We start from the raw sequence: 57,671 nt of genomic DNA, 5'->3' as shown, positions 1-57,671 counted from the left end.
GGACGAACTCGCCACGGGTTTCTTCCAGGCCGGCTCGATGGGCTTGCTGGAGTCGTTCGTCCACGAGGCCGAGGTCCACACCGACCACATCGGTCCGGCCGAGTTCCAGCTGTTCGGGGACGACCCCTCGGGGCAACGGCCGCCGGGCCTGGACACCCAGACGGTGCCCGTCATCGTCATCGCCGGGATGCGGGGCTACCTGGTACACCAGGTCGTCCGGGGGGACACCCTCCACGCGATCGCCCGTGAGTACGGCACCGATGTGCGCCGTCTCGTCGCGGCGAACGAGCTGCCGGATCCGGACAGGATCCTGGTGGGCCAGATCCTCCGCGTCCCTCAAGGGTCTGGTGAGTGAGGACGACGACGCTCGGCCGGTGATCCGGCAGCATCGCGAAGTCCCCCCTCGTGGTACAGGCCACGGACCCGGGCCGACTGTCCGCCGGCTCTGGGCGGTGTCCAGGTCAGGTGGGTGCGCTCTCCGCCTCGGCCGCCCTGCGGTCCCGGTGGACGGTCGGAGGGCGGGCCGCGGACGCTGTCGGCCGCCTGCTAGCGGTTCACGGGGCCTCGCCACCCGGTCACGCGGAGGGTGCCGGGGGAACTGCCGACGGCGCGGAGGTGCTCGGCGATGTCGCACCGTCGACGGACGAACCGGAGGGCTCCGCCGCCCACTGCCTTGACGGCGAACGGGCATCCGGGCCGGTCGTGGAGGACCCTGACCCCGGCCGACCCGGGCGCGTCCGTCCTCGGCGCCCGCAGCGTCTCCAGAGCCGAGCGGTGCGTCTGCTGGAACCGGCTGACGGCTCGCCGGAACGCGCTCTGTGCTGGGCTGTCCGCGCCGAGGTCCTCGGAGTAGGCAGGGGGGTCCGTCACCAGGAGGACGTCGTTCCAACCGTCGTCCAGGACCAGCGTGCCGCCGTTGAACAGCGACACACCCACGAGTTCGGGGCCGTTCTCGCCCCAGACCTCCTGCTGGACGATGAGCTCGTACGCGTAGTGCAGGTAGCGCTCGGTGACCGCCCCGGTCTCGACGCCGCTCCTGGCGGCGTCGGCGTCCCGGACCGCCGTGGTGAGCTGCGGCGTGAGCAGGCGGACCCCGGGGCCGGCCGGGATGCGCAGCGCATCGGCGTGCTGGGCGACGAGCGCGGCCCGGGCACCGACGCCCAGCGTGTCCCAGTCCTGGAAGTCCAGCCCGATCCCGGGCGAAGTGAACACCAGCGCCTCGTCCCACAGAGCGCGCCGCTCGAAGACCCGCTGGGCGATGTCCCGGGACAGCGCGTCGTTCGGGAAGAGCCGCTGGTCGGCCTCGTACACCATGCGAGCGAGCACCGGCATCGTGACGCCCGTGGGCGGCACGTAGGAGAGGGCACGGAGCGTCATCCGCCGCAGCCGCCGGGTCGCGGTGACCACCGCCTGCTTGAACGACTCGAGGTCCCGCCGTCCTCCGGGGTCGGGGCAGTCGGCCTCCAAGACGGCGGCGACCAGCTCGACGAGGATGTCGTAGACGGCCGCCGTCCACACCGTCGACCGGGCGTGCGGTTCCTTGTCGGCCTGGTCGTAGGGCGGGCCCTCCAGGGCCGATCGCAGGTAGGCCGACCCGCTGCCGCGCAGACCGATCCCGAACTCCTCGGCGAGGCCGCTGATGAGCGTCGGTCGACGCATGTCGCCACCGGACTCCGCGAAGATGCGCTCGACCACGGCCGGGTGCTCCAGGGCGGAGAACAGCGCCAGCAGGTCACCCAGGGACTCGTGCAGCGCCGCGGCGTCCAGTTCCGCGGAGTAGAGGAACAACGGGCGGAAGGAGTCGAAGACCGCGTGCCCCAGCTCGTGCGCCACGATGTCGTGGGAGAGGCACGTCCACACCGTGGCCGAACGGATGGGGGAGCGGAAGTAGCCGAAGTTCAGCGACGGTGACATCCCGTCGTAGTAGGCATTGGCCCCCTCGAAGGCGTGCGGTCGGATCACCAACGGACCTCCGTGGCGCCACTGGATCTCCCGCCCCAGCGCCTCCTCGAACGCCCGCAGGGTGTGGCCGGCGACGGCGAAGGCGTTCACCTGGTGGAACTGCGCGTTCTCGAGCAGGGGCCGCTCTGCCGGTGCCTTGTTGAACTCGTCGTACGTCAACGTCAGGCCGGGGTCGGACCAGTCCGCGGAGTCGAAGACCGGGTTGTCCAGGTGATCGACGTCGCGGACCACGAACTTGCTGGACCCCGTCCCGAGCAGGTAGTCCGTGTCGAGGGGGAACGGCCAGTCCTCGTGCAGGTGGTCGCCATCGGCATCCCGGATGGACGGGTCCTGCAACAGCATGGCCATCGGCCTGGTCACCTTGTGCTCGATCATCTCGATCCCATCCGCGGGCTGGACGTGGACGTACGGTGAGCTGCCGCTCCACACCCACCGTGCTCGCCGAGGCGTCACCTCCACGTCACTCCGGCGTCACCCCGCTTGCACGCTCGGATCGACGGCCCCGGTCCTGTCCTCGTCCTCGAGCAGTACCCGCACGACGCCGTCGAGGAAGGCCGGTGCGCGGAGGATCCCGATGTGTCCCGTCTGCGGGACCACGATGTCCTGGGTGCGCCCGTCGGGAGCCTGGGCCCGTGCCGAACCGGGCCGGACCACCAGGTCGTGGTCGGAGTAGAAGTTGACCCACCGGACCTCGCTGTGCCGGGTGCACTCGCCGAGGTCTCCGGGGCCGTGCCGACCACGCTGCAGGAACAGGGCCAGGCTGCCCCAGCCGGTCAGGACCAGTGGGAGGCCGCGGTGGGGCGTCGCCACCGTGACGGCCGTGCCGGTGTGAGATGCCAGTCCCAGCCGCTCCATGGCATGGCGGACGACGATGCCACCGAGGCTGTGCCCCACGACGTGGACGCGATCGGCTCCTGACCGCTGCATCGCGGTGGCGCAGCTGCGCGCCAGGATGCGCCCGACGGCTGGTACGTCCGAGATCGCCGGGTTGTAGGAGATGGCATCGACGTGGGCGAAACCCGCTGCCAGCAGCCGATGCTGCAGCGGGAACCACGCCGACGGATTGCCGCCGTATCCGTGGACCAGGACGACAGGTGAGCGGTGCCGACCTCGACGCTCTGCGTCCGGTACGAGCATCTGCATCAGGGCCCGGCTGCCCCGAGCCGAACAGCCCAGGGGATAGACCAGCGCCGCTCTGGCCAGCTCGACTGCCTCTCGCGCGATGCCGTGGTGGGCGAGGGCCAGTGCGGTCACACGCGGTTCTGCGGAGACGGCTCCTCCTCGACACCCGTGACGGCCCCCATCGGCCGTGTCGGCATGAAGAGCAGAGGGGACGACGCACTGATACCTCGTGACAGCCGGTGCCGTCGGCTCCCTGCTGCCGTTGACGACGCGAGGTCCGCGACGCCGGGGCGGCAGTAGATTGCCCAGATGCAGGATCCGTGCTCGGGGCTGGTGACTGCATCATGAGGCCGCAGCTCACCGCGCAGGAGGCGGCTGCGGTGCTGGGGTCCACGCGCTTCTTCGGCGGACTCGATCAGCCCTCGCTCCTCAGCCTGGCCTCGGCCTCCAGGCAACGGACGTACGGCCGGGGCCAGTACCTCTGGTATCAGGGCGATGCGGGCGACCAACTCGTCGTGGTCTGCAAGGGCATGGTCAAGGTCGTGCTCACCTCGGAGGGAGGTGAGGAGATCGTGCTCGTCACCCTCGGCAGGTACGACAGCGTCGGCGAGCTGGCCATCCTGGACGGTGCGCCGCGCTCGGCGTCGGTCGTCGCCGTCGAGGCGACGACGGTCCTGATGCTGCCGCGCGCGGCGGTGTTGGAGGTCATGGCGGCGCACCCGGCAGTCCTCGAGGCAGTCCTGTGCTCGCTCGGGCAGCTGGTCCGCCGGCTGACCGAGCAGACCGGGGACCTCGTGTTCCTCGACCTCGGCGGCCGCGTCGCGAAGGTGCTCGTCCAGCTGGCGCGGAGCCATGCCCAGGACGACCGGCACGTGGTGCTCGATGTCGGGCTGTCGCAGTCCGACATCGCCGCGATGGTCGGCGCCACTCGTCCCGCCGTCAACCGCGTCCTCCAGCTCCTCGCATCCCGGGGACTGATCTCGGTGAACGGGCGGGTGATCGTGCTCCGGGATCCCCCCGCGCTGCGCCGCCGCGCCGGCCTGTGACCGGAGGCATGCGTCAGCGCCGGCTCTCCTCCTCGCCGTGGGCCTCCTGAGCGGGCCGGCATCCGGTCGCCGTGCACCGCACGGGCGCAGGTGTCATCCGGATGACAGGCGGCATGTCGGCCGGCTGACAGCCCGGCGGGTCCTCGAGTTCTAGTGTCCGTCCTCCGGGCCGTGGATCGGCGCGGCGCGGACCCGTCCCGAGACGTCGTCCCGGCGGCAGGCAGCTGAGTCGACCGAACCACACCGTCCGCGCTCGACAGCGCGACACCCCTCCGGGAGGTCCGCCATGACCGCTCTCTGCACCAGCCTGGCCGTCGAGATGCAGCACGACTTCGTACGCGCTCAGGCGCAGCTCGGCGAAGCCCGCCTACAGCAGGCGGAGAAGGACACGCCGGCCACCCGCGCCGCCGTCACCCGATGGCTGACCCTGATCGACGCAGTCCTGGACATGTACCTCGACATGCGCGGCCCCGGAACCCGGCGCGGCTGGTCCTGAGCGCGGCCGCCCCGGTGCACAGGGTCTGTGTCGCCCCCGGGGGCGGTTATGACGGTTGGAAGACGCTGCTGCGCCCGGTGACGGTCCGGTGACGCCTTCACCCCTAGCGTTCACGCCCCTAGTGTGGGGTCCGGCGGATGCGAGCGGAGCAGGCTCGCGCTCGGCGTGACCCGCACGCCGTGTCGCCGCCTGCCCTCGGAGTCGCGATGAGCGCCAGGACGCCGCTCTCGACGCGGGACCGTGGCGCCCCCACGTTCGCAGCACGCGTGGACGCGATCCTGCGCGACGAGATCGCCGGCGGCGCCCTCGCGAACATCGCGGCCGCGAGCCGGCTACGGTCGCCGCAGCTCCGCGACCTCGTGGTGCCCGAGATGACGCGCCGGTTGGCGACGGAGGTGGGCGGACTCCTGGACACCGTGCTCGATCTCCTCGCACCGCTGCCACGGCCACCCGCCGCCTCCTCGCCGCCCCCTCCCGCCGAGCAGGACCGCGCCCCCGAGCCGAGGCGACAGGCCGTCGAGCACGTGCCCGTCCTGCGCGCGCCGTGTCCCGTTCCACCCGGCGGCACAGCCGAGATCCGTACCGGCCTGCAGAACGACGGCGCGACCCCTGTCGAGGTCGGCCTCCTCTGCAGTGATCTGGTGGCCGAGCCCGATGGCCGCATCCGTGCGGCCTGCCTACGGCTCCCGCCCGGCCGGGTACGGGTCCCACCCGGTGCCCTCGTCGACCTCGCGATCGGTCTCGAGGTGCCCGACGACGCGAGGCCTGGGCTGTACCACGGGCTGGTCCAGAGCACCCAGCCCGGCGGGTTACGAGCCCTGGTCGTGTTCCCGGTCGGCCTCGACGTGGATCAGGAGGCATCGATCGCCAGGTGACGCGGTGCAGGGAGGGGGAAGCATGCACTGCTCGAGGTGTTCCACGGAGAACCCGACGAACGCGAAGTTCTGTCTCGAGTGCGGGTCTCCGCTCAGGGAGACGGCAACGCCGTGCGTTCCGCTCATGCGCTCTGAGGAGCCGGAGCGGAGGCAGCTGACCTGTCTGTACTGCGACCTGGTGGGCTCGGTCGGACTGTCCGAACGTCTGGATCCCGAGGAGCTCCGCGAGACGCTGGCCGCCTACCGCCACGTCTGCGCAACCGTCGTCCGTCGCTTCGATGGCCACGTCCACGACTACGCGGGCGACGGCATGATGGTGTACTTCGGGTTCCCCTCGGCGCACGAGGACGACGCCCAGCGGGCGGTCCGCAGCGGACTCGGGATCATCGAGGCCGTCGGCCGGCTCAACGCCCGGATGGGCTCAGCGGGTGCCGTCGGTCTCCACGTCCGGATCGGCATCGACACGGGCCTGGTCGTGGCCGGTGGAGCCGCCGCCGACGACGGGACGACGTTGACGGGAGCGGTCGGCACCACACCGAACGTCGCCGCGCGCCTGCAGTCCCTCGCTGCGCCCGACTCCGTGGTGATCAGCGCCGCGGCGTACCGGTTGATCGCAGGCTTCTTCGACTGCCGCGAACTGGGCTTCCAGACCATCCGTGGCATCTCGAAACCGATGGCGATCCACCAGGTGCTGCACGAGAGCGCGGCACGAACCCGGCTCGACGTCGTCGCGCAGCGCGGGCTCCCGCCGATGCAGGGTCGTGACGGCGAGCTCCGCCGACTGACCGAGCGGTGGGCGCAGGCCCGGACCGGGCACGGTTCGGTCGCTCTCGTGGTGGGCGAGCCGGGCATCGGCAAGTCGCTCCTCATCCGGTCTCTGCAGAAGCACGTGGCCCAGTCACCGGACGCGTTCCTGGTCCCCCTGAGCTGCTCGCCCTACTTCACCCACACGGCCTTCCACCCGGTCGTCGAGTACCTGGAGCGCGTGCTGCAGTTCGCGCCGGAGGACAGGGTCGACCAGCGACTCGACAAGATCGACGGTCTGGCTGCGCAGTACGGTTTCGACCTCCCGAGCAGGGTGCCCCTGCTCGCCGATCTGCTGGGCGTGCCGTTCGAGGACCGGTATCCGCGACTCGACCTGCCGGCGGATCGGCAGCGGCAGCTGATGATCGACACGGTGATCGAGGCATGGCTCACGCGGGCGGGTCACCAACCCGTCCTCTTCGTCGTCGAGGACCTGCACTGGGTGGATCCCTCGACGCTCGACCTGCTGACGCAGTTCATCGACCGCGTGCCCGAGAGCCCGCAGCTGGTCGTGCTCAGCTCACGCCCGGAGTTCACACCCCCCTGGCCCGACGGCCCCGGACTCGACCGGCTGGACCTCGATCGCCTCGATCGCGAGGCCTCGGTGCGGATCGTGGAGGAGATCGCCGGCAGGCCCGTGCCCGGCCGGCTGCTGGGCCCCGTCCTGGAGAAGGCCGACGGAATTCCGCTCTACCTCGAGGAACTGACCAAGCTGGTGGTCGAGCAGGGGCTCGTCGGCCCGGGCAACGGGCTGTCCGACGTGGCCGGCCCGTGGCCGACCCTGGCCATCCCGGCCACGCTCGCGGACTCGTTGACGGCACGTCTGGACCGGCTCCCCGACGCCAAGAAGGTCGCGCAGCTCGGCGCGGCCATCGGTCGGCAGTTCCCCTACGAGCTGATCGCCGCGGTGGCGGAGACCGTCGCGGGTCTGGACTCCGAGGCGCTGCGGTACCACCTGGCGCAGCTGGTCGACGCGGGGCTGATCTTCGTCGAGTGCGACACGGGAGGCGAGACCTACGCGTTCAAGCACGCCCTCATCCGGGACGCCGCGTACGGGTCGCTGCTGCGGACGACCCGGCGCCACCACCACCGGCGGATCGCGCAGGTCCTGACCGACCGGTTCCCGGCCACTGCCGAGACGGCGCCTGAGCTGCTCGCGCACCACTACACCGAGGCCGGCATGGCCGCCGAGTCGCTGCCCTACTGGCTACGTGCCGGTGAGCGCTCGCTGCGGGCCTCTGCCAACCCCGAGGCGATCGCGCACCTCATGTGCGGGCTGCGTCTTCTCGCGGATCTCCCCGCGAGTCCGGAGCGAGCACAGCTGGAGCTGCAGTTCCGCTTGGCGCTCGGTCCCGCCTGCATGGCCATCCATGGCTACGCCGCCCCCGTGGTCGAGGCTTGCTACCAGCGCGCACGGGAGCTGTGCCGGGAACTCGGTGACACGCCGCGACTCGCGCCGGTCCTGCACGGCCTGTGGACCTATCACATCGTGCGAGCACAGCACGTCGCGGCGCTCGCACTCGGCGAGCAGGTCCTCGACCTCGGCGTCGCGACGGACGACGACGGCTTGCTGGTCCAGGGCAACATGGAGGTGGGCTGGTCGCTCTACTTCCTCGGTCGGCCCGAACAGGCTCGTGAGCACCTCGAGCGAGTGGTCGCACTGTACGACCACGAGCGCCACAGCTCCCACGCCTTCACGTACGGCGACAACCCGGCCACGTCGGCGCGGAGCTGTCTGGCACAGGCGCTCTGGCTGCTCGGCTACGTCGACCAGTCGCTGCGGTGTGCTGAGGCGAACGTGGCGACCGCCCGGTCGCTCGTCAAGCACCCCTACAGTCTCGCCTTCGGCCTCCAGGTGGCCGCATTCGTGCACATGTGGCTCGGCGACACCCGAGGAACACGCGCCCTGGTGGAGGAGGTCCTCGTGCTCTCGGAAGCGAACAACCTCGCGTTCATCGGCGCGATGGCATCCACTGTCGAAGGTTGGGTGCTGACCCAGGAGGGCGACCTCGAAGAAGGGATGGCCCGGATGCGCCGCGGGCTCGCCGCCCAGGTCGCGACCGGCGCCGAACTCGCCATGCCGCAGTGGTTGTTCCTGATTGCCGGGGCCTCCGAACGAGTGGGCGCCGCGCACGAGGGGCTGGCGCTGCTCGACGAAGCTGAAGCAATCCTCGACCGCACTCAGGAACGCTATTGGGAAGCCGAGATCCACCGTCTCCGCGGCCACCTCCTGCTGGCGGCTGCGGAGGTGGCTCCTCCGGAAGCGGTCCGGTCTGCGGAGGAGTGCTACCTGCGCGCCTTGGACATCGCGCGTCGACAGGGGGCTCGTTCCCACGAGTTGCGTGCGGCGGTCGCGCTGTCGAGGTTGTGGCAGGACAACCACCGCAGACGCGAAGCGCGCGAGCTCCTGGTGCCCGTCTACCAGTCCTTCACAGAGGGCTGGAGCTCGCCGGATCTGCGCGAGGCCGCCGCGCTGCTCGCGGACATCGACTCCGTGCGAGCCGTTGGCGCGACCTGACTCCACCGAGCGGAGGCGGACTGATGGACGACCGGAACAGTCAGGTCGGGTGGACCGAGGCGCAGTGGAACCGCGTTCGCGAGGAGGTGATCCGTGCATGGCAGAGCGTCCGGGTCGCCGGTTCGTTGCTCCCCGCCTACGGCGGTCTCCCACGCAGCACCCAAGTCGTGCCCAGCGAGATGTTCAACACCGACGGCAGCGTCGACGAACGGTCCACCTCACCCCTGCTCGAGATCGCGTTGCCGGTCACCTTGAGTCGCCAGCAGGTCCTGGAGGAGGACCTGTCCGGTGCGTTGCTCCAGTTCAGGCGCAGGGCCACCCAGGTCGGTCAACTCGAGGACTGGTACATCTTCAACGGCACCTATCCCGGCGACTCGCCGATGCAGCCTCCGGCTGCTCCACAAGGGGTACCCGCGCCCCTGCCCCATCGACGTCTCCCGTCCTATCAATTCCTGGACGACCTGGTCACGACGTACCGGATCTTGATCGGGGGGCCGAATCCGGTCGCGGATCACCGCACGATGATCCGAGGACTGATCCAGCGGGACCCCGGGTCGCTGGGCTTGATGCATGGGGCACAACAAGTACGAGACAAGGGCAGGCGCGTGATCTGGGCGAAGCGTGGGTCACTCGACAAGAACGGGCTGATGCGCGTGATCGTCCAAGCCATGAACGTGCTCGAGGAGCACGGCTATGTGGCTCCGTACGCGTGTGTGCTCGGTCGTCTTCCCTTCGAGGAGGCGCATGATCCGGTGGGAGAGTCGATCACCTATCCGCGCGACCGGATCGAACCGCTCATCGGTCGCGAACTCCTGCACGCGAGCGCCCTCGACGTCCTCCCTCGCACATCCCGACAGTACGACAGGAACTACGTCCAGCGATATCGCAGCCGAGGTGTGCTGCTCTCCCTGAACAGTTTCGCCGTCGATCTCGCGATCGCTGCGGAGGCAACGCCGGAGTTCAGGTACGTGGATGCGGAAGGCCGCTACATCTTCTCTGTCTTCGAGCGCTTCGCGGTCCGCATCAAGGACCCCAGAGCCATAGTCCCGCTGCTGTTCTACTAGTCGGAGCCGCACGAGCCCGCGGGTCCGGCCGTCAGTCGGCGCGATGTCGTCGTGATGTGGCGATCACCTCCAGGAGGGAGCCCCAGGCTTGATGCACTTCGCGCACGACAATCTCGAGATGTGGTACGGGACGCCCGATGCGCCTGCCCCGGACGGGACGACCGAGCAGCGCAGGGGTGTCTCGATCACGGTGGGGGTCCGCCCTGCGAATCCGTCCAACACGGTGAGTGTGCGCTACCGGGTCGACGGGCAGGGCGTCGTCACCGCCCCGGCGCGGCTCGAGGCCCACGACCTCCGGGGGAACACGCAGTACTTCCGCGCCACGTTTCCGGTGTTCTGGTCCGGTGAGACGGTCGAGTACCTGCCGGTGGTGTGGTGCGGGGGACGCCGCGCGCCGGATCCGGCAACGGCCAGCACCTTCCCGTCGTCGTTCCGGCTCAGCACGACCAGCGCATTCCCACCGGCGAGCAGGGCTCCCGAGACCGACGGTGCGGCGCGAGCCGTTTTCCCGGCCCGGCTCGAGCACCTGGTCCACGTCACAGTCCTGCTTGCCGGAGAGCCGGAGGTGATCGGGGAGACGCCGGCGGGCTTCCTCGTCAACTGGTACCCGGTGAGTGGCGCACTCGACGGGCCCGCCTTCCACGCCTCCGTCATCCCGGGCGGGGAACACCAGACGATCGTCCGCCCCGACGGCATCGGTGTCCTCAGTGCCAGCGTGTCGACGAGGACCCGCGACGGTGTCCTCATCGCCCTGCGCCACTCCGGCACGGTGGACTACGGAGAGGACTGGGCCAGACGACTGGGCTCGGGAGGCTGGCCCTCCGCGCTACCGGTGCGTACCCACATCCGCTTGTTGACCTCTGCTGTGGAGTACCAGTGGCTCAACCGCCTCCACTGCCTGAGTGTCGGCGAGGTGCGACCCCACGCGGATCTGTACAGCTACGACATGTACGCGGTGCGATGAGCGGCGGGAGCCGACGGTGACCAAGACGGTGATCGTGCTGGGAGGCGGCATCGGCGGGCTGAGCGCGGCCCACGAGCTGAGCGAGCGCGGCTTCTCCGTCCGTGTCTTCGAACTGCGGGACGTGCCCGGAGGCAAGGCCCGCAGCGTGGTCGTCCCCAGCACGGCGCCCCGCCAGAACGTCGGGAGCGTTCATCTCGGCCGGCTCGCGGCCCCGACCCGCCGGGACCTCCCGGGTGAGCATGGTTTTCGCTTCTTCCCGCGGTTCTACCAGCACGTCATCGACACGATGGAGCGGGTTCCGTACCGCGGCTCGCGATCGGTGGCCGACAACCTGGTGGACACCACCGGGACCATGTTCGTGCGCTTCGGCCGCCGCTCCCTCAAGTTGCCGACCACGACACCCAGGACCGTTTCCGAGATCTTCACGCTGGTCACCGACCTCCGGGCGTTGTTCGGGCCCGAGCTCGGGATCTCCCCAGAGGAGTTCGCCTTCTTCGGAGAGCGCATCTGGCAGATCATCACCAGCTGCCCGGAGCGCCGCATCGACGAGTACGAGAAGCGCGGCTGGTGGGAGTTCATCGACGCGGAGGAGCGATCGGACGCCTACCAGAAGTTCTTCGGAATCGGTTGTACCCGGTCGGTCGTCGCAGCTCAGGCAAGGCTGGCGAGCGCCAAGACGGTCGGCGACATGTTCGTGCAGTTGTTCTTCAACCTGGCCGAGCCGGGGATCAGCGCCGACCGCGTGCTCAATGGGCCGACCAATGACGTGTGGATAGACCCCTGGGTCAGCTACCTGCGCGGCCGTGGCGTCGACTACCGGTTGAACACCCGCGTCCGATCGATAGAGATGGACGGCGGCCACGTGGGCGGGGTGGTCCTCGAGAACGACCGTGCGATGAGCGAGGCACACGCGGACTACTACGTGTCTGCTCTCCCGGTCGAGGTCATGGCCGGTCTCCTCACCGACCGGATCGTGTGCGCCGACCCAGGGTTGGCCAACATCTTCACGCTGAGCGGGAACACGGACTGGATGAACGGCATCCAGTTCTACCTCGACGACGACGCGCCCATCGGGCCAGGGCACCAGATCTACATCGACTCCCCGTGGGCACTCACGTCCGTGTCCCAGGCGCAGTTCTGGCCCGACGTCGACCTCAGCCGGTTCGGTGAGGGCAACATCCGTGGCGTCATCTCGGTGGTCATCTCCGACTGGGACACGCCCGGACTGAACGGCAAGACGGCCCGGCAGTGCACCCGCCGCGAGATCAGGGACGAGGTGTGGGACCAGCTGAAGCGCAGCCTCAACGTGGAGGGCGCCGACGTGCTCGAGAACGAGAACCTCGTCCACTGGTTCCTGGACCTCGCCGTCGACCCGCTGCTCAAGACCAACGCAGAGCCGCTGTTCGTCAACCTGGCCGACACCTGGCGGCTCAGGCCGCAGGCGGTGACCGCCATCCCGAACCTCTTCCTGGCCGCCGACTACGTGCAGACCTCCACCGATCTGGCCACGATGGAGGGGGCCAACGAAGCGGCGCGGCGTGCGGTCAACGGGATCCTCGAGCACTCGAGCTCAGATGCACCGCGGTGCCGGCTCTGGGACCTGCACGAGCCGGAGCTGCTGGAGCCCTGGCGCGCCCACGATCGGGAGCGCTACCGACAGGGTCTGCCCTGGGACGACACCGGCGTCAGGCTCGGACTCTCCGCGCTGGCAGCGCTCCGACGCGGGGCCGGCGCGCTCGAGGCCTCGATCCTCGATGCGATCGGCTCTGCGATGCACGTCGAGGACCTGCTCTCGTACGTCAGGACGGGGGAGAGCCGGTCGGAGTTGCTGGCGCGGTTGACGGCCGAACCGGGAGCGCCCTCGGGCGAACTGCTGCGCGCCTTTGCCGAGGCGTCGCGCACGGCAGGTGGTCCGGCGGAATCCGTGATGGCCTCGGTGCTCGAGGCGTTCTCCTCCGCGGGGGCCGCCCTGCGGGGGCAGGAGCCTCCCGACTCGTCGACGGGCAACGTCCGTTTTGTCGAGCGCTGAGCATGACGGCCCGGCTGGGAACAGCGGCGGGCGTCGAGCGGCAGCTCGCCGAGTACCGTGACCTGACCTATCGCGCTCTGCGCAGGCAGTTGCCCACCCGCGAGCCGAGACGGTATCTGTACGACCTGATCACGGGTCAGCTCTCGCACGTCGGCAAGGGCCTGCGTCCAGCGTTGTGCATCGCCACCTGCCGAGCCTTCGGCGGCTCCATCGAGCGGGCTCTGCCGTCGGCGGTGTCGATCGAACTCCTGCACAACGCCTTCCTCGTCCACGACGACATCGAGGACGGAAGCCTCTACCGACGCAACGAGGCGACGCTGTACGTGGAGCAGGGCATCCCCATCGCCATCAACGTCGGTGACGCGATGAACGTCCTCAGCATCGGCTCGCTGATCGAGAACATCCCCATCCTCGGCGCCGACCTCTCCTACCGCGTCTTCCACGAAGCGCAACACCTGATCCTGCAGTCGGTCGAGGGCCAGGCACTGGAGCTCGGCTGGACGCGTGACAACGTCTTCGAGCTGACGGAGGACGACTACCTGCGGATGGTGCTCAAGAAGACGTGCTGGTACACGTCGATCCATCCCTGCCGGATCGGAGCCCTGATCGGGACGTCCGGCACCATCGACGCCGACCGGTTCAACCTGTTCGGTTTCCTGCTCGGTGCGGCGTTCCAGATCCAGGACGACATCCTCAACCTGGTCGGGGACGAGGACCAGTACGGCAAGGAGATCCTCGGCGACATCTGGGAGGGCAAGCGGACACTCATCCTCATCCACGCCCTCCGTCAGTGCACCGACGGAGAGCGGGATGAGCTCCGACGGGTCTTCTCCGTTCCGCGTGAGCAGCGCACGGAGCGCGACGTGCAGTGGGTCTTCCGCCTCTTCGAGCGTCACGCGAGCATCGAGTTCGCGCGTGCCGCCTTGCGTGAGATGGTCCAGGCCGCGCTGGAGGAGTTCGACGTCGCGTACCGCGATGCGCCGGCCGGGGCCGATCGTGACTTCATCCGTCAACTGATCCCGCTCCTGGGCGACCGGCAGGTCTAGCGACGGGGCCGTCCGGTCGGCGGCGGATCCGGAGGTCCCGCGCCAGACGATCAGGCGGCCGAGCGGCCCCCGGCGCTGACGGCAGTCGTGGCACCTGCCCGCGCAGGACGGCGATGCGGCGCCACGGCTGATGCGGATCCGGACGAAGCGCCCTGGCCGTTGCGCCGGGCTGTCGCGAGGACCAGGTGCCAGTCGGTGCAGTCCGGACAACGGGCCATCCAGACCGATCGGGCGTGTCGGAAGCAGGGCCGGGGAGCGAGCATGGTGGACCTCGGATGGTGACGGGGGTGGCCGGGTGGTCTGCTCGCCACGGGCGGGGAACGCAGTGGCGGCGAAGGGTTTGGACGGCGTGGCGACTGCTGGCCCCTCACAGGTCAGCAGGTCCCAGACTGCGAGCTGCGAGCTTCTGCTGGAGCTGGGCGAGCGCCCGGGCCCGGGTCGGACCGATGCTCCCGATCGGCACCGAGCACTTCGCCGCGACCTCGCTGTAGGAGTCCAGTTCGTCCCGGAACAAGGCGAGGAGGAGGGACCGTCGGCGGGGTGAGAGCTCGGCCACCGCCCCCCACAGGCCGCGCGCCGCGTCGCGGTCGGTCACGCTCGTCTCGAAGTCGGCCGCCGGGTCCTCATCCGGCACCTCCTCGACCCCGAGCACCAGATCCTGCCTGGAGGCCTTCCGCAGCACCGCCAGTGACTCGCGCGTGGCGGTGACCGCGAGCCAGCCCGCGAGTCGCTCCGGGTGGTGGATGGTGTGCATGTTCTGCAGCAGGCGCATCCAGGTCATCTGGGCGACGTCGAAGACGTCTGCCGACTGGAGGCGGAACGACCTCGCCACGGACTTGACGAGGCCGTCGTACTTCTCGACCAGCCGCCGCCAAGCCAGCTGGTCACCCTCGGCCGCCTGCTCCAGCAACGCCTCGTTGTCGCATTCCGTGGTGGCGTGCGCAGTGGTGAGGTACGCGTTCAGGGTCATTGCGGACAGTCCTGTTCTCGCGTGGCCGGCCGATGCGGTCGGATGCCCCTGGAACGGGAGGGGCGAGTAGGCAGTGGACTCGCAGCGAAGCCGTGCCGCCCCTGGTAGGAGGTGCTGCGGGGAATGGACTGCACTGGAACTCGCTGTGCACAGAAACTACGGCGCAGGACGCGGGCCGGGCTGCCAGCCGGCGGACACGCGCCCTGTCATCCCGATGACAGCTCTCGCCACGGACGGCCGTCGCGGGCTCACCACCGACGTGCGGGAGTCCACCCGGTGTCCACCGGGGACCTGTCTGCACCCGGACGCGCTCGGCGGCGCGAGCACCTCCGCCGCGGACCCCTCCAGCTGCCCCCGCACAGCGGCCGGCTCGCGCGAGTCATGCCTCCGTCGCAGCGAACGGACGAGCCAGAAGGAGCTGACGAAGCACTACTCGCCGGTCGCCCCCGTCGAGTGCGTCGGTGGTCGTCGAGAAGTCGGCGGGTGCTGTGCAGGGTCGGAGGTGGCCGGGACGAGGCTCGGCCGCGCGCCACAGTCAGGTGTTCCACCGCTCGTCCGACCACACCGACGGCTGCGCGAGCCGGAGGACACATCCTCCGCCGTCACCACGGTCCGCCACCGCCCCCACCGGTGGCCGTGCCGGAGACACGCGTGCCGGTCCGGGGCGTTGCACCAGCGCGACCGGCCGCCACCACGCCGTCCACGCCGTCCGATCCGGACGCAGGTGTCCGCGACCGGGGCTGCCCGTCCGCCACGCCGAGCGGATGCTCGCTGGTCCATCCACCCGGCAACCACAACCGAGAGCCGCCGTGCTGCAGTCGCAGGAGGAAGGCCGCCACGCCGCTGAGCCCCGTCCCGAAGTCGGCGACCACGTCGTTGCCCATCTCGTCGGGGACCACCATGCGTCCGGCTCGCAGGGCGTGGCGCACGCGCAGGCCGACGGCCAGTTCCCTCGCCCAGTTCCGGTACCGCTCGTCCCCGAGGACGTCGGCGAGATCGAGGAGGAACTCCCCGTCCCCGGCCAGCCCGTGGCACTGTGCCGTCCCGGCGTGCCAGCGCGAGCGACGGACGGCGACGGCGGCCTGCGCGCTCAGCTCGGCATACCTCGCGTCTCCGCCGTGCTGCCACACCCGCGCCAGGAAGGTGCCCACGCCCGAGGAGCCGCTGCACCAGGTCGTCTTCCGACGGCCACCCTCCGGACCAGCGGTCCAGTACGCAGCTCCGCGGTCCAGTTCCGCCGCCGCGGCGAGGGTCTCCGCGGCCGCGCCCGCGAGGTCCAGGTACGGGTCCGACCCGGTGGCCCGGCCGGCGGCGAGGAGGAACGTGCCCACGCCCGCGATGCCATGAGCGAAGCCGTAGTGGGCAACCCCGGCCATGCTGGATGCGAAGCCCTGCGGGATCGGCCACAGGACGTCGTCGCCCTGGCGTCGGGCCGCCGATACCAGCGAGTCGGCAGCCTGGCACGCTCGGGTCAGGAACTCGTGGTCACCCGTGCACTCCCAGAAGCGGAGTTGGGTCAGGCCGGCCCCGGCCACACCGTGGCAGACGTCCGGGTTGGGCCATCGGACCGGCACCCGCCGAGCGAGGTCCGCGGCGACCGACACGAGATCCCGGTCGCCGAGTGTCCGGCCGGCCTCCAGGAGCGCCCACGCCGTCCCGGACCGTCCGAAGTGGAGCCCCGGCAGCATCCGGGGCTCCCGGTGGACCCGGCGGCCGATCCAGCGTGCGGTGACGTCGACGGCCTCCCGGAGCCCCGGGTCCCGGCTGATCTCGTGGGCGAGCGTGAGCACCCGCAGGACTCCAGCGGCGCCGTGCTGCACGTTCAGCGGGTCGGTCGTGGTGCCGAAGGCAGCCGACGGCCACAGGCGCGTGGCGTGGTCGGGATCCATCGTGGCGACCAGGTGCCCCAGCGCGTCGTCGACCATCCGCCGGAGGTCGGCGTCGTCGATCCCACGGGGAACCGCGATGGGCGCAAGAGGGGAGCGATCGGCCAGTCCGGCTCGGACGGCCTCCAGCCCTGGCCGGCGGGCGGGGTCCTCGTGCAGGAGCGCGGCGATGACCGGGGCCAGCCGCCGCGCCGCTTCGTTGCCGCCCGCGACCTGGTGGAGCCAGCTCGCGATCCGCTCCCGGTGCGGACGGGGGTGCGGTTCGTCCGGCGGCAGCAGCGGGTCGGCGCCGGTGACGAGGTAGAACAGGGTCGCACCGAGGCCGAACAGGTCGGCCGCCGGCTCTGGCGCCGGGCCGATCGCCGGCAGGCCGGCCAGTTCGGGCGCCACGTACCCGGGCGTGTACGCGGCAGCGACGAGCTCCCCGGGCCGGGCCAGCAGTTCCAGGTCGATCAGGCGGAGCTCGCCGTCGGGCGTCACCATCACGTTGTTCGGGTCCAGGTCGCGGAGCACCAGTCCCTGGCCGTGCACCAGCGCCACCAGGTCGACCAGCGCACCCGCCATCCGGGCGACCGTGGCCGGCGAGTTCCCCCAGGTACCGCCGTCGTCGGGCGCGGTGTTGTCCGGGACCCACTCGCGCAGCGTGACGCCCGGCACCGCCTCCTGCGCGAGGAAGAGGTCGCCCTGCTGCTCGAACAGCTCGAGGAGGCGCGGGGTCAGACCTGACGGCCCGAAGAGCTCGAGCATCGCCGCCTCGTGGCGCCGGGCGTCGCGGGCGTCCCGCCCGGTGAGGTCCGCCCCGGCATGCGGACGCGCCTGCTTCAGCACGACCGTCTCCCCGGTGACCTCGTCCGTGGCCCGGTACACGCCCCCGGTGAACGCGTGGCGGATGACCTCCCGGACCAGGTACCTGCCGTTCAGCAACACCGGTTGGGTCGCTGCGCCCGCGCCGGCCGGAGGGATCGGCCGGAACGGGTCGGGCGGCGCCCAGGGCGGCGGGGTGAACCATGCCTTGCGCTGGTCCGGGACCAGGCTGCCGTCCGGAGCCATCAGCATCGCTTCGTAGGTGCCGTCGTTGCCGAGGAGGGGGACGCCGGTGAACGTGCCGAACCGGTAGTGCACGAGACTCCCTGGCCGGTACGGCCTGTCCGAGAGGATGCCCGGACCCGGCAGCCCCTCGATCACCCGGTGCAGCTCCGCGGCCAGAGCCCGGAGCGCATCACCGTGGAGGTCGGGGTAGGCGGTGAGGAACTTGCCTCCGCCGCCGCGGTCGCACCCGCGGGATCCGAGCTCCTGTACCAGGCGCAGGGTGGGGGCGAACTTGAACGGACAGCGGTGCCGGACGAGGACGTCGGCCGCCCTCGCCAGGACGACGGGAGCGGACAACGGCGTCGCCGACAGGTGCAGCTTCCACCCCTGCATCCCGGGGACCCCGCCCGGCGGCTCGACGTGGCACCAGGACCTCCCCGGCCGCACGCGCCAGTCCTCGGCCCCGCAGCGGTCGAGGACAGCCTGGAGGCCGTCGACGAGGAGCGTCTCCTCCACGGTGGCCTCAGACCCCTGCGGGCTCGGGGAACTCGGGTCGCTGCCCGATGCGGACCCGGTCCTCTTCGGACCCGAAGTGTTCATCCAGGCGTCGGGCCGCCGCCGCCCACTGGTCCATCGTCCGCACCGGCGTCAGGGTCTCGACCACGACGGGATCGCTCCACCGGGCCACGGCGCGTTCCCACAGCAGCGCGGGATCCTCGGTGAGGATGTTCCCCACGGTGCCTTCGTAGATGCACATCGCCCGCACCTGCCCGTCCGGCTCGATCGCGCACGCGCGGAAGACCTTCCCGGCCGCGACGAGGTCCGGGTGCATGCCCATCGCCCGGTTGTCCGACGTCATCAACTCCACAGAGGGCGGGGCGAGTGTCCGCAGGCGCGCCCTCAGCGCACGACTTCCCAGCGCGTCCGCCTGCTCGTCGGCGAGCAGTTCATGGCTGACGAACCCCGTGCGGCTCGCGAGCCCGCTGGGCACGACGGCGCTGAGGGACAGGAACTGCATCTCCGGGAAGCGGGGGGCGAGATCGGTGCAGAAGGCCTCCAGCTGCGGGAAGCTGCTGCGCACGATCGTCGCGTCGACACCGAACTCCAGCGGCGGGCCGCCGGCCAGCCGGCTCTCCCGGGCTGCGTCGTCCAACAGGCCCAGGGCCAGCATGGCCCGGTCGAAGGCCCCGGCCCGGCCGCGGATCCGGTCGTGCACCTCGGGGGTGGCACCGTCGACGCTCACGTGGACCCGGGGCCGCAGCCGCGTGATCTCGCGGAGCATCGAGGCCCCCCGGAGCGGCCATCCGCTGGTGTAGAGGTACACGTCGACACCGGCGCTGATGATCCGGTCCACGGCCTCGAAGACGCCCTTCACGACCAGCCCCTCACCGCCGGCCAGTCCGACGCCTTCCGGGCGGAGCGAGATGATCCGGTCGGCGACGCGCAGGATGTCCTCGTGGCTCAGCTGCCGGGATGGACGCCGCCCGGACTCGGAGTAGCAGTGCGTACACCGCAGTGGGCACGTGTAGGTGATGTCCCAGACGATGTGCGTGGGAGGTGCGATCGTCATGGCGCTTCTCTCCTGTTCGAGTTGCTCATCAGGCACGGGAGAGGTCCCAGTGCCCCACCAGGTCTGCGTAGAGGGCGGAGCTGCGCACCAGCTCGTCGTGACTTCCCAGGCACGCCGTGTCGCCGTCGAGCAGGAGCACCTGATCGGCGCGCACGGCGGAGCTGAGGCGGTGAGCGATGACGAGGAGGCTGCCCTGGCGCCGGGCGAAGGCCATTTCGGCGCGGGCCTCGGCCACCGGGTCGAGGCTCGAGGTGGCCTCGTCCAGGATGACCACCGGGGCCGGTGACAGGAACACCCGGGTCAGAGCGATGAGCTGCTTCTCGCCGGCCGAGAGCTCGACACCGCCGGCGCCGACCCGGGCGTCCAGCCCGCCGAGCCGCTCGAGGAGCGGCGTCAGGCCGATCTCGTCGGCAGCCTCGGTGACCGCCCGGTCGCCGGCCCGTGGCGCCAGGTAGGTGAGGTTCTCCCTCAGCGTGCCGGCGAAGACGTACGCCTCCTGCGGGATCAGGCCGAGCTGCCTGCGCAGATCGCCGCGACGGATGTCACAGATGTCCACGCCGCCGAGCCGGACCCTGCCCCCCTGGGGCGGCAGCAGGCCGACGATCAGGTTGGCGAGCGTCGACTTGCCGATGCCGCTGGGGCCCACCACCGCGAGGTGACCACCCTCGGGGAGCACGAGGTCGAGGTCACGGACCACCGGGGCTGCGTGTGCGCCGTAGGCGAACGTGAGCCCGCTGACCTCCAGGTCGTGACGCGCCGGAGCAGGCACCAGGTCCCGCTCGGGCTGCGGGTCGGTGAACCCCTCGCCGAGCCGCACGATGGTCACGGCCATCTCCAGACCCCAGGTCGCGACGGCCTCGACCAGCCTGCGCAGGGCGGGCTCGAGTCCGACCGTCAGGTACGTGATGGCGCCCACGAGGCCGCCGGCGGTGAGCTGGCCCTCGCGCAGCAGCCACGGGGCAGCGGCGAGCAGCACGAGGAGCGGCAGTTGGGCGCCGAGGAAGACGATCGCGGTCCGCAGGGCGGTCCTGCGGACCAGGCGGCGCTCGTTCCCCACGGCCGCGTCCGTGGCGGACCCGACCTCGTCCGCCGCACGGTCCACCGCCCCGCACGCGATCGCATCGCGAACGCCCTCGACCGTGGCACTCGCCCGACGCGCGACCTCCTCCTCGGCCAGCAGGACCGCTCGGTGGCGTTCGGCCAGGTCCGGCAGTTGCAGTGCGAACAGCGTGAGGGCGAGGGTCGCGCACGCCCCGGAGAGCAGGGCCGCCACCGGGGACAGCAGGGCCAGGCCGACGAGCGCGGCCACCACCGTGAAGACGATCTGCCGTACCACGCGCAGGGTCACGAAGAGGACCTCGCGGACGGCCTGGACCTGCTCGCCGAGCCGCGCGACGGCCGCGGTGTCGACCGTGCGGGTCTCGTCGGTGACGGCGCCCCGGACGACAGCCGTGAGAAAGGCGTCTCGCACCGGCTCGATGACCGCGGCGAGCCAGGGGAAGAGCTGCCGGGTGCCGGCCGCGCCGATCGCGGCGGTTCCCAGGAGCAGGGCCAGGTACCCGAGCCCCAGGCCGGCGTCGTCCGCGAGGAAGTGGTCCACCGCGCGCGACACCGCAAGGCCGGACACGAGTGCCGGCAGGGACTCCACGACCGACCAGAGCAGGATCCACGCCAGAGGGCGTGGCGAGCCGCGGAGCTGGCGGAACACCAGCGCGATGCCGGGCTGGTTCAGGCGCACAGCTCCTCCTCGTCGACCTGCGGTTCCCCTTCGCCGACCTGCGCCACCGACGCGAAGACCGCGCGGTAGGCGGGCTCGGCGGCCCAGAGCACGGAATGTGGCGCGACGGCCCGGATCCGACCGTCCTCCAGCCACGCGACGAGGTCCGCCCGGGCGGCGGTGGCCACCCGGTGGGCGGCCAGGAGGCGGGTACGGCCGGCCAACCCCTCGGTGAGGGCGGCAGCCAGCTTCGCCTCGGTGATCGTGTCGAGGCTGGACGTCGCGTCGTCCAGGACCAGGATGCGGCCCCCGTGCACCACCGCGCGGGCCAGGCCGAGCCGCTGCAGCTCCCCACCCGACAACGGTGCGCCGGTGAGAGGCGTGTCCACCCCCTGCGGGAGCCGCTGGACGAAGGCCTCGGCCTGGGCGACCGAAGCCGCTTGCCCGACGTCGGCCCCGGTGGTGCCGGGACAGCCGTACGTGAGCGCGTCCCGGACCGTTCTGCCGAGCAGCACGGGGCGGTCGAAGGCGTAGCCGACCCCGCAGCGCAGGGCCGCCCGGGAGAGCGAGTCGACGCGGACCCCGTCGATCAGGACCTCACCCTCGTCCGGGTCCAGGAGGCGTCCGGCCAGCAGGGACAGGGTCGTCTTACCGGCCCCCGAGCGACCCACCACGGCAACCGACGCGCCGGCCGGCACGTCGAGGTCGAGCCCGTCGAGGACCGTCCGGTCCTCGTGGCGCACCGTCACCCGGTGGAAGGAGAGCGCTCCCGGCCCGGGCGGCAGCACGTCGGCCGGCGTGCTCGTGGCGCAGCGGAACTGCGGTCGTTCGGCCAGCACCTCGATCACCCGACCCGCGTGGGCGCGGGCGCCGGCCAGGAACATCAGCGTGTCGACCTGCTGGACGAAGCCGAGCGCGATGGGGACGTACAGCGCGGCGGCGAGGAACTCACCCGGTGACAACCGGCCGGTGGTGACACCGAGGCCGGCGACGGCGAGGATGACGACCCGGACGCCGACGAGGGCGAAGGGCACCTGCCACGAGACCGCGCGGCGGGCCGCCCAGGTACGCAGTCCGGCCGACGACAGGTCCGGCATGGGGGAGAGGATCCGTTCCACCTCGCGGGGCCCGGTGCCGGCCGCGCGGATGGTCCTGCTGCCGGCGAGCGCGTCGGTGAGCCGGACGGCGATCGCTGCGAGGTGCCGGAGGTAGTCCTCGAAGCTCGAGGTCACCCGGTTCATCAGGTGGTGGAGCAGGAGGACGATCGGGAGCGCGCCCACCAGGAACGCCACCCCGAGCCGCCAGTCGACGATCCAGAGCGCGATCAGCGCGCCGAGGGACGCCGCCGTGGCCACGACGGCCTCGACGACCTCCGGTACTGCTCGGGCGCTCATGGAGGCGTTGTCGGTGAGCCGGGTGACGAGATCTCCGCTGGCATGACGCCGGGTCCCCGGAACGCCCAGTGCCAGGATGTGGGTGACCAGCCGGTGCCGCAGGGCCGCGAGGGTGCCGGTGCGCGCGGACACCCCGGCCACCTCGCCGTAGGCCTCCGCGAGGGCGCGCAGCAGGATCAGCGTGGCGAGGGTCGCGAGCTCGCGGCCGGTGCCCTGCCGGGCCAGGACCTGGTCGACGACCCGGGCAGCGACCACCGGGACCAGCAGCGAGACACCCAGGGTCACGACGGTGCAGACACTCTTGGCCGCCGCGTGTCCCGGGGCGAGTCGCACCAGGCCGACGAGCCCACGCCAACCGGGTGGGGTCTGTGCCGTGCGTCCCGCCGATGCGGTCCCGGTCATCCGTTCACCTCATCTCGGGGTGCGGCGCACCGTTCCCGCGTGGTGTGCGCGGGAACGGTGCGCCGCGAGCGACTACTCCGCCGTGTGGCAGGTGCAACGACAGGGGAACAGCCCCGGCGCGGGCTCCATCTCCTCGAGCATCTGCAGGGCCTCGACAGAGGTCTCCATCCGAATCACCTCCTCTCCTCATCTGGTTGGGCGGGTACGTCCCGTGCCCGGAGCACCGGGCGCGGGACAGCTCAGCGCGACTCGGCCAGCGGTAGGTACACCGGACGGCGGTCGATGCGGTCGCGGTCGTCGTCGGTGGCGAAGTGGCGGTCGAGCCGCCGGGTCGCCTCGGCCCACTCCCGCATCGTGCGTACGGGCGACAGGGTCTCGACCACGAAGGGATCGGCGAGCCTGGCCATCGACCGCTCCCAGAGGGTGAGGGGCGCCTCGGTGAGGAGGCTCCCGACGGTGCCCTCGTAGATCGCCATGGCCCGCACCCGGCCGTCCGGTTCCACCTGCATCGCCGGGAGCAGGCCCGCGGCGACACGGTCCGGGCGGTACTGCAGCAGGCGGTTGTCGGTAGCCGAGACCTGCATCGACGGCGGGAGGAGGGACTGCAGGCGGCCGACCGTCTCTGGGCTGACCAACCGGTCGGCCTGCTCGTCGTCGAGGAGCTCGTGGTCGACGAAGCCGGCCCGGCTGGCGAGCCCGATCGGCATCGCCGCGCCGAACGAGAGGAAGGCGAGCTCGGGGAAGCGCGGAGCGACGGTCGTGCAGAAGTCCTCGAGCTGGCCAAGGCTGCTCCGGACGATCGTCGCGTCGATCCCGGCGCACAGCGGCGTCTCCCCGCGGAGCCGTGCCCTGCGCGCCGCCTCGTCCAGCAGGCCCAGGGCGTTCATCGCCCGGTCGAAGGACCCGGCCCGGCCGCGGATCCGGTCGTGGACCTCCGCGGTCGCGCCGTCCAGGCTGACGCTGACCGTGGTGCAGAGCCGCAGGACGTCCTCCACGATCGCCGGGGTGACCCGCCAACCGCTCGTGTAGAGGTGCACCTGGACACCGGCCGCGGTGATCCGCTCGACGACCTCGCGCAGATGCGGCACGACGAGGGGTTCGCCCCCGGCCAGCACGATCCCGAGCGGGTCGAGCTGGAGCAGCGCATCCGTCACCTGCAGCAGGCCGGCGCGGTCCAGTTGCCGGGATGCGCGTCGGCCCGACTCGGAGTAGCAGTGCGCACACCGCAGGGGGCAGGCGTAGGTGATGTCCCAGACGATGTCCTTGGGACCGGCGACGGTGGCGGCCGGTCCGGTTGCCTTGGCGGTCATGGCCATCTCCTGTCCGGCGACTGAGCGGATCTGGTTCGTTGCAAGGTTCTGGCGGATGCACCCCCACCTGGCAGGGGGCCTGCCCCCGGCGACCCGGGAAGACCTCCCGGGTGTCCCGGGTACGTCCGGCGACGGCCGCCACCTCATGCGCTCAGCGCGCCCAGACCGGCGTCGCGGGCCCGCACGATCGCCTCGGCGCGGCCCCCCACCTGCAGCTTGTTGAAGATCGCCGAGACGTGGTTGCCGACGGTCTTGGGCGCGAGCTGCAGGCGGCGTGCGACCGCCGAGTTGGGCGCGCCCGCGGCGATGAGGTCGAGGACCTGGCGTTCCCGCGCCGTCAGTTGCGGGAAGGGCACCGAGGGCCTCCCGGCGGACCCGGACACGAGATCGGCGAGCCGGTCGGCGATCCGGGAGCCGAAGACGGCTCCTCCCGCGGCGACGCCGCGAACGGCGTGCAGGACGTCCTCCCGAGGGGCGCACTTGACGACGTATCCGCGCGCCCCGGCGCGGATGGCCGCGACGACGGACCGGTCGTCGTCCACCATCGTGAAGACCAGCACGCCCACGCCAGTCACCGACCGCGCGACGTCCCTGATGACGGCGAGGCTGTCGGGACACCCCCGTCGCATGTCCGTGACCAGGACGTCGGGGCGGTGCAGCAGCGTCTCCCGCACGGCGTCCCGCCCGGCGGCCGACTCGCCGACGACGGTCATCCCGTCGGCGTTCGCGATCAGGGCACGCAGGCCCGCCCGGACCACGGGGTGGTCGTCGGCCACCACCACACGCACCGGCGCGGGTTCCTCGCGCCGGATCGGGACGACCCTGCCCACCTGACCGACACCGGACGGCATCCCCGGTTCGTCATGCGTGTCCGGGTCCCCGGACCGCGACGGACGGTGGGCTGCCGCGGTCAGAGGTGGGCAGGCAGACTGGTCAGGCATCGATCCTCCCGAGCATCGGGTACACGTGGATCGAGTCCGGACCGACCGCTGCCTGATACACGGCGGTGTCCGCTCACCGGTCCCACGGGTCACCCTCGGGGGCCGCGCGGGGCCAGGGCACCGCGGCCCTGCCAGTCCGCCTGGGGCTCGGCCGGTTGCCGCGGCCAACGCCGGGACGGGCCGGCCTGCCTGCCTGCCTGCCAGAGCGAAGTGACGACAGCACGGGGCGGGACGGTGGGTGTGCCCCCGCCAGGTACGGATCGCGTATCAGCTGGAGGCGTGCGCTGCCTCTGACAGGACATGGTGACTCCGTTGCGCACCGCTCCCGGACGGTCCGGCACGAGCACGTGCGGCGTCTGGCAGCCGCACCCTGACGGCACTCGCCGCGCCGTCCGCGGGTGGGGCCGTGCGGCCCACGGGAGTGGCGGGCCACGGTGATCGAGGCCCCCGCCGGGACCGCCCGCATGACCGGCCGGTCAGTCGTGTTCTTGCACGCGCACCCTGACGACGAATCGATCTTCACCGCCGCCGCGATCCGGCGGTTGGCCGACCGTGGCGCGCGTGTCGTGCTGGTCACCGCGACTCGGGGCGAGGAGGGCACTCCGCTCACGCCCCTGAGGCCCGGTGAGACCCTCGTGTCCCGTCGCGTCCGCGAGCTGGAATCCGCCTGTGCCCTGCTCGGTGTCGCCCGGCTGGTGATCCTCGGACACCGCGACTCCGGGATGGCCGGAGCGCCCACCAACGGGCATCCCCGGGCATTCGCGCGCCAGGTGCTGTCGTCGGCGCGCGCACTGGTCGACCTGGTGGACGAGGAGCGAGCCGAGGCGCTGGTGCACTACGACGGCAGAGGCATCTACGGGCACCCGGACCACATCGCGGTCGCGCGGCTCGGCCGGTGGGTCGTGCACCGTATGCAGGTGACGGGTTACGAGGCCACGGTGAACCCGGAGCACCTGCTGGCCGGCCCCCGCCATCTCGTCGAAGGCAGCCGACCCCGCAGCGCCACTCGCCACCTGGGGTCCCGGCCAGCAGAGATCACCACGACCCTGCGCGCGAGCACTGCTGAACTGCTCACCAAACGTCGGGCGATGGCCGCACACGACAGCCAGGTGCCGCGCGAGGCCGTCACGGCCACTGAGTTCGGACGGGTCTACGAACACGAGTGGTTCGTCGGAAGCGGGCAGCACGGCATCTTGGACGAGGTCGCTGACGACCCGACCGGACGGAACTCCGGAGCCAGCCTGTCAGCGTGATCCTGGCAGGGCTGTCGACCGCGGCGGGGACGACGACGCCCCGCCACCGTGGTCTGGTCCCGACCCGGGCTCTCGGGTCGTGCTCACCCGCGATGACCTGCTGTGGTCCAAGACCGGTGAGGACGCCGAGGGCCAGATCACCCTGGGCCTGCTCGCGTGCTCTCCCACGAGTGCCGGCGTGCTGGTCGATGACAACGGGCGAGGCGGACAACGGGCGAGGCGCTCGGCCTGCGGCCGTCCCGAGCTGGAGCTCAGGACCTGCACCGGCCGGCGTCGCCCATGGGACGACGGCGGCAGCGGGGGCTGGATGTGCTTCAGCCGGTGTCCGAGGGGCGACACGGTACGTACGCACACGGCTTCGACCACGGATCACCGGGCGTGTCGATGAGGACCGCGCGTCACGGGCCGCCCCGCCGCCCGCGGCCCTCCGGTGCCCGGCTGTCCGGATCGCCGACGGGCGGCGGGAAGCGGCGCGGGGGATGCCTCGCGGTCCCGGCGAGCCCGGCGAAACGCCTGGCGTCCGGGAAGTCGTCCGGCGTGCCGGCAGAACGACGGATCCGCTGGGAGATGACGCGGGCGACGCTGGAGGGGAGCCAGCGCCGACCCGCGGGGGTACGGAAGCCCTCGGCATCCAGCTCGGCGGCGATCGTGTCGATGGACGCCCCGTCCCGGTGCAGCTCGAGCAGCCTCTCGACACCGTGCGCGCCGGCACCGTCGCGCTGACCGCGCCTCGTCCTCCTGGAACGGACGGCGGCCCCGCGCCCCGTGGCAAGCGGGCTCGTCCACGCGCGGCCGCTCAGCAGCGCCGTCGCGGGGACGGCCGGACCCCACAGCCAGCCCTGTGCGGTGACGCAGCCGAGCCCTCGGAGGAGCGCAGCCTGCTCTGCGGTCTCGACGCCCTCGGCCACGACGGCGACCCCCACGGCTCGGGCGAGGTCCACGATCCACGCGACGATCGCCAGCGCATCCCGCTGCTCCGTGATGTCGACGACGAAGGACCGGTCGATCTTCAGCGCGGAGATGGGGAGGTCCCGCAGGTGCGCCAGTGAGCTGTAACCGGTGCCGAAGTCGTCCATCGCCACCCGGAAGCCCTGCTCGCGGAGGAGGCGGAGCAGCCGTGCCGCGTACTCGGTGTCCTGCATGATCGCCGTCTCGGTGATCATGAGGACCAGCTGGCCGGCCGGCAGCCCGCATCTCTCGGTCCAGCCCAGCAGGTGGTCGAAGAGGAGGCTGTCGGCCAGGTCGGCGGCCGACAGGTTCACGGCGAGATGGGCGTCGGCGGGGACGACGCCCGCCGCGCGGAGCCGAGCCATGTCCCGGAGGGCACGCTGGATGACCCAGCGGTCCAGCTCGGGTGCCACACCGAGCAGCTCCGCCGCAGCGACGAAGCTGCTGGGCGGCACCGGACCGCGCTCGGGGTGCGTCCAGCGGGCCAGGGCCTCCATCCCGACGACCAACCCCGACCGCAGGTCCACGATGGGCTGGTACTCGAGGTGGAGCTGCTCAACCGCCAGCGCGGCCGGCAGGTCGGCCGCCAACGCGTACCGATCCGCTGCGTCGTCGCCCAGCGTCTGCTCGTACAGGTGCACCCGACCGCGGCCGGCGCTCTTCCCGGTGTGCACGGCGGTGTCCGCACGGCCCAGCAGGTCCGTCGCCGAGACTGCCGCCTCCGCGGGTGCCGAGGCGACGCCGATGGACGCCGTGACGTGCACGGCGGCACCGTCGATCCGGAAGGGCTCGGCCAGGATGTTCCGGAGGAAGCAGGCCAGCGCATGTGCCGAGTGGTCGCCGGTGTCCTCGCAGATGACCACGAACCCGTCGTCACCGAAGCGGGCGACGGTCTCCTCCTGGCCGGACACGGCCGCGCGCAACCGCGCGCCGATGGCGACCAGCAGCCGGTCACCGACGCCGTGCCCGCGGGAGGCGTTGACCATCCTGAAGTGGTCCAGGTCGACGAGCAGGACGGCGGTCGAGTGCTCGGCGCTGGTCAGCGCGTCGGTCAGCCGGTCGACGACCAGCGTGCGGGCGGGCACCTGCGTCGGGCTGTCCGGGCTCGTGGCGGATCGCAGCTCCGGCTCGGCCCCCCGGACGTCGGCGGAGCCCGGGACCTCCACCGTGGTGTGCTCCCGCGGGACGTCCTCCGCTCGCCCGCGTCGTGACCTGGCCACGTGACTTCTCCTGTGCTCTGGCGAACCGGCGCGCGGCTGCCCGCCGGCCGCCTCCCAGGCTCATCAGGCCGCGCGGCCGCGGCCAGATGCGCCCGCGCCACCCGCCTGGTGCGCATGCACTACGAGCCGGTCCACGGCCGGACGCCGATCAGCCGCTGTCGACCAGGCCTTCGCGGACGGCGATGGACAGCACCTCCAGCTTGGAGTGCGCGCCGAGCTTGGCCGAGAGGTTCGCCACGTGGTTCCGCACGGTGTGCACGCTGATCGTCAGGTGCTGGGCGATGTCGGCGTTGGACAGCCCTCTCGCCAGGAGGTCGAGGATCTCCCGTTCCCGCTCGGTCAGCTCCGTGCTGCGGGCGCCGCTCCGTCGCTGCAGGCGCGGCAGGAGGCGGGTGAGCAGCTTCGCGCTGACCACCGACTCGCCCTGGGCCGCCGCCCGCACGCCGGCGATCACGTCGTCCAGTCGCTGGGTCTTGGCGATGAAGCCGGCTGCGCCGGCCTCCATGGCGGCGACGAGGAGGCGGTCCGAAGCCGTGGCGGTCAGCACCACGATCCTCGCGGAGGGTCGGATGCGGTGCAGACCGGCGATCGCGCTGACCCCGTCGCCGTCGGGCAGCCGGTGGTCCAGCAGGACGACGTCCGGAGCGGCCGATGCGATCAGGTTCTGTGCATCGGTGACGGACGTCGCTTGTCCGACGACGAGCAGGTCCGGCTCGGACTGCAGGGCATGCGCCAGACTGGTCGCGAACATCTGGTGGTCGTCCACGACCAGGACCCGGACCGTGCTGGGCCCGGGCCCGTCTGGCGCGTCGGGCCGGCTCACGATCCGAGTCTGACACCGCACCGGCGGACCGACGAGGGGTGACGCCTGGTGCACCGGCACTAGTCGAGCAGTGCGCACGCATCACGACAACGGGAGGACCGTGCGCGAGTGTGCTGCTGTGCGGACCGGAGCTCGCGGCGAGATCACCGTCGTCGTCGCGGACGACGACCGCCTCGTCCTGCGTGCCCTCGCCGAGCTGCTGGAGGGGGAGCCGGACTTCCGCGTCGTCGCGCAGGCGGCCAACGGCGCCGCTGCCGTCGCGGCGGCTCGCGAGCACGGCGCGGCGCTCGTCGTGACCGACGTGCGGATGCCGGGAGGCGGTCCGGACCTGGTGCGGGAACTGGTCGCCCTGCCGCACCGGCCGGTCGTCGCGGCACTCTCAGCGCAGGCGGACACCACCACGTGGACCAGCATGCTGGCCGCCGGCGGGTCGGCCTACCTGCTCAAGGGAGCCGTCGCCGGTGACCTCCCCGGGCTGCTCCGCAGGTGCGTGTCGGGCCACCTCGTCGTGGCCGTGCCCGGTGCGCCCGACGTCGTCCGCCGACTGCTGGCCGGCTAGGGGATCACCCGTCGACGGCGCGGCGGACTCGCCGGCGCCGGCCACCGGCAGGGAGAACGCCACGGCGGTGCCGATGCCGCCCGGGCCGGGCGCCGACCGCCACCAGCCGCCCGAGGCGAGCGCGCGGTCGCGCATCGCCACCACGCCGGAGTGGCGGCGTCCCGAGGGGAGGGACGCCGTGGCGGCCGTCCCCCTCCCGTCGTCCACGACGTGCACTTCCACGCCACGAACGGTCGCGTCGACGGTGACGGTGACGGTGCGCGCCTCTGCGTGCTTGCGGGCGTTCACCAGCGCCTCACGGGCGATCCGGTACGCAGACACCCGCGCCCGTTGCGGGAGGGGGGCCCGCCCTCGTTCCTCGACCGTGCATGCGACCTGGGAGTCCTCGAAGACCTGCGCCGCCGCGTCGCGCAGGCCGTCGGTCAGCGTCGCGTCGAGGACCGGCGTCTCCAGCTCGAACAGCAGGTGCCGCAGCCGGTCGCTCGCCCCGTGGACGGCGTCCATCGCGGTCTCGACCTCGACCGCCTCCTCCGGTGCACGATCGCGCAGCCGGTTCCGGAGGGCGCCGAGGCGCAGGTCCACGGCCGCCAGCGCCTGGATGGAGTCGTCGTGGACGTCCGCGGCGATGCGGGCGCGCTCGTCGTCCTGGGCCTCGACGAGACGTTCGCTGAGCGCGCGCTGACGGAGCTCGGTGAGCACGCGCAGCTCCCGGAAGGTCAGGGCCGTGCGTCCCACCATGAGCACGCCGGCGACCAGCGCGACGACCGAGGCGAACGGCGTGATCCCGGCGTGGCTGCCGTGGAAGAGCATCCCCAGCACGGCGAGGCCGCAGACGCCGGGCAGGGCCAGGACGCTGACCCCCTCCAGGTCCACGGTCCGCGACTCCCGCCACCGCAGGGAGGCCAGCGCCGCGCCCGCCAGCAGCAGCCGGGCCAGGAGCCAGCCCAGGTCGACCGGCTCGCCGCCGACGTAGGCGCCCCTCGCCACGAGTTCCGCGTAGATCGTGTCGGTCACGAAGAAGGTCACGAACGAGGCGCAGAGGAGCCACCAGGACCAGCCCGCGCCGATGCGCAGCATGGCGAGCGCGGCGACCGCCAGGGCGAGGAGGAGCAGGTCCGCGATCGGATAGGCCGTGGTCAGCGTCGCGGTGCTGTCGCCGCCGAGGGGGACAGCCGCCCCGTCGACGTAGTTCTCGGCCAGCGCGGCGGCGGTCAGGCCGGCGATCAGCCCGTCCAGCGAGAGGCTGAACGGCATCCTGCGCGCCCGGGTGCGCAGCCGCAGGACCAGCCCGACGGCGAGCAGCGCGTAGAAGGCCAGCCATCCCGCGTCCGCCCACGACGGGCTCGGGATGGGGTCGAGGTGCTGGTAGTACGCGAAGTAGGCGGTGCTCCCGGCGAGGGCCGCGACGAGTCCCGCCGTCATGAACAGCCAGGCCGCGCGGTCTCGGCGGTCGACCAGGGTGCGGAGGGCGAGCACGAGGACGACGCCCACGTCGACGGCCGTGTTGAGCCACCAGTCGATACCTGGCCGGTATCCCGGCGTCGGGCGGACCCCGGGGACGAGCGTGACCGCGTAGACCGCACCCAGCCCCATCGTGACCCAGGAGGTGATCCGCAACAGCGAGGTGGCCGAGTGCGGCACGTTCGCCTCCGAGGTCGCCGCTGGTCGAACTGCCTGCCGGACGGGACGGCGGGCAGCCGGTGCTCGCGGGGCAGCGACCGAGCCTCTCACACGCCTGGTCGCACGGAGCCCCGCGGGCTGTGCCGGGGGGGAGCGACCGAGGCCGCCACGGGCAACTGCACGTGGACGTGTCCATCCTGAGCACTTGACCTGCAGGAACACCGCGGTGAGCTGTGTCCGAGGGGCGACTTGCTGCATGCGCACACGGTTTCCGCCAGGTCGGTGACGGTCACGTGCAGGCCGGCCCGGGGGAACTGGCCTCGGTGAGGGCCTTCGCGCACGACTCGTCCTGGGCTCGTACGTCATGGCGTGTCCGATGGAGTCGGGAGGAGCCGGAGTCCGCTCGCCAGCGCCCCGTACACGAGCGCCGGGCCGGTGTGCGGCAGTCGCTTTCCGGCGGCTGCCCGTGCCTGTCCGTGGCGGAAGGCCCACCGTTCGGCGATGAGGATCCCCCCGATCGACCCGGCGAGTCCGGCGGCAGCCAACCCGAAGACGACGGCCTTGCTGCTGGCGGGCAGCGACCTGAGGACCTCCGAGAGAGGGGCCGCGCCGTCGAGCTCCTGCCGCTCGCGTGCGGCAGCCCATGTCGCCCGCAGCTCCGGCACGGATGTTGCGACGGCGAGAGCCGTGAGCCCTGCCTTCACCCAGACGCGCGCCGTGCGCACGGGGATGACGTCGGGCGTGGCGTAGTACACGGCGGTCCCAACTCCGGTGACCACGGCTGCAACTGCTCGTGACGGCGTCGGCCCAGTGACCATGCAGCCAGTCTGTCGTGCGGGAGCGACCCGCGAGACGTGATCGGCGCCACTACGGGAGAACCCCCACAGGCCCAGTGGCCGTGGACCTCCAACTCGGTGTCCGAGGGGCGGATCGGTGTATCGCCCAACGCATTCGCTTGCGGGGGCGTCGAGCCGGGTCCACCAAGAGCCGGCGGGGCCGATGCCCTGCGGTGTGCGGCGACTGACCGCGCAGGATGTACACGTCCTCACGGCGGGGTGCTGCTCCGGGTGACGAACCCGCTGCGCGCGGGCCCGGCGCGATGTGACCTCGGTAGGAGCGCCGGACCGACGACCCTGGCCGGTGTGCCCACGCGGTCGGATGATGACCACTTCGGCTGCACCGCCGACCCGTCTCCGACGGGAGGGATGACGTGCGGGGCTATGGGCTCGTCACAGCTGCACTCGTGGGCGGCGCGTTGCTGCTGTTCGGAGTCGCCGAGTGGGCGGCGTTGCCGCTGTTGACAGACCCCGTGCCCGCGATGCGCGGTGCAGGAGTGGTCGCGGCGTTCCTCGGTCTGGGACTGCTCATCGCGGACGTGTTCCTACCGGTGCCGTCGAGCGTCGTGATGGTGGCGCATGGAGCGCTGTTCGGCCTCGTGCCCGGGGCTGCCCTCTCCCTGCTCGGGGGTGTCTCGGCGACGCTGCTCGCCTTCGCGCTGGGGCGTCGGGGACGGGGCATCGTGGAACGTGTGACAACGCCGTCCCAGCGATCCGCGGCCGATCGCCTGCTCACCCGCTGGGGTCCGTGGGTCGTGGTCTCCACCAGGGCGGTTCCCGTGCTGGCGGAGACGGTCGCCGTCGTCGCGGGCACGTCTTCGATGCGCTGGTCCGTCCTGATCTGCGCCGGGGCGGCCGGGACCGCCGTGCCGGCCCTGCTGTACGCAGCCGCGGGCGCCGGCGCCGACACGGCCATGAGCATGCTCCTGGCCGTGGGGGTTGCGCTGGCGTTCTCGGGGCTGCTGGCAATTGCCGGTGCTCGGCTCCGCCGATCGTCCCCGCTCCCGTAGCCCCACGTTGGGGTGAGCTGTCTGCGAGGCGGTGGCCGAGGGCCGCGCGGGGGAAGCCAGTTCCGTGGCGGGTCGACAGGCCCCTTGATGCGCCGCCGCCGACACTAGGCTGACGGTCGGCTCGCCGGTCACCCTCCTGCCAAGGCGCTGACATGATCGACACCCGCGAAGAACTCACCGTGGCGTTGCACGAGGCGGCTGAGCTCGAGCACGGCCTCATGATCCAGTACCTGTTCCCGGCCTTCTCGATGAAGAAGCGGCTGGACGAGGGGTTGAGCGCCCCGCAGCAACGATCCGCGCGCACCTGGCAGGCGACCATCCTCCGAGTCGCAGTCGAGGAGATGGGGCACCTCGGTACGGTCTGCAACCTGCTCGCATCCATCGGGGAGGGTCCCTACCTCGACCGCCCGAACTTCCCGCAGCGGTCGGGGTACTACCCGTTCCCCTTCGACCTGGTGCCCTTCTCCGACGAGGCCCTGTACCGGATGCTCGTCTTCGAACTGCCGCAAGGGGAGCCGCTGCCGCCTCCGCCCCGCATGCCGGCACCCGACCGGCTCACCATGGACTCGGTCGCGGCCCTCTCCGCAGCCCCTGATCCGCTGACGTACGACTACGTCGGTGAGCTGTACGGGGACATCGCCGATGGTCTCCGACGGATGGACGAGCAGGAGCTGTTCATCGGCCCCCGCTCCGCGCAGGTCGACAACAGCTGGTCGGTCGACCTCGACCTGCGCCAGGTCGTCGACCGGAGCTCGGCACTGGCCGCGATCGAGGACATCGTCGTGGACGGGGAGGGGTCGCCCACGGAGCGGAGCAGCTCGCACTACGGGCGCTTCGCACGGGTCCGGCAGGAGTACGAGGAGAGCGGATTCTTCGCCGCCGCGCGTCCTGTCGTCGTCAATCCACGGACGCGTGCCCAGCGTGACGCCCCGACGGGGGGAACTCTCCTCGTCGAGGAGCGCACTCGGCGGGCCGCGGAGCTGTTCAACGGCGCGTACGGCACGGTGCTCCTGATGCTGGAGCAGTTCTTCGGCTCGACGTCCGAGACGCCGGAGCAGCGGGCGGTCCTCCGCGCCGCGACCAGTCGGATGATGAGCGTGGCGATCCGACCACTCGCCGAGGTGCTCACCGAGTTGCCCGCAATCGGGCCGGGGAGCCCCGCGACCGCCGGCGCCCCGTTCGAGATCTACGACCGGGAGTCGGCGTCTCCCTTCGCGTCCGCGCGCTGGACGATCCTGCTCGAACGCCTCCAGGCGGTGATCGACGACGCTGTGTCGCTCGGTGCCGACATACCGAGGGTGGGGGCCGTCGGCGACACGATCAGGTACGTCCGTCGCAGTCTCGCCGAGGTGGCCGCATGATCGACCTCGTCTTCCAGGGCTGGTTCCAGTGCCGACTGGCGACCGATCCCGATCCGTACGACGAGCCTCGCGGCGTCTCTGGCTATGTGCACGCCTACGCCGGCGAGCCGGACCTCGACCGGGTCCTGCGGCTGCAGACTCCGCCCTTCGCCCGAGCCCACGGGCCTGCCGTCGGGGTGAACGTGGTCGAGGTCTGGCGAGACGGACACGAGGAGGACGACCACCCGCTGGAGGGTGCGCGGGTCGAGCTGCTCGATGAGCCGAAGTTCGAAGGCCGCAACGGCGTCATAGCCGACGACGGGTTCGAGCCCATCTGGCCCTTCGCGCTGCGGATCGAACAAGGCGCGTTCGCACTCGCCCGGCGCATCGTCCCCGCTGACCCCGAACACCCCTTCGACGGGCTCTTCGCCGGAGGCGTGGAGGAAGCACCCGCGGAGATCCGGGACGCGACCGGGATCGGCGACCTGGCGGCGGTGTGGACCGCCAGAGTCTCCCGGCTGCGGGAGGACGTCGAGACTGCGGCCGAGCCCCACCGCACAGCGATCCGAGAACGCCTCGAGTTCCTCGAGGGGAACCTCGCGGCTCCCGGGGGAGGCGCGTCCAGGTTCTTCGGCGCCCGGCTGAGGTACAGCTACGAGCTGGCCTCGACGCCCGTGGTGCAGGACCCGGACGGGTGGTTCGGCACGTCGATCGTCGCGGCCGGCCCCTGGCGGGTGGAGTTCTGGCTGGGCGGGTGGGACGCCGACGTGATGTGCGGTTTCACCCGGGGACAACTGCGGCTGCCGACCGCGGATGACGCCGCCGAACGGCGCAGTGGCGCCGGCGTACGAGTCACCGATCGGCGCCCCTGACCTGTTCGGGTGTCCGAGGGAGGGAGTCGCTACACGCACACGACTGTGGACTGGCTGACCAGACCGACACCAACCCGGCGTCGGCCCGGCATCGCCACGGTCAGCTGCTCAGGACCGTCAGGCGTGTGGACCGCGTCAGCGGCGGGCCCGGTGGGCCATCTCTGCCCAGAACGTCCGAAGGTCCTCCGGCAACGTGCCCTGCCAGGGAGCCGCACGTCGCCGGAGGTGGGTGCGGCCGAGCAGCGTCTGCTGTCGCCTGCAGAACGCCTCGCTCATCTCGGCCCGGTACGACTGGATCCCCTTCGGCGGGTAGGGGCAGAGCTCGAAGGGGCAGCCCCCCGCGCAGTTGGAGCCCGGCTGGATCGCGCTGGCATCCCCGGCCGAACGGTTGGGGTCGAGCGGTTCCCGTTCTCGCGCGAGACAGGGCGGCAGGTCCGGCCGGTTGGCACGCTCGAGCCGCGGCTCCCGTTCCACCGAACGCTGTCCCCGGTCGGCGAGGTTGATGAGCAGGAGCACGTCGGCGACCAGCTGCTGGGCTCGCGGGGCGAGTGAGCTCCACCCCGTCGACGGGGGGATCCAGAGGTTGTGCTTGCGGGGGGCGCCCGGGTGCTTGTTCCGGGAGCCGATCTTCGACGTGACGCCGAAGACGTCGATCCAGATGAACCGCTCGGGCTCTCGCGACTCCAGGGCGAGAACGGAGAGCTGTGCGGCTTCCCTGACGAACGGGTGCTTTCGGTCGACGTCGCTCCCGCGGTGTGCGTCCGCCGTCCGGTCTCTCTTGGTCCCGGCCGATTGGAGCCAGTGCTGCAGCCGCGTGCTGGGGTCGGGGCTCCATGCCGCCTTCCCCGACTCGCGCTGAGCGGCCCTGGGACGGTCGATGTCCACGACCCCGTCGTCCGGCAGTGACCACAAGGTGAGGGCGTGGAGAAGGGTCAGCTGACCGGCCCAGAACCCCGTCCGTTTGAGGAGCTCGGCAGCCTGCTCGACCAAGAACGAGCGTGCTCCCACGTCCGCGTACGGGTGTCGGCGTCTGCGGTTCGCCGCATAGGTGAAGCCCAGGGCCAGCGCGACCTCGACTGAGATGGGCAGGCGTGGCTCCCTGTCGCCAGGCGGGGTCGCGCCGACCCGTCTGACCCACTCGCGGAGATTCCTCTCGGCGTCGTCCCGTGCGCTCGAACCCGCGGAGCCCCCGGCCCCCACCGAACCGAACATCAGCGGAGCGAGCCAGGCGGACATGATCCGCGTACGCCACCACTGCTCAGGGTCCTCGATCTCGCTGTCGTCGTTCAGCGCCGCGTGGAAGTCGCCCTGGAGCTGGCGGAACGCCTCGTGCCCGCTGACCCCCAGCTCTTGGGCAACCGCGTGCCGCACGGCGTAGGACGCCGACTCGATGCAGCCGATCCGGAAGAGATCGTGGTACGCGGGCGTCACGGTTCCAGGGAGTTCCCGGCGAGCAGCCCTCCGGTCGATCTGGCGCGCGGCGTCCCCGAACCGGCGGACGAGGCCGATCTTCGCCTCCTCGAGGGTGCGCTGGTCCGAGGCGGTGAAGGCGTCCCACGCCTCGCACACCTTGGTCGCGATGCCCTGGTGCTGCGTACCGCCGATGGCACTGTCGATCTCCAGCGCTGCCGCGAACATGTCGAGCGCCTTGTTGTCCTTGCGCCTGGAGGCCCGCTTCGTGAGTGCCGACACCAGAGCTTGCAGGCGTTCGGGTGCCACGGCGTCGGCTCCGGAGATCGGGTTGTTCTCGCTGAGGCCGCCCGCACCCACGTCAGGCCCCGGCCGGCGCCTCGACATCAGGACGAGAGCGATCAGCAGTTCCCGTCCCGGTCGCTTGGGGGCCTGAAGGGCTACAGCTCTGAAGAGGTCGTCCCCGACCACCTCGTCGAGCAACAGCGAACCGAGGTACGCCTGCAGGATGCTGTGGTCGAACCGCACTTCCTTCCCGCGAGCCTCGAGCAGTCCGAGCCTGCTGGCCCAGGTGGCCGCGAGGCGGATCTGCACGGGGCGGATCCTCTGAGCTCCGAGGACGGCGGTGACACGGGCACGCAGCGCGTCGTCGACCAGGCGCTCGCCGGAATCGTCCTCGCCGTCCTCGCGACGGTCCCTCCTGCTGTCCCCACTCGAGCCGTCCGCTCCTGGGCCGTCCTCACCTTCGCCGTCCACTCTCTCGCGCTTCGGCTGCACGACGTCCGAGTACCGCACCTCCAACGAGTCGCGCTTCAGTCCCTCGATGGCCATGACCGCGGCGAAGGTGACCGTGACCAGGCGCTCGTCGCGGTTGAGCGGTACCTCGGGGAGGAGGTGGCCGTGGATCAATGCCCACAGCCACGTGTCGAGCAGGTTGAGACGCAGGGCGGACCGGTCCAGGTTCCGCGTGTTCACCCCCCGGGCCTTCACTCCGTCGGTCAGGTGGTGCAGCAACCCCCGGTCGTGCAGCTCACGCGTGATCCGCAGGTATATGGGCGATTCGGCGATGTCCGCCGTCTCCACGATCCAGTCCAGCCGCTGGCGGTCACCTGCAGTGTCACGCCGCTCCAGGTACGCGAGTGATTCCGACTTGCTCAGCGGTTCCAGCTCGAAGATCGCGGCATCCGCGCCGCGGAGCGTGTCGTGGGGGCGTGACGCGATGACGAGGGGCAACTCGTCCCGGCGTGCGCGACGGATGCCCACGCGGACCATGGCCTCGCGGTCGTCCCCGGACCCGTCATCGCTGAGCGCCTCTTCCATGCCGTCGGCCAGCACCACGATGCGGTCGTGCTTCCGGAGATGGCGCCACACCCTCTCGGCCTCCCCTTGGGAGAGAACAGAGTCCTCGATCTCGGACTTGAACTGCCTCCACGCCAGGTCTTGGAAGTCGAGGACGCCCTTGTCGGCGTCACGGAGGCGTACGGGTACCGGTACGGCTCCGCGAATCGCGAGGACGTGGGTCAACTGCACGATCACCGCTGTCTTGCCCGCTCCGACCCCGCCCAGGAGGATGTGTGGCCGGCGGTCGGCGCTGTTGCGGAGGTCGTCGATGATGACCTCGCAGATCTCGTCGCGGCCCACGATGTCACCGGGGATGCTCCCCGCGGTCGGCACGAGTTCGGACGGTTTCTTCACGGCCCTGGTCCGGTACGGCTGCGTCACCGCGCGCAGCCTGAGCAGGAGGAAGATCGCAGTAGCAGCGCCGACCGAGAGCCACGTCAGTACGAAGCCCGACAGGAGGCCGCAGGAGGTACCCACTCGGGGACAGGCCTCATCCGGGTTGAAGCCCCACGGGAAGTCGATCGGCCGCCGCAGCCACAGAGCCACGTACGCGGCTCGGAGGAGCCAGAACACGAGCAGCACCGCCGCGGTGATCGACAGGAACCACGTGGCCATGGCGCTCTTGCCGCTGCGCCATCTCGCCGGTTTCTGATCGGCGGCGCGCCGCGACGGTCGTATCCGGCGGGTCGTCCGGCGGCGACGTACAGGACCGACGATTCGGTTCCACCGTCGCTTCAGGCGCAGCGCGACGGGCCCCGGAGCGGCGCGCTCCCGCGGCGCCGGAGGCGTGCGACGGTCGTCCGGAGTCTGCCGTGTACTCATGGCTGGGGTCAGTCAATCCCTCGACCGTCACCGCAGCGTCAACGCGCATGCGTCCTGGCTGTCGCTCCGGCCGAGGTGACGGGGCGTTGACGCGAGGGTGACGAGTCGGCACCAGCATCGGTCGGCAACCAGTCGTCCAGTGTTCCGGTGACGGGGTCGCCGCCCGGACGCTGCGCATCTGAGGAGGCCGACGTGCCCAGGGCCCGCATCCTCCGACGTCTGTTCCGCCGTGGGCGGGGACGGCCCGAGCCGCCACGTGCCCGGCCCGTCGAGGACGAGCACCGCGACGGTGGTGGTCGAGCAGTCGTCGAGGAGGGGGGTCGGGACATGAAGCTGCCCATCATCTACGTCCGCGGCTTCGCCGGCGGGACGTCGGGGATCGACCGGGCGGTCGACGACCCGCTGTACGGCTTCAACGAGGGCTCGGTGCACGTCCGGGTGGGCAACAGACCGGACCCCATCTTCTACCAGTTCGAGAGCCCCCTGCTGCGGCTGATCGAGGACGACGGGTATCGGCTGATCGTCCAAGGCAGTCAGCGGGCCTACTTGACCGCGCAGCCGGACGGGAAGGTGCCACAGGCCAGCATCTGGGTGCACCGGTTCTACGACGTGGCCGCCTCCACCCTCGGCCGCAAGCCCGAGGAGTTCTCCATCGAGAGGGCCGCCGAGGACCTCTACGAGCTGATGGAGCTGGTCCGGCGGAAGACCGGCGCGCCGCTGGTGCACCTCGTCGCGCACTCGATGGGCGGTCTGGTCTGCCGTTCGATGATCCAGCGGGTCATCCCCGACCGGGGCGAACGCGCCGAGTGCCGCGTGGCGCGCCTGTACACCTACGGCACCCCGCACGGCGGCATCGAGTTCGCCGCCGGCGGAGGGCTGCTCGAAGGGATGCGTGACTTCTTCGACGTCAATGGTGCCGCCATCTTCGGGCCCGAGCGGATGTACCGGTACCTCACGCCTCGAGCGGCCCGCCGGTCCGAGGAGCCGCCCGAGGGCTGGAACCCAGCCGCGATGACGGAGGAGGAGTTCCCCCTCGAGCGCGTGTTCTGCCTGGTGGGGACCAACCCCGAGGACTATGACGTCGCCCGCGGGTTGTCGTCCAAGGTCGTGGGAGCGCGCAGCGACGGCCTGGTGCAGATCGACAACGCCTACGTCCCCGACGCCCGACGGGCCTTCGTGCACCGCAGTCACAGCGGGCGGTTCGGGATGGTCAACTCCGAGGAGGGCTATCAGAACCTGCGCCGATTCCTGTTCGGCGATCTGGAGGTGACCGCGGAGCTGTCCGGGTTGCGGGTCCGGGGCGCAGTGGACGACGCGATCGTGTGGCAGCTGGAGACGCAGCTGTCCATCCGCGGGCTGCCGATCCTCATGCACGAGCAGACCACGGCGCACCACTGTCCGGTCCAGGTCGAGTGGCGCCAGGACGAGGACAGCGCAGACACCCCGGTCCCGCTGCTCACCACGTTCCTGAGCAGCGCGGCACCCCGACCGGCCATACCCGGCTCAGACACCCCGGTGCCGAGGCTGCGCCATGCCCTGCGTCTCCGGCTCCTCTCCGTCCGGGAACGGGGCGGCGTCTTCGGCTTCTTCGACCACCTCGAGCAGTCGGCGGACTGGGAGGACACCCTGGTCGTCGACATCGACCCGAGCGATGGACCGGCGCCGCCGCGGGCCTGGGCCGCATGGAACTCGACCATCGCAGGCCCCATTCGCGACTGGACCCCGGGCGGCGATCCTCTGGCAGACCTCGAGGCCGCGCCCGGTCTGTGGAAGGGGCGCATCCCAGTACCCGACGCGGCCAAGCCGATCCTCGGCGAGAAGGCCGCCATCGCCCTCACCGTCACCGGCCGGACGTGAAGACCCGAAGCCGTCCCTGGCGACATGACGTGGGCTCTGCCGGCGGCGGGGTGTCAGCCGACCTGGTGACGGTCGGGTGTCGTCGTCCACAGACGTCCTCGCAGCACTCGCAGACGTCCGCGTTCCCGTCGCCGACGGCGTACCGGGGACGGTCGCCCTCGGGGGCGACCACCCGGACGCGCGCCGACGCGGCGGCTGCCCGGACGGACACGCCGCAGAGGACCCGAAGAGGTCATGCACCCCATGGTGATCTTCGACCACTGCGAGTAGCTTCTGGCAGCACTGTCGACGCAGGGCGATCGATCGCTCACTGGCCGAATCGTGCGCCGGCAGCAGGCAGGGAGATCAGCTGGATCAGTGAGTCGCCCGTACTCGATGACCCTGGGAGTCGGCATGATCCGCACCAGTCTTCTGCACGGCCGCGTCCGTGCCGCACTCGCGACCATCGTCACCGCAGCACTGAGCGTGGCCATGCTCGCGCCGTCGGCCCACGCCACGCCGTCGACGAGCCTTCCCGAAGTCGCCGCGCCTGAGGTGTCGTGGTCGGCATGCCGGGATGGCTTCGAATGTGCGGTGGTGCCGACCCCCCTGGACCACGGCGACCCGCAGGGCGTGCAGATCGGCATCTCGGTGATCCGGTTGCCCGCAGCAGACGCCAGCCGGCGCATGGGCTCCCTGCTGGTCAACCCGGGTGGCCCTGGCGGATCCGGGGTCGACGTCGTCCGCGCGATCGCGAAGATCCTGCCGCTGGAGTTGCGGGCCAGCTTCGACATCGTCGGGTTCGATCCCCGCGGGACCAACCGCAGCACGCCGCTGCGGTGCTTCGACACCCTGGATCAGGCGATCGCGACCCTGCCGCCGTTTGCGTATCCGGACCTCCCGGAGGAGGAAGACGTCCAGCGGGTGTCCGACGACGCACTCGCCGGCGCATGCGCCGGACACGGCGGCGCCATCCTCGACCACATGTCCACCGCCGACACGGCCCGGGACATGGACCTGCTGCGTGCGGCGCTCGGTGACCAGGGGCTGACCTACCTCGGCTTCTCGTACGGCTCGGTGCTCGGGCAGACCTACGCCAACCTGTTCCCCTCGCGGGTCCGCGCTCTCGTCATCGACGGTGTCCTCGACCCGGTCGCCTGGACCACCGGCCACGGCGAGGAGGCCGTGAGCACCCCGGTCGGCACCCGCATCGGCAGCGCCGATGGGTCCGAGCGCACCCTCGACGAGTTCTTCCGGCTGTGTGATGCGGCCGGTCCGGACTGCTCCCTGTCCGGGAACGCGAGCGGCCGGTATGCAGAGCTGGCTGAACGACTGCGCGGGCACCCGGCCGCCATCATCGATCCGGTCACCGGCGAGGCGTTCAGCGTGACCTACAACGACCTGATCGCCGTGACGGTGGGCGCGCTGTACGCCCCGGTCATCTGGCCTGACCTCGCCTTGCTCCTCACCGACCTGGAGCAGCAGGTCTCCCCGGTTGCGCTGGGGCAGCGCCTGGCCGTGATCCGCACCGAGCTCGGGCTGGACGCCGCGCTGCAGGAGCCGTACCCGAATGTCGTGGAGGCCTTCCCCGGCGTCACCTGTTCCGACAGCGTCAACCCGCGGGACTTCGCGGTCTGGCAGTCGGCCGCCGACAGCGCCGAGGTCCGGTACGGCCGTTTCGGCCGGTTGTGGAACTGGGCCGGGAGCGTCTGCCGGTCGTGGCCGAGCAGCGCCGGGCAGGACCGATTCATGGGTCCGTGGACGGCGTCCACGTCCGCGCCGGTGCTGGTCGTCGGGAACCACTTCGACCCGGCCACCCCTCACCAGGGTGCTGTGGCGGCGTCGCAGCTGCTGCCCGGTTCGCGACTGCTGTCCTACGCCGGGTGGGGGCACACCGCCTACTTCAGCGCCGGCAACTACTGCGTGGACAGTCACGTCACCCGGTACCTGGTGGCCGGTGAGCTGCCCGCGGCGGGCACCGTGTGCGAGCCGGAGGGCTCACCCTTCGGACCGACATCGGCGGAAACACTGGAGGACACCCGGGCGCGAACCGCCGTGAGCGCGGTGGCCGTCCCGGACTCCGTGCGCCGGGCGTTGCACGCCCGGTGACCTCGTGCCGCGTCCCGGTCCGGCAGGTGTCCAGAGCGGGCGGTGACCGGCTCGGCGTGCGCGCGGTCTCCCGGTGGTGCCCGGACCTCGTGTGTCGCCGTCCGTGCGCTCGGACGGCCACCGCGCTGCCTCTGTCGGGTTCCGAGGGGGACGCGCTACGTGCGCACCCGCCTCCTGGCCGCGCACGAGGGGTGCGGTGACGGCGGAGCCGGGTCGCGTCGGAGCGGTGTGTTCTCGCCGTGGGCGCCGGTCAGCCCTTGGCCCTCCGAGGGTGCATCAGCCGCTCCATCTCCGTGGCGGCCCGCTGCTTCTCCTTGCGTTCGCCGCGCTTGGCCTTGACGGCCTTGCCCGACTTCTTCGTGGAGTGGTTGTCATGGGGTGACTTGTCGACCATGGGACAGCTCCCTCAGCGACGGCCGGAACACCTCCTGCCTACAGCTCATCGCTCGGCCGCGCCAGGGAGTCCGCCGCGTCCACTCGCTCGGACGAGACTCCGGTCTGATGACCGTGATCCTGGTCCTGGTTCCCCGATCGCCCATCGCGACGCCGCCATCGCGGGGCTCTGCTCGGGCCGCCCGGTCCAGACCACAGCGGAATGGGCACGTGCGCGGCGAGTGCGCGGCCAGGACCGTCAGGTCGCAGACGGCCGACGGCGGCGCCGCGGGGCGGTGCCGAACTCTGCAGGACCGGCAGGGCACGTCACGCTCCCTCCCCACCCGACCGGGTGCAGCCAGCCGGCGGACTCTGCGGCTGCAGCGACGTGCACGTCACAGGAGGCCGCGCTGTCTCGTCTTCTCCATACCGGTGACGAGACGAGACGGGAGCTGGAGATGCGAGTGTTGGTGGCAGGTGGAAGCGGGGTCATCGGTCGCGTCGTGGTGTCCGCACTCGTCGCGCGGGGCCATCAGGTGAGCGCGACGACCACGGATCCCGCCAAGGTGGAACTGCTGGAGCGGCTCGGCGCCGACGGGCGTGTCATGAACGGGCTCGACCCGCTGTCGGTCGGGGAGGTGGTCGCGGCGGCCAAGCCGGACGTCATCGTCAACCAGATGACCGGTCTCTCAGGACGACACGCAGGCAAGGCCAACCCGCGGAGGCCCGACCGGTTCTTCGCGGCCACGAACCGGCTCCGCGCCGAGGGGATCGAACACCTGCTGGACGCCGCTCTGGCAGTCGGCGGCGCGCGGGTCGTGACCCAGAGCCACGGCAGCTTCAACGGTGCACGTGAGGGCGGGTGGGTCAAGACCGAGGACGACCCTCTCGAGGTGACCGAGGGGACCAAGGCGATCGCCCACCTGGAGCAGGTCGTCACCGGGGCCGGCGGGGTCGCCCTGCGCTATGGCGCCTTCTACGGAGCGGGGGCCAACGACGACCAGATCGGGTTGGTGCGCAGGCGGCTGCTCCCGATCGTGGGAGGGGGCACCGGGTACACCTCGTGGGTCCACGTGGACGACGCGGCCAGTGCAACGGTCCTGGCGGTGGAGCAGGACTGCACGGGCGTCTACAACATCGTCGATGACGAGCCGGCGCCGGTCTCGGAGTGGCTGCCCTTCCTCGCCGAGTGTGCGGGGGCCAAGCCTCCACTGCGGATCCCGGCGTGGCTCGCTCGCGTGGTGGCCGGCGACATGGCGGTCGGCATGATGACGGAGGGGCGGGGCTTCTCCAACGCCAAGGCGAAGCAGGAGCTGGGCTGGGTGTTGCGCCACCCCTCGTGGCGCCAGGGTTTCACGGAGGACCTGGCGTGACGGCGAAGGGGGATGTCGTGAGCCGCACCGAGGAGTTCGAGGAGCTCAAGCCCCTGCTCTTCTCCCTCTCCTACCGCCTGCTCGGCAGCGTGGCCGAGGCGGAGGACGCGGTTCAGGAGGCCTGGTTGCGCTACGAGGCCACTCCGACACGGCCCAGGTCACCCCGGGCCTTCCTCTCCGCGGTGGTCACCAGGATCTCGATCGACGTCCTCCGTTCGGCGCGCGTCCGGCGCGAGCAGTACGTGGGGGAGTGGTTGCCCGAGCCCTTGCTGACCGATCCGTACGAGGATCCGGCCCGGTCGGCGGAGCTGGCGGACTCCTTGTCCATGGCGGCTCTGCTGCTGCTCGAACGGCTGTCGCCGCTCGAGCGCGCGGTGTTCGTGCTGCGCGAGGTCTTCGCCTACGACTTCGCCGACGTGGCCGCTGCCGTGGGTCGATCGGAGGCGGCCTGCCGCCAGCTGCTGGTGAGGGCTCGGAACCACATCGACAGCGGACGGCCACGGTTCGAGGTGGACCGCCAGGCGCGGGACGTGCTGGCGGCCCGGTTCTTCGACGCGTTCCGCGACGGCGATGTCGAGGGGCTGAGGGAGGTGCTCGCCGCGGACGTCCAGCTGGTGGGCGACGCCGGAGGCAAGGCCCCCGCGCTGAGCCGCGCCGTGGTGGGCGTGGACAAGGTCGCGCGCCTGCTCGCGGCGATCTTCACCAGGCTCGCCCGCGTCGGCGCGACGCTCGAGCAGCGCGAGGTCAATGGTCAGCCCGGCGCGATCCTCCGGGACCGCGAGGGCAGGGTGGCCTTCACCTTCGCACTCGACGTGCTGGGCGGGCAGATCCAGACCGTCCGCTCGGTGGGCAACCCCGACAAGCTCCGGCACCTGGGTCCGGTGGCGGACGCCTGGGTCCTCCACCGGGAGGTCAAGGAGGCCCACGGTCACTGAGCGCCGGGGCGCGCGCTCGCGAACGGATGGGGGGAGTACCCGGCATGCGCGTGTTGCTGTCGACGTACGGGTCACGTGGGGACGTCGAACCGCTCGTGGCGCTCGCGGTGCAGGTGCAGGCGCTCGGCGCGGATGTGCGGATGTGCGCACCTCCGGACGAGGAGTTCACGGAGCTCCTGGCCCGCGAAGGCGTGCCGCTGGTGCCTTTCGACGAGCCGTGGCGCTCGTGGGAGCGGCCGCCGACCGCGGAGGAACGTCCGCAGCGCGTCGCTGACTTCATCGCCGCCCAGTACGACACGGTGGCCGAGGCGGCCGCGGGAAGCGACGTGATCCTGGCGACCGCCATGTCGCAGTTCGTCGGGCCGTCGGTGGCCGAGCAGCTGGGCATCGCCTACCGGTACGTCCTCTTCTGCCCCGACGTGCTCGATGGCCTGGACGGCCAGGACTTCGACGACCTGTTCGGGGAGCCGATCAACAGCCACCGGGCCTCGATCGGTCTGCCACCGGTCGGTGACGTCGGCGGGTTCCTGTTCACGTCCCGGCCCTTGCTCGCCGCCGACTCGGCACTGGCCCCGTGGCGCGGGCCGGAGCGTTTCGATGTCGTGCAGACCGGTGCCTGGATCCTGCCCGACGAACGGCCACTCCCGGCCGAGTCGCTGACGTTCCTGGACGCCGGCGAACCGCCGGTCTACCTGGGGTTCGGCAGCATGCGGACCGTGGGGGCGGACAGCGTGCGGGCGGCCGTCGAGGCGATCCGTGCGCAGGACCGCCGGGTGCTCGTGGGACGTGGTTGGGCCGGGCTGGCCCCGGTCGACGACCAGGACGACTGCCTCGTCATCGGGGAGGTCAACCAGCAGGAGCTGTTCGGCCGGGTGGCTGCCGTCGTGCACCACGGCGGCGCGGGTACGACGACCACCGCGGCCCGCGCCGGCGCGCCGCAGGTGGTGGTGCCCCAGGGAGGTGACCAGACCTACTGGGCTCACCGGGTCGCCGAACTCGGCATCGGCGCTGCTCACGACGGTCCGACGCCCACCGTCCGGTCCCTGTCGGCCGCGCTGAGGACGGTCCTGACCCCTGAGACCCGCGCGCGGGCGACCGCGGTGGCCGGTGATGTCGGAACCGACGGGGCGAGGGCGGCCGCGGAACTGCTGATCGCCGCGACGACGACGGCGGAGAACGAGCTCTCTGAGCCGTTCGGGAAGGGATGGATGCCATGCGGATAGCAGTGGCCGGCGCCACGGGCCTGGTCGGCGGAGCGACGGTCGGCGTCCTGGAGCACCGGGGCCACGCCGTGGTCCGTGTGTCGCGCTCGACCGGCGTGGACCTCCTGACCGGAACAGGCCTGGAGAAGGCACTGGACGGCGTCGATGCCGTGGTGGACGTGACCAACACGGCTGCGACCGACCCGGCCGAGGCCGAGCGATTCTTCGAGAGCGCCACCTGCAACCTGCTCGCGGCGGAGGAACGCGCCGGCGTGGGCCACCACGTGGTGCTCTCGATCGTGGGGCTCGACCGGATCCGTGGCAACGGCCACTACCACGGCAAGCGGCGCCAGGAGACCCTGGTACGAGGTGGACCCGTCCCGTGGACGATCCAGCGCGCCACCCAGTTCTTCGAGCTTCCCGCCATGGTCGTGGGCTGGACGAGGAGCCAGGGGGCCGCCACGATCCCGCCGCTGCTGGTCCAGCCAGTGGCCGTGCAGGACGTCGCCGTCGTCCTGGCCGAGCTGGTCACCGGCCCGCCCCGCGGCCGGGCTCCGGATCTCGCGGGGCCCGAGCCGCAGGACTTCGTCGACATGGCGCGGCGCATCCTCGCCGTCGAGCAGGACCGCCCCGCCTGGTGCCGAGCTGGCGCGATGGTCCTTTCGGCGTCGAGGCGGCCGGCGAGGTGCTCCTGCCGGGACTGTCCGCACGGTTGGGGACCACGACGTTCGATTCCTGGCTGGCCCGGTTGCCAGGCACGGTCGATGTCCGCGTCGACCTGCTCGACCCGGACCGATCGGATCACGTCCCTCACCCACGCACACGGGTCGGCCCATGACCGAGCTCCCGCGACCACGCGGACCCCCGAGATCACGGACACGACCGAGATCAGGCCGACCGTCGAACCACGGGGGCTCACCCCGCCCGGCCCCTTCGTGGTCGCCGTCGGGCTCCTCGTCGCCCTGCGGTGCGCCGGGTTCGCGGCGATCAGCGTCTGGTTCGAACTCACGGCCCCTGATCCGGCCTCGCCGGACATGGAGACGCCCCGGCGTCCTGAGCTGCGGGAACACCGGGGCGATCTTGTGTCCGAGGGGCGACACGCACACGCACACGGATACGCGCTCGACGTCACCGACTGATCGTGCGAGATCGATGCGTCCATATATGCTGCACTGGCTTGATATATATCCGGTGGGGGGAGTCCGGGATGACGAAGCGCTTGATCGACCTGGATGACGAGCTGCTGGCGCTGGCCCAACGCGAGCTGAACACCACTGGGGTGTCGGACACGGTCCGCGCCGCCTTGCGGCAGGCGGCGAACGCGGCCGCACGCGCCCGGCAGGTGGCCTGGCTGCGGGAGGGTGGGCTCGAGGCCATGGCGGATCCGGGCCAGCGCGCTGACGTATGGCGGTGATCGCCCGGTTCCTCATCGACACCAGCGCGGCGGCCCGGATGCGGCTGACCGCCGTGGCGGAGCGGTTGGAGCCACTGATCACCGGCGGCCTGGTGGCCACCTGCGCCACCCTGGATGCCGAGGCGCTCTACAGCGCGCGCAGCCCGGGTGAGTACGAGCAGGTGCGGGCCGACCGCCGCGAGGCGTACGAGTACCTGGCGACGGACGATGGTCACTGGCAGCGTGCACTCGACGCGCAGCGCGTCCTGGCTCGGACGGGGCGGCATCGAGCGGTCGGCGTCGCCGACCTGCTGACCGCGGTGCTGGCAGCCGAGCACGGGTCGACGGTCCTGCACTACGACAGCGACTTCGAGATCGCTGCCGAGGTCCTCGACTTCGAGCACCGATGGGTGCTGCCACGCGGAACCGCGTAGCGCCAGAGGCGATCGGTGTGCATCGAACTGGTGTCCGAGGGGGACACGCCACACACGCACACGGTTGGCGCCTGCCTGCGGAGCAGGCGCCTCGAGGTGTGTGAGCGCAACCGGAACCGCTGGGTCGTCGACGTCGGTGGCCGGCTCGCAGCGATCACCGTCGGCAGCGACGTGCCGTGACCACCCCCGAAGGCAGTGGTTCGCCGTATGCGGTGGACGGCAGCGGGACGTCCTCGGCAGCGGGCTACGGTCCGAGGTCGTGACCAACCCCGAGCGCGAGTTCGTGACCGCCTGCCACGACGACCTGCGCGCCGATCTCGACGCCTGGCTGCGGATCCCGTCGATCTCCGCCGATCCCGCGCACGCCCCCGACGTCGCCCGCAGCGCCGAGTGGCTGGCCGAGGCGCTGCGCCGGGTCGGCTTCCCCACGGTCGAGATCTGGCCGACGCCCGGCGCGCCCGCGGTCTACGCCGAGTGGCCGTCGGGCGATCCCGGGGCCCCGGTCGCGCTCGTGTACGGGCACCACGACGTGCAGCCGGTGGACCCGCTGGAGCTGTGGGTGCACCCGCCGTTCGAGCCGACGGTCGTCGAAGGACCGGACGGCCCGGAGCTGCACGCCCGCGGCGCGATCGACGACAAGGGCAACGTCGCCATGCACCTGCTCGGCATGCGCGCCCACCTGGCCGCGACCGGTCGGGACACCCCGGCCGTGACCGTGAAACTGCTCGTCGAGGGCGAGGAGGAGTCCGGGTCGCGGCACTTCGCCGCACTGCTGGCGGAGCGGCGGGCCCGGCTGGACTGCGACGTCGTCGTGGTCAGCGACACCGGGATGGCCGCACCCGACGTCCCCAGCGCCGTCGTCTCGATGCGCGGGCTGGCCGGCGCCGAGATCACCCTGCGCGGACCCGCCGTCGACCTGCACTCCGGCTCGTTCGGCGGCGCGGTGCCCAACCCGCTGCACGCCATGGCCGAGCTGCTGGCGAGCCTGCACGACGAGCAGGGCCGGGTCACGCTGCCCGGCTTCTACGACAAGGTCCGCCCGCTGTCCGACCGCGAACGCGACCTCATGGCCCGCGTGCCGTTCGACGAGCAGGCGTGGCTGGCCGGGCCGGCGGCGGGCTCCGCGGCGTACGGAGAAGCCGGGTTCAGCACCCTGGAACGGACCGGCGCCCGGCCCACCGCGGAGGTCAACGGCATGTGGGGCGGCTACCAGGGCCCGGGCCACAAGACGATCATCCCGGCCGAGGCGCACGCGAAGATCAGCTTCCGGCTGGTGGCCGACCAGGCACCTGCGGACATCGCCGACCAGGTCCGCGCCTGGGTCGACCAGCGGCTGCCGGAGGGGGTCACCGCCGAGGTGCTGATCGGGAAGGCCGGCGTCGCGCCGTGCGCCAGCGACCTCGACTCGCCCGGCATGGCCGCCCTGCGGCGGGCGATCGCCCAGGCCTGGGACGGCGATCCCGACGAGGTGCTCTACCTGCGCGAGGGCGGCAGCGGACCGGAGGCCGACCTGGTCGAGCAACTCGGCGCTCCGCTGCTGTTCCTGGGTGCGGGGCTGCCCACCGATCGGATCCACTCGCCCAACGAGCGGGTGCTGCTGCCCATGCTGCACCGCGGGGCCGAGGCGGCCGCGCACCTCTGGCGCGAACTCGCAGGGATCCCGGGCCGGACTTAGGATCCGTCCGCGTCCGCCCAGGTCACTGGAGCGACGCGGGAGGCCCCGCCACCGTTGGAGGAGCGTCGATGTCCGATCACCAGCACCTCATCGGGTTGCTGCTCGGGACCGAGGAGGACTGGCCGACCGCCTTCGAGGCGATCGTGCGCCGCCTCGGCACCGTGCACGACGGGACCGGCGCCGCTCACCAGTACGACGTCGAGCGGATCACGGTCGAGCCGTTCGACCTGTGCGCCAAGCCGCGCTACGACCTGGTCATCGACCGCCTGGCCTACTGGTACTACCACCCCCGTGAGTGGCTGAAGAAGGCCGCGCTCATGGACGACGTCTACCTGCTCAACAGCCCCTTCACCTTCCAGAGCATGGAGAAGCACGCGGCGTACTGCGCCATGCTGCGGCTGGGGCTGCGCGTACCGGACACGGTGCTGGTGCCGTACAAGAACCCGCCCGAGCATGCCAAGTACGCGTACACGGCGGAGAAGTACAACCGGCCGTTCGACCTGGCGGCGATCGCCGAACGCCTGGGTTATCCGCTGTTCATGAAGCCGTACGACGGGGGCGCGTGGGTGGGCGTCACGATGATCCGCAATCCCGAGGAGCTGCAGCGGGCGTACGACGCCTCCGGGCAGCGCCTGATGCACCTGCAGAAGGCGGTGGCCGGCTACGACGTCTTCGCGCGGAGCCTGTCCATCGGCGCCGAGACGATGGTCATGAACTTCGACCCCGACCAGCCGATGCACGGCCGGTACTCGGTCTCCCACGGCTTCCTGGACGCGGCCACCGGTGAGGAGACGGTCACCATCGGCAAGCTGGTGAACGCGTTCTTCCGCTGGGAGTTCAACTCCTGCGAGACCCTCATCCGCGACGGCGTGGTCTATCCGATCGACTATGCCAACGCCTGCCCCGACATCGCGCTGACCAGCCTGCACTACTACTTCCCGTGGGCCATCAAGGCGCTCATCCGGTGGTCGGTGTTCTGCACGGCCACCGGCCGCCGGCCGCGGCTGGACCTCGAGACCCGGCGGTTCTTCGACATCGCCGATCGGGCCGACCTGAGCTACGGGGAGAAGCTGCAGGCCTACCGCGGGCTGGCGAACGAGTACTTCCAGACGGAGGCCTACTCCGATTTCTGCGCCAGCCGGCTCCCGCACCTCGACGAGGTCATGCTCGACTGGGTGCGCGGTCCCGACTTCGACCGGCTCCTCGTCGACACGGTGCGGTCCACGTTCCCCCCGCACGAGCACGACCACTTCATCGCGCACTACCGGGGGCTGCTCGAGATGTGGAAGCGGGACGAGGAGAACCGCCTCAACCGGTAGGAGGACCCCTCTGCCCCCCACCGCTCGCAGGCTCGGGGCGGGCCCCTGCAGAGGGGCCGTTCCATGCCCTCAGGTGGGCCAGTCGGCGACCGGGACGTTGGCGTGCATGTGCTCGCTGTAGCGGCGCAGCATCTCCCGCAGCGCGTCACGGCGGTCCAGTGGCTGCTGCTGCTCGTCGATCCGGTGGAACGTCTCGGCCTGCCACTCCGCGCCGTTGCGGTAGGCGGTGCAGCGGCGCTCGATGGCGCCCAGCAGCCGGTCGCTGACCGCGGTGTCCACGCCCCACTCGGCCAGGCCCTGCTGGGCCATCGGCAGCAGCCGCCGCAGCACCAGCTCGGTGACCGGCACCGTGCCCAGGCCCGGCCAGTACAGCTGGGCGTGGATGCCGTGCCGGGCGCCCTCCGTGAAGTTGTCCTCCGCGGTGGCGAACGACATCTGCGACCACACCGGCCGGTCCTGGGTGGCCAGCGTGCGCAGCAGCCCGTAGTAGAAGGCGCCGTTGGCGAACACGTCGACGATGCTCGGCCCGGCGGGCAGCACCCGGTTCTCGATCCGCAGGTGCGGCTTGCCGTCGTGGATGTCGTACACCGGGCGGTTCCAGCGGTAGATGGTCCCGTTGTGCATCCGCAGCTCGCCGAGCCGGGGGACGTCGCCGCGGTCCAGCACGGCCACCGGGTCCTCCTCGTCGCAGACCGGCAGCAGGGCGGGGAAGTAGCGGACGTTCTCCTCGAAGTGGTCGAACACCGAGGTGATGAAGCGCTCGCCGAACCAGACCCGGGGCCGGACGCCCTGTTCCTTGAGCTCCTGCGGCCGGGTGTCGGTGGCCTGCTCGAACAGCGGGATCCGGGTCTCCCGCCACAGCTCCTTGCCGAACAGGAACGGCGAGTTCGCCCCCAACGCCACCTGGACGCCGGCGATGCACTGCGCCGCGTTCCAGTGCCCCGCGTAGTCCTGCGGACTGACCTGCAGGTGGAACTGGGTGCTGGTGCAGGCCGCCTCCGGGGCGATCGTGTCGGCATGGGTGTCCAGCCGTTCCGGACCGTCGATCGCGATGTGCAGGTCTTCGCCACGAGCCGCGAAGATCTGTTCGTTGATCAGCGCGTAGCGCGGGTGCGTGGTGATCGCCGCCCCGGTGACGTGCTGGGGCATCAGCGTCGGCAGGGTGCCCACCATCACGATGTGCGCGCCGATCCCTCGCGCGCGCTCCTCGGCCTCGTTCAGACTCGCGCGCAGCTCCTCCTCCAGGTCGGCGGCCGCCGCACCGGCCAGCGTGGTGGGGCGCACGTTGATCTCGATGTTGAACTGCCCCATCTCCGCCTGGAAGACCTCGTCCGCGATGGCGGCCAGGACCTCCTGATTGCGCATGGACGGGTCCTGTAGCTCGTCGACCAGGTTGAACTCGATCTCCGTGCCGGTGAGCGGCCGCTCGAAGTCGAACCTCGACTCGTTGAGCATCCGGCCGAACACGTCCAGGCAGCGCCGGAGCTTTTCCCGGTAGCGCTGACGGTCATCACGGGAGAAGGTGCGTGCCTCGACCTCTTGGCCCACGGTGATCGCCTCCAGTGACCGGGCCGGTGCGGTCAGGTTCGCACGGAACAGGCCGGTCGGCAGCCCAGCCGGGCTGCCGCCCCGCGACGTCCGTGCCAGGGTGGACGACGTGAAGGTGACCGACAGCTGGTACTCCGAGCGCCTGGAGCAGCCGATCGGTCTGGTCCGGTGGGGGCACTACGGCACCCCGGTGCTGGTCTTCCCGACGGCGGGCGGGGACGCCGAGGAGATCGAGCGCAACGGGGTGATCGGCGCCTGCTGGCCGATGATCGAGGCGGGGCGGATCAAGGTCTACTCGTGCGACAGCGTCGCCGGCCGGGCGATGGTGGCGAAGACCGGCTCGCCCGAGTACCGGATGTGGCTGTTCAACCAGTTCCACCACTGCGTCCGGCACGAGGTGGTCCCGGCGATCCGGACCGACCTGGGCGGGGCCGAGACGCCGATCGTGGCGGCGGGCGCCTCGATCGGGGCGTTCAACGCGCTCGCGGTGCTCTGCCGGTTCCCCGACGTGTTCGGCGCCGCCGTGGGCATGAGCGGCACCTACCGGATCCAGCGGTTCTTCGACGGCCAGTACTCGCAGGACCTGTTCCACGCCTCGCCGCTGGACTTCCTGCCCGGGATGGACGGCGAGCAGCTCGACGTGCTGCGCACCCGGTTCGCGATCCTCGCCTCCGGCCAGGGGGCGTGGGAGGACGTCGGCTCCTCGTGGGACGCCGGCGACGTGCTCGGCCGCAAGGGCGTGCCGAACCGGGTCGACGCGTGGGGCGAGGAGTGGCCGCACGAGTGGCCGACCTGGCGGCGGATGCTGCCGCAGTACCTCGACGAGCTCTGCTGACCGGTTTCAGCTCGCGAACATCTGGAAGTCGCCGGCGAACGCCTCGGTCATCTCGATGACCTGCTGCAGCTCGGGATGCCGGACGACGACCATGCCGTCGCCGGTGACCGTCGAGCGCCAGTCGCGGCGCGGCGCCCCGACCGGGAGCAGGTCGAGCAGCGCGACGTGCTCGCCGTACCGGCCCATCAGCGCGTCGAGGCCCTCCGAGTGGGTGATCCGGCCCTCGCCGCGGGCCCGCTTGAAGATCGCCCCCGCGTTGTACCTCCGCTCCAGCGGCTGCATGGACCCGTGGACGACGGCCTGCGCCCAGCCGGCGTAGGTGTCGCCGTCCGTGGCGAAGTTCATGACGTCGACCACGCGGGCGCCGGGCGGGCGGGCCCCGATCTCGCCGAACACGGCCTCGCCGTCTCCCTTGAGGTACCACTCCATGTGCGTGAAGCCCGAGCGGAACCCGAGCGCGGCCAGCACCGCCTCGCCCATCCGCCGACCGCCGGCCAGGTGCGGCACGGACAGGTCGCGCAACGAGATCGACACCGGGCTGATCCACTCGTGCATGCGCATCTGCAGCGGCCGGGGCCGGTACCAGAGCACGTGCTCGAACAGGATCTGCCCGCCGGCGCAGATGGTGTCGAAGGTGAACTCCTCGCCGTCGACGAACTCCTCGACGCTGACCTCGGGCACGTGCCGCAGCTGGGGGAGCACCGCGCCGAGTTCCTCGTCGGAGTCGACCCGGTAGGTGTCGGCCGAGCCGGCCCCGGCGATCGGCTTGACGATGAGCGGGTAGCCGACCTTCTCCGCGGCCGCCCAGACCTCGGCCACGGAGCGCGCGCTGACGTGCCACGGGGTGCGGATCCCCGCGGCGTCGAGCGTGCGTTTCATCGTCTCCTTGTCGCGGAACGGCAGCGTCTGCTCGACGGAGAGGCCGGGCAGTCCGAACGTCTCCCGGATCCGGGCCGCCAGGATCATGTAGGGCTCCCAGAGGCACTCCACCTGGTCGAGCGCGGCGTGCCGGGACAGCCCGCGCAGCCCGTCGAGCACCGCGCCCTCGTCGGCGAGGTTGACGTGCTCGTAGTGCGCGAGCGCCGAGCGGGCGGCCTCGGGCAGCGCGTGCGTCGGCTGGTCGCCGACCCCGATCACCCGGGCGCCGGTCCCGGCCAGCGCCCGGGTGAAGTACGCCATCTCGGCCGGGTAGCCGGGGGAGAGCATGACGACGTTCATTCCGACCTCCGGTGCTGGGGGATGGTCAGGCCTCGGCGAGCTCCACGCGGATGCCGTCGACGAGCCGGTGCAGCGCGTCCTCGACCACCGCGGTGTCGGGGTCGCGCACCATCGCGTACCCCTCGCCCAGGTAGTCGGTGGCGGCGGGCTGTCCCGGCTGCGGCAGCCGCGCCTCCACCACCAGGTGCCCGATCTGCTGCTGAACCGCCTCGATGCCGTGCACCGCGCGCACCCGCCCGTGCCCCATGCCGCGCAGGTAGGCGGTTCCGGACGCGAACCGGCGCTCGGGCGCGTCGAACCGGCCGAGGATCACCAGCTCGGCCCACGCGCGGTAGAGGTCGAAGTCGTGTGCGTATCCGTGCATCGAGGTCAACTGCGCCCCGGGCGGCCGGGCGGCCACCTCCGAGACGGCCACCGAGCCGTCGGGCCGGGCGAACCACTCCATGTGGGTGAGCGCGTCGGTGACTCCGAGCGCCTTGAGCGCTTCCGGCCCCCACCGGTGGATGCCCTCGTACCGCGGGCCGGTGATGTCGCGGGGCAGCAGGACCGTCCACTGGATCCACGGGTTGCGCAGGACCTCCAGCGGCGGCGGGCGGTAGTCCGCGATCGACGACCAGACCGTCGCCCCGCCGAGGGTGACGCTGTCGAAGGTGTGCTCCTCGCCGGTGAGGAACTCCTCGACCAGTGCGGGGGAGTCCTCGCCCAGCGGCACGGCGGCGAGCCAGCCCCGGAGCATGTCGCCGTCGTCCAGCCGGAACGTCGACTGCGCACCGGCGCCCGCCGGCGGCTTGGCGACCAGCGGGAAGCCGACCTGGTCGGCGAACGCCGTGGCCTGCCCGGCGCTGCGCACGAGCGCGTGCCGCGCGCACGGGATCCCAGCCGCCTGCAGCGTCTCCTTCATCCGCGACTTGTCGCGCACGTTGATCGCGGTCCGCACGTCCATGCCCTCGATGCCGAGCGACTCCCGGACCTGTGCGAGCGGTACCTGCAGCTGCTCCAGGGCACCGACCAGCCGCTCGACCCGGCCCAGCTGCCCCGAGAGACCGGACACCGCCCAGGCCAGCTGGCGCGGGTCGAGCGCGTCGTCGACCCGCCAGTGCGCCGCCAGCCGCTCGCGCAGGTCCGGGGGGATCCGGTCCACGGGCTCGCAGGTCACCAGGCCGATCCGGACACCCGGCAGCTCCGCGGCGACCCGGACGAATCGCGCCGTGGCTTCCAGCAGGTACGGCGCGACGAACGCGGCGACGACCATGAGCGGACGCTACGCCCGGAGGGGCCGACCTGGCAGTTCAGTGGGAGGGGGCGGGGTCCCCCCAGGGCACCGCCCCGAGCGTGCGAGGGGCGGGACGGGCACCGCCCCGAGCGTGCGAGGGGCGGGAAGGGCACCGCCCCGAGCGTGCGAGGGGCGGGACGGGCACGGCGCTCCTAGCATCCCCGGCATGAACGTGGTCTTCGTCGATCCGGCCTTTCCGCCGACGCAACGCCACTTCGTGCGCGCGCTGGCCGAGGTGGGGGCGTCGGTCTACGGCGTCGGCGACCGCCCGGGGGAGTGGCTGGACGACGAGCTGCGCTCGTGGATGGTGCACTACCACCACGTCCCGAACGTCACCGACGCCGGCGCGCTGACCGACGCCGTCCGGTGGATCCAGGACAAGGTCTGGGTCGACCGGCTCGAGGCCACCATCGAGTCGCACACCTTGGCCGCCGCGCAGGTGCGGGAGAACTGCAGCATCCCCGGGACGTCGGTGCGGACGGCGTGGCTGTGCCGGGACAAGCCGTCGATGAAGCAGGTGCTGCGGGACGCCGGCGTGCCGACGGCGGCGTCGACCGCGGCGTCCAACGCCGAGGAGGTGAGGTCCTTCGCGCGCGAGGTCGGCTACCCGCTGATCCTCAAGCCGCGGTCCGGCGCCGGCGCGCTCGACACCACACGGGTCGACGACGACGGCGGGCTGGACGCGGCGCTGGCGGTGTTCGGCGGCCAGCACGTGGACTCGATCGCCGTCGAGGAGTTCATCGAGGGGCACGAGGGCTTCTACGACACCCTCTCGGTCGACGGCGTCCCGGCGCTGGACTTCGTGTCGCACTACTTCCCGAACGTGCTCGAGGCGATGCGCACCCGCTGGATCTCGCCGCAGTTCGTGGCGACCAACCGGATCGACGCCGTGGCCGACTACCAGGAGCTGCGTGACCTGGGGCGACGGGTCAACGAGGCGCTCGGGATCG

The 57,671-nt window shown here is 71.6% G+C and carries 43 protein-coding genes and 1 pseudogene (2 of these 44 cut by a window edge); 26 read left to right on the top strand and 18 right to left on the bottom strand.

Annotated elements, in window-relative coordinates; all coding sequences use genetic code 11:
- Nucleotides 1-355 carry the 3' portion of a LysM peptidoglycan-binding domain-containing protein gene (locus CRP39_RS27200; RefSeq protein WP_216359707.1) on the top strand. It extends 125 nt beyond the left edge of the window, so 355 of the gene's 480 nt are visible here — the last part of the coding sequence; the start codon falls outside the window, past its left edge; its stop codon occupies nucleotides 353-355.
- A 191-nt stretch (nucleotides 356-546) separates the two neighbouring features.
- On the opposite strand, the gene CRP39_RS12145 is transcribed toward CRP39_RS27200, so the two are convergent.
- Nucleotides 547-2,337: a gluzincin family metallopeptidase gene (locus CRP39_RS12145; RefSeq protein ID WP_143426626.1), complete on the bottom strand. Its 1,791-nt coding sequence runs from the start codon at nucleotides 2,335-2,337 to the stop codon at nucleotides 547-549.
- A 96-nt stretch (nucleotides 2,338-2,433) separates the two neighbouring features.
- Nucleotides 2,434-3,216 (bottom strand): esterase/lipase family protein, encoded by a 783-nt coding sequence (locus tag CRP39_RS12140; protein WP_097206635.1) that lies wholly within the window; start codon nucleotides 3,214-3,216, stop codon nucleotides 2,434-2,436.
- A 212-nt stretch (nucleotides 3,217-3,428) separates the two neighbouring features.
- Here CRP39_RS12140 and CRP39_RS12135 point away from each other — a divergent pair, with 212 nt between their 5' ends.
- The 8 genes from CRP39_RS12135 (at nucleotide 3,429) to CRP39_RS12100 (ending at nucleotide 13,926) form a co-directional block, all read left to right on the top strand.
- Entirely contained in the window at nucleotides 3,429-4,130 is a 702-nt protein-coding gene (locus CRP39_RS12135) for a Crp/Fnr family transcriptional regulator (protein WP_097206634.1), read from the top strand.
- A 286-nt stretch (nucleotides 4,131-4,416) separates the two neighbouring features.
- The gene (locus CRP39_RS12130; protein ID WP_097206633.1) at nucleotides 4,417-4,626 is read left to right on the top strand and encodes a hypothetical protein; all 210 of its coding nucleotides are present in this window, start codon (nucleotides 4,417-4,419) and stop codon (nucleotides 4,624-4,626) included.
- A 266-nt stretch (nucleotides 4,627-4,892) separates the two neighbouring features.
- Nucleotides 4,893-5,501 (top strand): hypothetical protein, encoded by a 609-nt coding sequence (locus CRP39_RS26820; RefSeq protein ID WP_172442414.1) that lies wholly within the window; start codon nucleotides 4,893-4,895, stop codon nucleotides 5,499-5,501.
- A gap of 22 nt (nucleotides 5,502-5,523) precedes the next feature.
- Complete coding sequence (locus CRP39_RS12120) at nucleotides 5,524-8,823, top strand: adenylate/guanylate cyclase domain-containing protein (RefSeq protein WP_342744233.1); 3,300 nt, start codon at nucleotides 5,524-5,526, stop codon at nucleotides 8,821-8,823.
- Nucleotides 8,824-8,846: 23 nt separating this feature from the next.
- Entirely contained in the window at nucleotides 8,847-9,887 is a 1,041-nt protein-coding gene (locus tag CRP39_RS12115; RefSeq protein WP_097206630.1) for a hypothetical protein, read from the top strand.
- A gap of 91 nt (nucleotides 9,888-9,978) precedes the next feature.
- Nucleotides 9,979-10,851, top strand: coding sequence for a DUF3237 family protein (locus tag CRP39_RS12110; protein WP_097206629.1), 873 nt, complete (start codon nucleotides 9,979-9,981; stop codon nucleotides 10,849-10,851).
- A 16-nt stretch (nucleotides 10,852-10,867) separates the two neighbouring features.
- Nucleotides 10,868-12,880: a hydroxysqualene dehydroxylase gene (locus CRP39_RS12105; RefSeq protein ID WP_097206628.1), complete on the top strand. Its 2,013-nt coding sequence runs from the start codon at nucleotides 10,868-10,870 to the stop codon at nucleotides 12,878-12,880.
- 2 nt (nucleotides 12,881-12,882) lie between these two features.
- Entirely contained in the window at nucleotides 12,883-13,926 is a 1,044-nt protein-coding gene (locus CRP39_RS12100) for a polyprenyl synthetase family protein (protein WP_097206627.1), read from the top strand.
- Between the two features lie 367 nt (nucleotides 13,927-14,293).
- Here the strand turns inward: CRP39_RS12100 and CRP39_RS12095 are convergent, their stop codons facing one another.
- The 7 genes from CRP39_RS12095 to CRP39_RS12065 form a co-directional block, all read right to left on the bottom strand.
- Nucleotides 14,294-14,896 (bottom strand): RNA polymerase sigma factor, encoded by a 603-nt coding sequence (locus tag CRP39_RS12095; RefSeq protein ID WP_097206626.1) that lies wholly within the window; start codon nucleotides 14,894-14,896, stop codon nucleotides 14,294-14,296.
- A gap of 602 nt (nucleotides 14,897-15,498) precedes the next feature.
- Nucleotides 15,499-18,327 (bottom strand): class IV lanthionine synthetase LanL, encoded by a 2,829-nt coding sequence (lanL, locus tag CRP39_RS12090; RefSeq protein ID WP_172442412.1) that lies wholly within the window; start codon nucleotides 18,325-18,327, stop codon nucleotides 15,499-15,501.
- 7 nt (nucleotides 18,328-18,334) lie between these two features.
- Nucleotides 18,335-19,381, bottom strand: coding sequence for a radical SAM protein (locus CRP39_RS12085; RefSeq protein ID WP_097206624.1), 1,047 nt, complete (start codon nucleotides 19,379-19,381; stop codon nucleotides 18,335-18,337).
- A gap of 28 nt (nucleotides 19,382-19,409) precedes the next feature.
- Nucleotides 19,410-21,119, bottom strand: a complete 1,710-nt coding sequence (locus CRP39_RS12080; RefSeq protein WP_216359706.1) for an ABC transporter ATP-binding protein — start codon at nucleotides 21,117-21,119, stop codon at nucleotides 19,410-19,412.
- Nucleotides 21,110-22,777, bottom strand: coding sequence for an ABC transporter ATP-binding protein (locus CRP39_RS12075; protein WP_172442411.1), 1,668 nt, complete (start codon nucleotides 22,775-22,777; stop codon nucleotides 21,110-21,112). The genes CRP39_RS12080 and CRP39_RS12075 overlap by 10 nt, the downstream gene beginning before the upstream one ends.
- Nucleotides 22,778-23,133: 356 nt before the next feature.
- Nucleotides 23,134-24,204, bottom strand: a complete 1,071-nt coding sequence (locus tag CRP39_RS12070) for a radical SAM protein (protein WP_097206622.1) — start codon at nucleotides 24,202-24,204, stop codon at nucleotides 23,134-23,136.
- Nucleotides 24,205-24,347: 143 nt separating this feature from the next.
- The gene (locus CRP39_RS12065; RefSeq protein ID WP_097206621.1) at nucleotides 24,348-25,055 is read right to left on the bottom strand and encodes a LuxR C-terminal-related transcriptional regulator; all 708 of its coding nucleotides are present in this window, start codon (nucleotides 25,053-25,055) and stop codon (nucleotides 24,348-24,350) included.
- Between the two features lie 524 nt (nucleotides 25,056-25,579).
- On the opposite strand from CRP39_RS12065, the gene CRP39_RS12060 reads away from it, so the two are divergent.
- On the top strand, nucleotides 25,580-26,398 hold the full coding sequence (locus tag CRP39_RS12060; protein ID WP_097206620.1) for a PIG-L family deacetylase: 819 nt from the start codon (nucleotides 25,580-25,582) through the stop codon (nucleotides 26,396-26,398).
- A 398-nt stretch (nucleotides 26,399-26,796) separates the two neighbouring features.
- On the opposite strand, the gene CRP39_RS12055 is transcribed toward CRP39_RS12060, so the two are convergent.
- On the bottom strand, nucleotides 26,797-28,566 hold the full coding sequence (locus CRP39_RS12055) for an EAL domain-containing protein (protein ID WP_097206619.1): 1,770 nt from the start codon (nucleotides 28,564-28,566) through the stop codon (nucleotides 26,797-26,799).
- A 148-nt stretch (nucleotides 28,567-28,714) separates the two neighbouring features.
- Nucleotides 28,715-29,389, bottom strand: a complete 675-nt coding sequence (locus CRP39_RS12050) for a response regulator (RefSeq protein WP_097206618.1) — start codon at nucleotides 29,387-29,389, stop codon at nucleotides 28,715-28,717.
- A 118-nt stretch (nucleotides 29,390-29,507) separates the two neighbouring features.
- Here CRP39_RS12050 and CRP39_RS27195 point away from each other — a divergent pair, with 118 nt between their 5' ends.
- The gene (locus CRP39_RS27195; RefSeq protein WP_216359705.1) at nucleotides 29,508-29,948 is read left to right on the top strand and encodes a response regulator; all 441 of its coding nucleotides are present in this window, start codon (nucleotides 29,508-29,510) and stop codon (nucleotides 29,946-29,948) included.
- Nucleotides 29,949-30,398: 450 nt separating this feature from the next.
- Here CRP39_RS27195 and CRP39_RS27550 read toward each other — a convergent pair.
- Both CRP39_RS27550 and CRP39_RS26815 read right to left on the bottom strand, forming a co-directional pair.
- A pseudogene (locus CRP39_RS27550) lies at nucleotides 30,399-30,686 on the bottom strand (histidine kinase); the annotation flags it as partial.
- Nucleotides 30,687-31,930: 1,244 nt separating this feature from the next.
- Nucleotides 31,931-32,347, bottom strand: a complete 417-nt coding sequence (locus CRP39_RS26815; RefSeq protein WP_172442409.1) for a hypothetical protein — start codon at nucleotides 32,345-32,347, stop codon at nucleotides 31,931-31,933.
- A 464-nt stretch (nucleotides 32,348-32,811) separates the two neighbouring features.
- Here CRP39_RS26815 and CRP39_RS12035 point away from each other — a divergent pair, with 464 nt between their 5' ends.
- The 3 genes from CRP39_RS12035 (at nucleotide 32,812) to CRP39_RS12025 (ending at nucleotide 35,626) form a co-directional block, all read left to right on the top strand.
- Complete coding sequence (locus tag CRP39_RS12035; protein WP_097206615.1) at nucleotides 32,812-33,414, top strand: TVP38/TMEM64 family protein; 603 nt, start codon at nucleotides 32,812-32,814, stop codon at nucleotides 33,412-33,414.
- A gap of 152 nt (nucleotides 33,415-33,566) precedes the next feature.
- On the top strand, nucleotides 33,567-34,775 hold the full coding sequence (locus tag CRP39_RS12030) for a ferritin-like domain-containing protein (RefSeq protein ID WP_097206614.1): 1,209 nt from the start codon (nucleotides 33,567-33,569) through the stop codon (nucleotides 34,773-34,775).
- Entirely contained in the window at nucleotides 34,772-35,626 is an 855-nt protein-coding gene (locus CRP39_RS12025; RefSeq protein ID WP_097206613.1) for a hypothetical protein, read from the top strand. The genes CRP39_RS12030 and CRP39_RS12025 overlap by 4 nt, the downstream gene beginning before the upstream one ends.
- Nucleotides 35,627-35,761: 135 nt before the next feature.
- On the opposite strand, the gene CRP39_RS12020 is transcribed toward CRP39_RS12025, so the two are convergent.
- The gene (locus tag CRP39_RS12020; RefSeq protein ID WP_097206612.1) at nucleotides 35,762-38,992 is read right to left on the bottom strand and encodes an NACHT domain-containing protein; all 3,231 of its coding nucleotides are present in this window, start codon (nucleotides 38,990-38,992) and stop codon (nucleotides 35,762-35,764) included.
- Between the two features lie 534 nt (nucleotides 38,993-39,526).
- On the opposite strand from CRP39_RS12020, the gene CRP39_RS12015 reads away from it, so the two are divergent.
- Nucleotides 39,527-41,056, top strand: a complete 1,530-nt coding sequence (locus tag CRP39_RS12015; RefSeq protein WP_097206611.1) for a lipase family alpha/beta hydrolase — start codon at nucleotides 39,527-39,529, stop codon at nucleotides 41,054-41,056.
- A gap of 576 nt (nucleotides 41,057-41,632) precedes the next feature.
- Entirely contained in the window at nucleotides 41,633-43,144 is a 1,512-nt protein-coding gene (locus tag CRP39_RS12010; protein WP_172442408.1) for an alpha/beta hydrolase, read from the top strand.
- Between the two features lie 250 nt (nucleotides 43,145-43,394).
- On the opposite strand, the gene CRP39_RS26810 is transcribed toward CRP39_RS12010, so the two are convergent.
- Complete coding sequence (locus tag CRP39_RS26810) at nucleotides 43,395-43,538, bottom strand: hypothetical protein (protein WP_172442407.1); 144 nt, start codon at nucleotides 43,536-43,538, stop codon at nucleotides 43,395-43,397.
- Nucleotides 43,539-43,974: 436 nt separating this feature from the next.
- On the opposite strand from CRP39_RS26810, the gene CRP39_RS12005 reads away from it, so the two are divergent.
- The 8 genes from CRP39_RS12005 to CRP39_RS11965 all read left to right on the top strand — a co-directional run bounded on the left by CRP39_RS12005 (nucleotide 43,975) and on the right by CRP39_RS11965 (nucleotide 51,847).
- Entirely contained in the window at nucleotides 43,975-44,889 is a 915-nt protein-coding gene (locus tag CRP39_RS12005; RefSeq protein WP_097206609.1) for an NAD-dependent epimerase/dehydratase family protein, read from the top strand.
- 17 nt (nucleotides 44,890-44,906) lie between these two features.
- Nucleotides 44,907-45,824: an RNA polymerase sigma-70 factor gene (locus CRP39_RS12000; protein WP_097206684.1), complete on the top strand. Its 918-nt coding sequence runs from the start codon at nucleotides 44,907-44,909 to the stop codon at nucleotides 45,822-45,824.
- Nucleotides 45,825-45,868: 44 nt separating this feature from the next.
- Complete coding sequence (locus CRP39_RS11995; protein WP_097206608.1) at nucleotides 45,869-47,047, top strand: glycosyltransferase; 1,179 nt, start codon at nucleotides 45,869-45,871, stop codon at nucleotides 47,045-47,047.
- The gene (locus CRP39_RS11990; protein WP_216359704.1) at nucleotides 47,038-48,165 is read left to right on the top strand and encodes an SDR family oxidoreductase; all 1,128 of its coding nucleotides are present in this window, start codon (nucleotides 47,038-47,040) and stop codon (nucleotides 48,163-48,165) included. Before CRP39_RS11995 ends, CRP39_RS11990 begins: the two co-directional genes overlap by 10 nt.
- Nucleotides 48,166-48,233: 68 nt before the next feature.
- The gene (locus CRP39_RS11980) at nucleotides 48,234-48,440 is read left to right on the top strand and encodes a DUF2191 domain-containing protein (RefSeq protein ID WP_097206606.1); all 207 of its coding nucleotides are present in this window, start codon (nucleotides 48,234-48,236) and stop codon (nucleotides 48,438-48,440) included.
- Nucleotides 48,431-48,853 (top strand): PIN domain-containing protein, encoded by a 423-nt coding sequence (locus tag CRP39_RS11975; RefSeq protein WP_097206605.1) that lies wholly within the window; start codon nucleotides 48,431-48,433, stop codon nucleotides 48,851-48,853. Before CRP39_RS11980 ends, CRP39_RS11975 begins: the two co-directional genes overlap by 10 nt.
- Nucleotides 48,854-49,112: 259 nt before the next feature.
- On the top strand, nucleotides 49,113-50,528 hold the full coding sequence (locus tag CRP39_RS11970; RefSeq protein WP_097206604.1) for a M20/M25/M40 family metallo-hydrolase: 1,416 nt from the start codon (nucleotides 49,113-49,115) through the stop codon (nucleotides 50,526-50,528).
- Nucleotides 50,529-50,596: 68 nt separating this feature from the next.
- On the top strand, nucleotides 50,597-51,847 hold the full coding sequence (locus tag CRP39_RS11965) for an ATP-grasp domain-containing protein (protein WP_097206603.1): 1,251 nt from the start codon (nucleotides 50,597-50,599) through the stop codon (nucleotides 51,845-51,847).
- Between the two features lie 69 nt (nucleotides 51,848-51,916).
- Here the strand turns inward: CRP39_RS11965 and CRP39_RS11960 are convergent, their stop codons facing one another.
- Nucleotides 51,917-53,395 (bottom strand): glutamate-cysteine ligase family protein, encoded by a 1,479-nt coding sequence (locus CRP39_RS11960; RefSeq protein WP_097206602.1) that lies wholly within the window; start codon nucleotides 53,393-53,395, stop codon nucleotides 51,917-51,919.
- Between the two features lie 109 nt (nucleotides 53,396-53,504).
- Here CRP39_RS11960 and CRP39_RS11955 point away from each other — a divergent pair, with 109 nt between their 5' ends.
- Nucleotides 53,505-54,230: an esterase family protein gene (locus CRP39_RS11955; RefSeq protein WP_097206683.1), complete on the top strand. Its 726-nt coding sequence runs from the start codon at nucleotides 53,505-53,507 to the stop codon at nucleotides 54,228-54,230.
- Nucleotides 54,231-54,236: 6 nt separating this feature from the next.
- Here the strand turns inward: CRP39_RS11955 and CRP39_RS11950 are convergent, their stop codons facing one another.
- Both CRP39_RS11950 and CRP39_RS11945 read right to left on the bottom strand, forming a co-directional pair.
- Entirely contained in the window at nucleotides 54,237-55,448 is a 1,212-nt protein-coding gene (locus CRP39_RS11950; protein WP_097206601.1) for an ATP-grasp domain-containing protein, read from the bottom strand.
- 25 nt (nucleotides 55,449-55,473) lie between these two features.
- Nucleotides 55,474-56,700, bottom strand: a complete 1,227-nt coding sequence (locus CRP39_RS11945; RefSeq protein WP_097206600.1) for a hypothetical protein — start codon at nucleotides 56,698-56,700, stop codon at nucleotides 55,474-55,476.
- Nucleotides 56,701-56,887: 187 nt separating this feature from the next.
- Here CRP39_RS11945 and CRP39_RS11940 point away from each other — a divergent pair, with 187 nt between their 5' ends.
- Nucleotides 56,888-57,671 carry the 5' portion of an ATP-grasp domain-containing protein gene (locus CRP39_RS11940; protein ID WP_097206599.1) on the top strand. Its footprint extends 440 nt past the window's final position, so only the first 784 of its 1,224 coding nucleotides appear in the window; its start codon is at nucleotides 56,888-56,890; the stop codon falls past the right edge of the window.

It is taken from the genome of Geodermatophilus sabuli, assembly GCF_900215145.1.
GTDB classification, from domain to species: Bacteria; Actinomycetota; Actinomycetes; order Mycobacteriales; family Geodermatophilaceae; genus Geodermatophilus; species Geodermatophilus sabuli.
The sequence above is the reverse complement of the archived record's forward strand: the minus strand, read 5'-3'. Positions and strand labels throughout refer to the sequence as shown.

Coding starts and splice junctions, on each gene's coding strand:
- CRP39_RS12110 (WP_097206629.1), top strand. CDS start 9,979: ATGCACTTCGCGCACGACAATCTCGAGATGTGGTACGGGACGCCCGAT.
- CRP39_RS11975 (WP_097206605.1), top strand. CDS start 48,431: ATGGCGGTGATCGCCCGGTTCCTCATCGACACCAGCGCGGCGGCCCGG.
- CRP39_RS12020 (WP_097206612.1), bottom strand. CDS start 38,992: ATGGCCACGTGGTTCCTGTCGATCACCGCGGCGGTGCTGCTCGTGTTC.
- CRP39_RS12100 (WP_097206627.1), top strand. CDS start 12,883: ATGACGGCCCGGCTGGGAACAGCGGCGGGCGTCGAGCGGCAGCTCGCC.
- CRP39_RS11945 (WP_097206600.1), bottom strand. CDS start 56,700: ATGGTCGTCGCCGCGTTCGTCGCGCCGTACCTGCTGGAAGCCACGGCG.
- CRP39_RS11995 (WP_097206608.1), top strand. CDS start 45,869: ATGCGCGTGTTGCTGTCGACGTACGGGTCACGTGGGGACGTCGAACCG.
- CRP39_RS12095 (WP_097206626.1), bottom strand. CDS start 14,896: ATGACCCTGAACGCGTACCTCACCACTGCGCACGCCACCACGGAATGC.
- CRP39_RS11980 (WP_097206606.1), top strand. CDS start 48,234: ATGACGAAGCGCTTGATCGACCTGGATGACGAGCTGCTGGCGCTGGCC.
- CRP39_RS12120 (WP_342744233.1), top strand. CDS start 5,524: ATGCACTGCTCGAGGTGTTCCACGGAGAACCCGACGAACGCGAAGTTC.
- CRP39_RS12145 (WP_143426626.1), bottom strand. CDS start 2,337: ATGATCGAGCACAAGGTGACCAGGCCGATGGCCATGCTGTTGCAGGAC.
- CRP39_RS12025 (WP_097206613.1), top strand. CDS start 34,772: ATGATCGACCTCGTCTTCCAGGGCTGGTTCCAGTGCCGACTGGCGACC.
- CRP39_RS11965 (WP_097206603.1), top strand. CDS start 50,597: ATGTCCGATCACCAGCACCTCATCGGGTTGCTGCTCGGGACCGAGGAG.
- CRP39_RS12015 (WP_097206611.1), top strand. CDS start 39,527: ATGAAGCTGCCCATCATCTACGTCCGCGGCTTCGCCGGCGGGACGTCG.
- CRP39_RS12085 (WP_097206624.1), bottom strand. CDS start 19,381: ATGACGATCGCACCTCCCACGCACATCGTCTGGGACATCACCTACACG.
- CRP39_RS26810 (WP_172442407.1), bottom strand. CDS start 43,538: ATGGTCGACAAGTCACCCCATGACAACCACTCCACGAAGAAGTCGGGC.
- CRP39_RS12115 (WP_097206630.1), top strand. CDS start 8,847: ATGGACGACCGGAACAGTCAGGTCGGGTGGACCGAGGCGCAGTGGAAC.
- CRP39_RS12130 (WP_097206633.1), top strand. CDS start 4,417: ATGACCGCTCTCTGCACCAGCCTGGCCGTCGAGATGCAGCACGACTTC.
- CRP39_RS12070 (WP_097206622.1), bottom strand. CDS start 24,204: ATGACCGCCAAGGCAACCGGACCGGCCGCCACCGTCGCCGGTCCCAAG.
- CRP39_RS12005 (WP_097206609.1), top strand. CDS start 43,975: ATGCGAGTGTTGGTGGCAGGTGGAAGCGGGGTCATCGGTCGCGTCGTG.
- CRP39_RS11950 (WP_097206601.1), bottom strand. CDS start 55,448: ATGAACGTCGTCATGCTCTCCCCCGGCTACCCGGCCGAGATGGCGTAC.
- CRP39_RS12065 (WP_097206621.1), bottom strand. CDS start 25,055: ATGCCGTCCGGTGTCGGTCAGGTGGGCAGGGTCGTCCCGATCCGGCGC.
- CRP39_RS12030 (WP_097206614.1), top strand. CDS start 33,567: ATGATCGACACCCGCGAAGAACTCACCGTGGCGTTGCACGAGGCGGCT.
- CRP39_RS11990 (WP_216359704.1), top strand. CDS start 47,038: ATGCGGATAGCAGTGGCCGGCGCCACGGGCCTGGTCGGCGGAGCGACG.
- CRP39_RS12135 (WP_097206634.1), top strand. CDS start 3,429: ATGAGGCCGCAGCTCACCGCGCAGGAGGCGGCTGCGGTGCTGGGGTCC.